Origin of the sequence: Bradyrhizobium ottawaense (genome assembly GCF_002278135.3) — a bacterium.
GTDB lineage: Bacteria > Pseudomonadota > Alphaproteobacteria > Rhizobiales > Xanthobacteraceae > Bradyrhizobium > Bradyrhizobium ottawaense.
On record NZ_CP029425.2, the window covers coordinates 2,698,211 to 2,752,608 of the forward strand.

Here is a 54,398-nt window from a genome sequence, read left to right on the forward strand (position 1 = left end):
GGCCATGGCCCTTCGGTACCTTGCGTCCCCACTCACCCTTCTCGGCGACCAGTTCGACCACCTTGCGCAGGCGCGCGGTGTCGATCGGGTAGCTCTCCTGGGGCTCGCCGTAGTTCCAGAGGTCTTTCACCTCCGGTTTGACGATGCGCGGGCTTCCGATCAGCGCGAGCAGCGTCTCCTTCTGGTCGCGGCCGGTCGCTTGCGCGATCTCGCCGACCATTGATTGCACCGCGAAGGCGCGCGGGATGTTCGAGACCGAGCGGAACCAGCCGATGCGGGTAAACGCCGCGGCTTCCGGGTTCTCGCACGAGATGTTGGCGATCTCGAACGGCATGTCGACGAGGCCCATGCCGATCTCGAACGGGGCCTGGTGCACGGTCCCGGCAGCGAACGTCGAGGCGATGCTGGGGGCCACGCTGCGATGGCGCCAGGCAACAACCTTGCCGCTCTTGTCGAGGCCGGCCTCGATCCGCTCGACCGAGACGGTATGCAGGAAGCCGTTATGGATGTCGTCCTCGCGCGTCCACTGCACCTTCACCGGTGCGCCGAGCTCTTTCGAGAGCAGCGCGGCCTCGAGCGCAAAGTCGCATTTCGACTTGCGCCCGAATCCGCCGCCGAGCAGCGTGACGTTGACCGTGACGTTGGCCTCGGGAATGCCGAGCGTCTTGGCGACGTCCTCGCGGGTGCCGCCGGGGCTCTGCACCGGCGCCCAGATCTCCGCCTTGTCGCCCTTGACGTCGGCGACCGCCACCGGCGGCTCCATGGCGACATGGGCGAGATGCGGGACGTAGTACTCGCCGACGATCACCTTGTCGGCGCCCTTCAGGGCAGCGTCCGCATCGCCCTCCTTGCGCAGGACGAGGCCGGGCTTGCGCGAGGCCTCCTCGAGCTCCTTGCGGTAGGCGACGGAGTCGTATTTGCCATTGGCGCCGTCGTCCCAGACCAGCTTCAGCGCGTCGCGGCCCTTGATCGCCGCGCCGGTGTTGCGGGCGATCACCGCGACGCCGCCGAGCGGCTGGAATTTGGACGGCCACGGCCAGCCTTGAACCTTCAGCACCTTCTCGACGCCGGCGACCTTCAGCGCCGCATCGGGATCGAACGAGACCAGCTTGCCGCCGGTTACCGGCGGGCGGGCGATCACGGCATATTTCATGCCCGGCAGCCGCACATCGGCGCCGTAAATCGCCTTGCCGGTGGTGATGTCGTGGAGATCGACGATGCCGACCTGGCCCTTGCCGAGATACCGGAAATCCCGGGGATCCTTCAGCTTGAGGCCTTCGATGGCAGGCACCGATTCCTTGGCGGCGTCGGCGGCGAGCTCGCCGAAACCGAGCTTGCGGCCGCTGGTGCTGTGGACGACCTCGTGATTGACGGCCTTGACCTCGGTCGCCGGCACGCCCCAGCGCTTCGCCGCGGCCTGCTCCAGCATGGTGCGGGCGGAGGCGCCGATCTGGCGCATCGGGATCAGGTAATGCCGCGTGCTGCGCGAGCCGTCGGTGTCCTGGTTGCCGAACTTGACCTCGTCGCCATGGGCCTGCTGCACCTTGACCCTGGACCAGTCGGCCTCCATCTCCTCGGCCACGATCAGCGGCAGGGAGGTGCGGACGCCGGTGCCCATTTCCGAACGGTGACCCACGATGGTCACGATGCCGTCGGGCGCGACCGAAACGAACACGCGCGGATCCACCACGACGCCGTGTGGCATCTTTCCGGCGCCGGTCTCGTAGGCCAATGCCCGGCGCGACATCACGGGTGCGGCGAGCACGAAGCCGCCGGTGATGCCGAGCCCTTTCAGGATGCTGCGGCGCGAGACCTTCTCGATCTTGATGTTCTTTTCGAAGCCACGGAGCTTGCCGGGATTGTCGATGAAATTCATGTCACACCCCCGTCGATGCGAGATGGACCGCGTTCTCGATGCGCTGGTAGCAGCCGCAGCGGCAGATGTTGCCCGACATCGACTGGCGGATCTGGTCGTGCGACGGCTTTGGATTGTCCATCAGAAGCGCCGCGGCCTGCATGATCTGACCGGCCTGGCAGAAGCCGCATTGGGGCACGTTGACCTGGCGCCACGCCTTCTGCACCGGGTGATCACCGGTCGGGTGCAGGCCCTCGATTGTGGTGACCTCTCGTCCGGCGACGTCGTTGACCGACGTGATACAGGCGCGCACGGCTTGCTTGTCGACGATGACGGTGCAGGCGCCGCACAGGGCCTGGCCGCAGCCGTACTTGCTGCCGGTCAGCCCGGCTTCGTCACGCAGGAACCAGAGTAGCGGGAGATCCGGGTCGCCGTCCCAGCTCTGTTCCTGGCCGTTGATCTTCACCTTGATCATGATCGTCCCTCGCTCTTCATAAGCATGCCAAATTCAAAACTCGTCGACGCCGGTCGGCGCCGGTTCGTGCCTAGTCGCGCCACAGCCCGCCGTCGTCCCGCGCGGGCAAATCCCGGAGGGAGGCAGGAACGCCGATGGCGATGTCTGGATGTGCTCGATACCTCCCGTTTTTGTTCTTAATTGATTGAACGTTGTGCGGCATCGTGACGACGCGATCGTAGCAGAGGTCGCGCCGGCCCGGCGTTCACAGCCGGGTGTTCTCACCGGGAAAAGATTGCATCGACGGTTTGTCAAAAGCAGGGCGCGTCATCGCGCCGCGTGGACCGGGCGTTCGCAAACAGGGGTTGCGATGAAAAAAAGCTTCGTTCGCCAGAAAGACTGCGCGGACGAAGCAAGGTGCCTCAGTCGAGGGAGGGAGAAACGCAGGGGCCGGGAACTTCAAGACGGAAGTTGGCGGCGCTGCGCAGTCATTCAGAGACCAGGACTGAGGGAGCCAGTCACGCTCGCATACGCGTAGCTTGCAGGGACGGCGGCATCGCCGCGACTGTCCCGGAGCCGGGCCCGTCCGGCTCGCTGGCACTGATCGAGGCCAGCGAGCGGATAGGGCTGGTGAACGTCCGACCGCCTTGCTCAGGCGGCCTTGTTAGGCGGCCTTGCTCAGGCCGCTTTGGCTTTGGCGACGTGGGTCGCGATCGCGTCCATCAGCGCCGGTGACAGGCAATCATAGGGCTCGAGCCCGATTTCCTTCAGCCGCGAACGGATGCCCGCCATCTGCTCCGGCTTCACGCCCGCTTCGATCACCGAGGAGACGAAGGCGGCGAATTGCGGCGCCTGCGAGCCCTGCTCCTGGAACAGCTCGGGATGAATGAAGTCGAGACCGTAGAACGGGTGGCCCTTGTTCTCGATGCGGCCGTACATGTGGGTGCCGCACGCCTTGCAGGCGTAGCGCTGGATCACTGCGGAGGGATCGACGATCTGGAGCTTGTCACCGTTCTCGAGCACGGTGACGTTCTGGCGCGGCACCACGGCGACGACGGAGAACGTCGCGCCCTGCGGCTTCCAGCATTTGGTGCAGCCGCAGGCGTGATTGTGGGCGACGTCGCCCTTGATGCCGACCTTGACCTGATGGTCCTTGCATTTGCAGGCCAGCGTGCCGCCGGCAAAGCTGCCGCTGCCCTGTTTGAGGCCGTTGTCGATCGATGGATGGAGTGCAACAGTCATGGGTCGATCCTCCTTGGGGTGACGCTTTCGAGCTAGTAGACGACGACTGAACGGATGGATTTGCCCTCGTGCATGAGGTCGAAGCCCTTGTTGATCTCTTCGAGCTTGAGCACGTGGGTGATCATCGGATCGATCTGGATCTTTCCGTTCATGTACCAGTCGACGATCTTCGGCACGTCGGTGCGGCCGCGGGCGCCGCCGAAGGCCGTGCCGCGCCAGTTGCGCCCGGTGACGAGCTGGAACGGGCGGGTGGCGATCTCCTTGCCGGATTCGGCAACGCCGATGATGATCGAGGTGCCCCAGCCGCGATGGCAGGCTTCCAGTGCCTGGCGCATCACCGTGGTGTTGCCGGTGCAATCGAAAGTGTAGTCGGCGCCGCCATCGGTGAGGCCGACGAGGTGCTGGACGATGTCGCCGGTGATCTTCTTGGGGTTGACGAACTCGGTCATGCCGAACCTGCGGCCCCAATCCTCCTTGGAGTCGTTGATGTCGACGCCGATGATCTTGTCGGCGCCGGCCATCTTGGCGCCCTGGATCACGTTGAGGCCGATGCCGCCGAGGCCGAACACGACTACGTTGGAGCCCGGCGTGACCTTCGCGGTGTTGACGACGGCGCCGACGCCGGTGGTGACACCGCAGCCGATGTAGCAGCTCTTGTCGAACGGGGCGTCCTCGCGGATCTTGGCGACCGCGATCTCCGGCAACACGGTGAAGTTCGAGAAGGTCGAGCAGCCCATGTAGTGGTAGACCGGCTTGCCCTTGTAGGAAAAGCGGCTGGTGCCGTCGGGCATCACGCCCTTGCCTTGCGTCGCGCGGATCGCGGTGCAGAGATTGGTCTTCTGGCTGAGGCAGCTTTTGCACTGCCGGCATTCCGGCGTGTAGAGCGGGATGACGTGGTCACCCGGCTTCACCGAGGTCACGCCAGGACCGATCTCGCGGATGATGCCTGCGCCCTCATGCCCCAGGACCGACGGGAAAATTCCCTCGCTGTCGAAGCCGTCGAGCGTATAGGCGTCGGTATGGCAGATGCCCGTTGCCTTGATCTCGACCAGGACTTCGCCGGCCTTCGGTCCTTCCAGATCGAGCTCGACGATCTCGAGCGGCTTCTTGGCTTCGAAAGCGACGGCGGCACGTGTCTTCATTGGTAGCTCCTCAAATTCTCGCAAGATGCCAAGAGGTGGTCTCGGCAGCCTCGGCAACGTTCATTTATGGCCCATGCAGGCCTCTTCCGCCTTGGTGTAGGCCTCCGGTTTCTCCTCCTTCTTGGAGGGACGCTGCCGGCCCCATGCTTCGGTGGAGCGGGCGCGCAGATAGACGTACAGATCGTCCATGTAGCAGGCGACGTTCGGATTATCGCCGAAGGCGGGCATGACGTTCTCCTGCGCGGTCGAGATGTTCTTGCGACCGGAGGCGACGACGCCGAGGAAGTCGCCATAGCTCATGGTCTTCACGGAATCCTTGAGCGCCGGCGCGTAGGTGGAGCCCATGCCGTCAGGCCCATGGCAGACGTGGCAGTCGGAGTGATAGCGGCGGTATCCGGAATAGGTGAACCAGTCCACGGTGCCGTCGGAAATCTTGTAGGTCGGAGTGCCGTCCTTATCGAGCCACTTTCCGTCGTCTTCCTTCTTCACGGCGGTCGGATCGCCCGGACCGTCCGCGACCGCAATTCCTCCGGACGCAACCAAGATCATCGCAGCAATGACAGAGCAGATTTTACGCAAGAGATTCATCCTCGAAGGAGCCCGGGGGAGACGAGCCGGCGCGTGGGGTTGATTCCACGCGCCGGAGCGATGCTGATGGGCCTAGTTCGGCAGCGCGAACACGGTCAGCGTACCGCCGAGTGCCGTGTAGTTGCTGAGAGCCGCGTAGCCACCGACCGCGCCGAGACCTGCGGTCGGATCGGTCAGGCCTGCCGCCAGACCGATGCCGGCCCAGCCGCCGACGCCGGAGAGCACTGCGACATACTGCTTGCCGCCGTTCTCATAGGTGGTGACGTTGCCGATGATGCCGGAGGGAGTCTTGAACTTGTAGAGCTCCTTGCCGGACTTGGCGTCGACCGCCTTCAGGTAGCCTTCGAGCGTGCCGTAGAACACCACGCCACCGGCGGTTGCGAGCGCACCCGACCAGACCGAGAACTGCTCCTTGTTCGACCAGACGATCTTGCCGGTCTTGCCGTCCCAGGCGATGAAGTTGCCCATGTGGGTTTCACCCGCCGGCGGATACATCGAGAGCGTCGCACCCACATAGGGCTGGCCCGCGGTGTAGCTCACCTTGAACGGCTCGTAGTCCATGCAGACGTGGTTGGTCGGAACGTAGAACAACTGCGTGTCCGGCGAGTAGGCTGCCGGCTGCTCGTCCTTGGTGCCGAGCGCGGCCGGGCAGATGCCCTTCACGTTGACGTCCTCGCCCGCCTTGTCGGTCGAAGCTGCGTCGAGCACCTTCGGACGGCCGTAGGTCGGCGAGTTCTTGTCCATGTCGACGCCGGAGGTCCAGTTCACCTTCGGATCGTACTTTTCGGCGACCAGCAGTTCGCCGTTGGTGCGGTCCATGGTGTAGGCGAGGCCGTTACGGTCGAAGTGCGTCAGCAGCTTGCGCGGCTGGCCGTTGATCGACTGGTCCGAGAGGATCATCTCGTTGACGCCGTCATAGTCCCATTCGTCGTGGGGCGTCATCTGATAGACCCACTTGGCGACGCCGGTATCCGGGTTACGCGCCCAGATCGTCATCGACCATTTGTTGTCGCCGGGACGCTGCTTCGGATTCCAGGTCGAGGGGTTGCCCGATCCGTAGTAGACGAGGTTCAGCTCGGGATCGTAGGAGATCCAGCCCCAGGTGGCACCGCCGCCGATCTTCCACTGATCGCCCTGCCAGGTCTTCAGGCTGGAATCCTTGCCGATCGGCTTGCCGAGCGCGGTGGTCTTGTCGTCGACCAGGAGCTGGTTGTCCGGTCCTTCCGAATATCCGCGCCATGCCAGCTTGCCGGTCTTGATATCGTAAGCCGACATATGGGCCTGGACGCCGAACTCGCCGCCGGAGATGCCGATCAGCACCTTGTCCTTGACGACCATGGGGGCCGACGTGCCGGTCTCGCCCTTGCTCGGATCGCCATTCTTGACGGTCCATGCAACTTGACCGGTCTTGACATCGAGCGCGACGAGGGTGGTGTCGGCCTGATGCAGGAAGATCTTGCCGTCGCCGAAGGCCAGGCCGCGATTGACCGTATCGCAGCACATCACCGGAATGACGTTCGGATCCTGCTTCGGCTCGTACTTCCAGACGATCTTGTTCTCGTTGGAAAGGTCAATGGCATAGACCTTGTTCGGAAACGGCGTGTGGACGTACATCATGTTGCCGATGATCAGCGGGCCGCCTTCATGGCCACGCAGCACGCCGGTCGAGAAGGTCCAGGCCACCTGGAGCTTGCCTACGTTCTGTGCGTTGATCTGGTTGAGCTTGGAATAGCGGGAATTGGCGTAGTCGCCGGTCGGCATCACCCAGTCTTTCGGGTTCTGCGACATCTTGACCAGCTCGTCATTGGCTGAGGCGCCCCCGACGGCGAGCGCCGCCGCGGAGCCAAGAAAGGTCGCCAGTAGCACCTTGCGCATAGTTATTCCTCCGTTGGTCTCGTTTATTGTTTCCGAAGCAATACTGATTCACCGGGCTTCTCGTCCGGCGTCTGCTCGTGCAGGGCGGTCACGATTGGGACCAGAAACGATGCTGTGCTGTTTCCTCCTCCTGATGAGAGCCACGGGTCCACGTGCAGGAGCGGCCCGTTCTTGTTGTTCCTGCCGCAATCCCTAACGACTTCGTCATCGGGAAACTTGCCCAAGAGAGAAGCCGGTTTGCTTCATAGCGCACGGACGCGAAGATTTTGATTTTGCAGTAGCGAATTCAGCGGCTTCCGCATCGCTTTTGCAGTGCCTTCAACGCTCAGGTTCCCCTTGACGGCGCTGCAACTAAGGCGGAGGATTAAGTTTCAAGGGTGGCAATGGAACGATGGCGCTCGTGCCAAAAGACCGCTCAAATTCGAGGTAAACGTCACGCAATCACGGCTGAGGGCTCCGGCAGCGCTGGTCGCGATTCGCGTCTCTCCGGATCAAACCAGTGGCTGGATTAATGTCCGACACCATTCACACGCTCTCGACGACCGGCATGACGCCGAAGCGCCAGATCCAGAGCTGGATCGACGGGCTGACGAGCCTGTGTGGGCATTTCGACGTCGATCCGCTGGAGGCGTCCTCGCTCGAGGGCCGCATCGACTACACCAGCGTCTCGCGCCTGAAGCTCTGCCAGATCGAAGTGAGTCAGCATCGCATTGCCCACACGCTGGCGCGCGCCAAGGCCAACGAGCATCCGTACATCAAGATTCACTTCCAGACTTACGGCGTGTCCTATTTCGAGCAAGAAGGCCGCCACATCGAGATCAACCCGGGCGACATCATCGCCTATGACGTCTCCTGCCCGCATTCGATCATCAGCCCGGCCTTCACCCGTCACGACGTCGTGATCGTGCCGAAGGCGCTGCTGCGCGACCGCGGATTCCCGTCGCAGCGGATGCCCGCCTGCAAGCTGTCGTCGAAGACAGGGACGGGGCGGATCGCCCACGATTTCGTTCATGCGACCTTCGACGAGGCGGCAAAGCTGTCGGCAAACAGCGCGGTCGGCGTCGCCGATTCGCTGATCGACCTGTTGCTGCTGCCGCTGCGCGAAGCCGACACGATGTTCGACCGTGTCGGGCCGGAAGCGATGTATGTGCGCGCGCAGTTCTTCATCCGCGAGCACCTGCGCGACCCGGATCTGTGCATCGACCAGATCTCGACCGAGCTCGGCTGCTCCAAGCGCTATCTGCATATGCTGTTCTCGGAGCGCGGCACCACGGTGAGCGACTACATCTGGCAGGCGCGCCTGCAGAACTGCCGCCAGGAGCTCGAGGCCCACGCCGGCAAGACCATCACCGACGTCGCGTTCTCCTGGGGCTTCTCCAGCTCATCGCATTTCAGCCGGGTGTTCCGGAAATATTTCGGCGTGGTGCCGTCCTCGATCCACAAGGCGCAGCAGGCCACCGCGAGTTCGGGCGAGCACTAAAGCGCGATGCGACTTTTCCGGATCATGCTTTAGGCGGGCGCCGAGGCAGCTCCGGCGGTTGCAGTGCCGCTCACGCAGCAATTGCCGATCAAGCAGCCGTCGAAATGTAGGGAATGCTGGCCAGCAGCGCGGCAAGCAGGACCGCGTTGCACAGCATCCCGCTCCAATGCAGCCGTCGCAGCCGACGGGGGGCCTCGGTGTCGCCGGCATCGCCGGCGCTGAGCTGATTGTCCATCCGCGCCATGAACCGGCGGCGGCCGCCGATCGCCAGAGCTGCAAGCAGGCCGACGACCGTCGCGAAGACGAGCTGGCCAGCGAGCAGGAAGGCCACGGTCCCGATAATCCCGGCTGCGCCCATCACCAGGAAATGGGCATTGAACATTCCGCGCAGCAACAGTGCGACGGGCCGGACATCGAGCTTCACCAGCAGAAAGGCGGGCGAAGCCAGCGTGAAATAACCCATCGGAAAGAGCAGGATGATCATGGCGGCCACGGCGAGCGAATCCGGCGTCATGCGATCGGCCTTTCTAGCTCGTGCGGTTGCTATCCTTCGACAGCGACGCACAATCATAGCGGGAAAATGCCGTTCCGACACTAGGCTTTGGTCTACGGGCCGTGCACGCCGTGCCAGGCCTCAAGCCGGCTCGAGGCCGAGAGACTTCGCGCTCTCGATCCAGATCGGCAGTTCGCGCTGATACAGGGCGTTGCTCTCCTTGAAGCCGATTGCGGGTTCGAGCACGAAGGTCGTGAGAACTTCCTTCACCTTCGGATCGTTGTTGGCGGCAACGCAGAGCTCTGCCAGGCGGTCGACGACCGCTTGCGGCGTCGCCTTCGGCACGGCCCAACCGGAGAAGCCGCTCACGGTGAAGAATTTCGAGGTCGCGCCCTGCTCCGGAAGGGTCTTGATAGCAGGGATCGCGTCGACCTTCTTTGAATGCACCGCGAACACGGTGCCGCGGTCGCTTTGCAGGACCGACTGCGCCGCCGTGTAGCTGCCCATCGCGGCATCCAGCGTGCCTTCGAGCATCCCCGTCCACATCGGGGCCTCGCCGCGGTAATGGACCGGCTCGATGGACAGGCCATACTGCTTGTTGAGCTCGTTGATCGTCATGTGCGGGGCCGAGCCCGCGCTATAGGTGCCGAAATTCACCTTGCCGCTCTTGCGTGCGAACGCGACGAAATCCTCCAGCGTCTTGACGCCGGTCTTGGGGTTCGCGACCAGCAACAGGCCGGCGCCCGGAATGACGCTGACGAGCGCCAAATCCTTGTCCATGTCGTAGCCGGGATTCTTCATCACCACCCGGTTCATGATGTAGGTGGTCGAGATCGAGCACAGCATGGTGTGGCCGTCGGGCTCGGCGCGAGCGACCTCGGCCGTGCCGATCGCACCGGAGGCGCCGGGCTTGTTCTCGACGACGACGGTCTTGCCGACCTGCTTTGAGATGAACTCACCGTAGGCGCGCGCGAGCAGGTCGGTCTGCCCGCCGGCGGGATAGCTGCAAATCATGCGAATCTGCCGCGACGGCCACGCGGCCTGCGCCGAGGCGCCGCGCATGACGAAGGGCATCGCAAGTGCGGTGGTACCGGCGGCGACGAAGTGGCGGCGATCGAATTTGGCGGTCATGATTCCCTCCTGATTTTGGCCGAACCTACTGCATCAGGCTGGCGCCGCCATGGCCGGCGAGCGAGACAGATTGGCGCATTCCGTCGGACAGAGTGGGGCATGGTGGGCGCGGCGTTGTGCCCCGGACGCAGCGCAGTGCTCCTTCAGCGGTGCGCTGCTGAGCCGGGTCCTATGCCTCGACCGCAAGCTATGCCGCATGGGTCCCGGCTCTGCGCCGCAACGCTGAGGGGCATTGCAGCGCGTCCGGGACACCAGAGCCTTTCCAATCACCGCTGAATGATCTTCATCCAGACATCGCCCAGGATCGCAGGCTCGCGCGGTGGCAGGTAGGTGAGCCCAGCCTGCCTGCCGAATTCTGCGATCTTGCCTTCGGCCGCGAGCCCCGTCAGCGCCTTGTTGACGGCGTCGATCAGCACGCCATCGCTGGCCAGTCCGACATAGCCGCGATTGGCGCCGATCGGATAATAGTATCCGGACGCCGTGATCGCCGTGTCCGGATGCGCGGCGCGATGGGCGTCGAAGCGGCCGAGGTCGATCAGCGTCGCGTCATGGTCGCCGCGCTGGAGTGCGCCCAGCAGATCGTCGCGGCCGGGGACGAGATGGGTGATGTTGTCGATCAGCCGTCCCTTGTCGAAGGTCATCAGGATGGCGTCGCCGAGCGAGCCGCTTTCGATGACGAGACGAAGGCCTGCGAGATCGCCGATGTCGCCGATCTTGCGCCCGCTTGCCTTCGGCCCGAGCACGACCGTCATCGGCGAATAGACGTAAGGCTGGCTCGGCGCGAGCACGCCGAGTGCGACGCGGCGCCTCCGATCGTCGCGCGTGGCCCCGGCGAAGTCAGGCAAGCGCGCCGTCTTCATCCCGGGGGCGACGAGCGAATCCTGCGTCAGCGCGTAGCCGCCGACGAGCGAGCAGCGGCGATCCGAGAGCAACGCGTTGGCCTCGAGCTGGGGGCTCGAATCCTCGTCCAGCTTGCTCTCGAACCACTGGATCGTCAGCTTCCGTCCGAGCCGCTCAGCCATTGCCTGCGCAAGCAGCACGTCGAAGCCGGCATCCGGCTTGCCGCGGTGGTGCATCGAGAACGGCGGCCGGTCCTCGTCGAGACAGATCTTCAGGGGATCGTCGGCCGCAACAGCGACCGACGCCATCGTCGAAAGAACGGCCGCAATGCTCCATGCAGCACGCCGGCCCCTCATGGCTTCCTCCGGCTGGAGATGAAGGCCCAGAGGGAGCCGATCTCCTCGTCGTTGAGGATATCGCCCCACGGCGGCATCTTGTTGTTCTTGCCGTTCTTCACTGTGGTGATGAAGCGGGTCTTGTCGTCGGGGATGGCACGCAGGTCCGGCGTGATCGTGCCGGAGTTCATCAGATTGGGGCCATGGCAGTGCGAGCATTTCGAAGCATAGGTCGACTTGCCGTGGTCGATCTGTGCCTGCATGGGATTGCCGGTTGCGTCGTCCGCGGCGCGAACGGTCGCCGCAAGCGCGACCGTCAGCCCCGCGACGGCGGCGAGGACCGCCGCCGTCCTGTGAGATGGCTTTCTCAGCATCATGCCGTGGATTACTGCTTGACCGCAAAGACCCACAGCGAGCCGCCGGGCGGCACGTTGGCAAGCCGCTCGTCGCCGGAGAACAGCGAGTAGACGCCGCCATAGCCGCTGGTCACCGCGACATACTGCACGCCATCCTGCTGCCAGGTCACCGGCTGGCCCTCGATGCCGGACCCGGTCTGGAACTGCCAGAGCTTCTTGCCGGTGTCGGCATCGAAGGCCTCGAACTCGCCGGTTAGGGCACCCGAGAACACGACGCCGCCCGCGGTCGACAGCACGCCCGAGAAGCGTGGAATGTCGCTCGGCGCTTCCCATTTCGACTTGCCGGTCATGGGATCGATCGCCTTGAGATGACCGCGCGGCCCGTCGCCGTACTCCCAGAGGTCGGTCAGGTCCATCCCGAGATACCATTCACCCTGCTTGAAGGTGACGGGCTCCGTCTTGTACCTGCCACCGAAGGCGAGCGTGTTGGCATAGGCAAGGCCGGTCTGCGGGTTGAAGGACATCGGCTCCCAGTTCTTGCCGCCGAGGATCGACGGATAGACCGTGACCTTCTTGCCCTCGCGCGCGTCCTTAGACACGTCGGTCTCGATCGGACGTCCCGTCTTCATGTCGATGCCGGTCGCCCAGTTGACCTTCACGTAAGGATTGGCCGCGAGCAGCTTGCCGTTGGTGCGGTCGAGCACGTAGAAGAAGCCGTTGCGGTTGGCGTCCATCAGCACCTTGGTCGGCTTGCCCTCGACATTCATGTCGGCGAGGACCATCTCGGCCACGCTGTCATAGTCGAACGGGTTGTTCGGCGAGAACTGGTAGTGCCACTTGATCTTGCCGGTCTTGGGATCCATCGCCAGCACGGAGCAGGTGTAGAGATTGTCGCCGGGACGCACCGCCGAGTTGAACGGGCCGGGATTGCCGATGCCCCAATAGATCGTGTTCAGCTCGGGGTCATAAGACCCCGTGATCCAGGTCGAGCCGCCGCCGAGCTTCCAGGTATCGCCCTTCCAGGTATCGCCGCCGGGCTCTTCCGGCGAGGGGATCGAATGGGTGCGCCAGAGATGCTTGCCCGTCGCGGGATCCCAGCCGTCGATGAATCCCCTGGTGCCGAACTCGGCGCCGGAGATGCCGGTGATGACGACGCCGTCGGCAACCAGCGGCGCCACCGTCATCGAATAGCCTTCCTTGATGTCGGCCGCCTTCTGCCGCCACAGCTCCTTGCCGTTCTTGGCGTCGAGCGCGATCACGTTGGCGTCGAGCGTGGTGCGAAACACCTTGCCGTCATAGAGCGCCGCACCGCGGTTGATGATGCCGCAGCAGACGATGCGCGGCGTCTCGGCGGGATATTCGACCTTGGTCTTCCAGATCTGCTTGCCGGTCTTGGCGTCGACCGCCATGGTCGCGTTGTGCGAGGTCACGTAGATCACGCCCTGGTACACCAGCGGTTGCGATTCCTCGCTGCGATCGTCGTTGAAAGAGTAATTCCAGACCGGGACGAGGTTCTTGACGCTGTCCTTGTTGATCTGGTTCAGCGTCGAGAAGCGCTGCAGATTGTAGCCCATCCCGTAATTGAGAACGTTCGATGTATCAGTCGCGCCCTTGACCAGTTGCTCGGTGGTCTGTGCGCTTGCACAAGTCGATGCAAGCATGACGAGGCTCGCAGCCATCGCAAAGCGTTTCATCCGTTCCTCCCAATATGCGCGCCTTTTGACGCTGCGGGAGCAACACTCCGTCGGAAACCAAAACGCGTCAATACGAAAGTCGTAAGTGTCGTGTCGATATCGTTGAACAGGCGCCGGTCACCTTACGGAAACCTGACGGCCGTAGACTTCCACTTGCGTGGAGACGCTGAAAAAATTCCGCAACGCGAAGCAGCTTCGGCGTAGGTTGTCGGGGCGGAAGCCAGGTTCCCCGGGGTTGTCGCGCGCGCAAGTTGCAGTTACGGACTTGAACCTGGGACTGCTTGTGGATTTATGTCGTCGTGTCCCCGCCCGAATCGGGGCTCTTCATCTGGAGGTCTTGATGATTTCGCGTCGCTCAGTTGCACTTGCGCTCACCATTGCATTGTTGTCCGGTCCGGCGTGGTCGGCCTCCGGCAACGCGGTCAAGTTGTTCGACACCGACAATGACGGCACGCTCGATCTTGCCGAGGTGAAGAAGGCGGCCGCGGCATTATTCGCAAAGCTCGATCCCGATCATGACGGCACGCTCGATGCGCGCGAATTGCGCGGACGGTTGACGGCGAAAGAGCTCGCCGCGGCCGATCCCGATCGTGACGGGACCCTGACGCTCGACGAATATCTGTCCGTGGTCGAGCAGCGCTTCAACGCGGCCAATCCCGACAAGGACGGAACGCTGGATGCGAAGGAGCTGAACTCGCGCGCCGGCCGCGCGCTGCTGCGATTGTTGCGGTGAGCGGTGCAATCGGAACAGACGTGACGCGGTGGTGTTTGGGAGCATTTCCGCTCCGAAACTCGGAACATCAGGCTGTTCGGCCTGTTCTCTTCGCGATGTCCTGCTCGGCGCCGGGGCAGCGCCGCGGGAGAAGAGGAGATGCAGATGAACACGAAACGTTCCGTTCTTGCTGCCTGCGCGATCCTGGCGTTGAGCGCCGGCGTCGCGGTCGCCGGCCCGTGCAACACGGGCAGCGCCAGCACTGACAAGGATGCCGGTTCTGGTCCCGTGACGGTGGGCGCAGCGCAGTCGCCCTCGTCCAGTTCAGCGGGCGACACCAGCCAGCATCCGCCGACCAGCACGATGAACCGTGCAAGTGGCGAAACGCCGGCTTCATCCGAAGATGCGCAGCGGCAGATGCAGAGCCAGCCGACGGCGGCTCAGCGGGCCGAAGGTGCCAAGCCGGACGCCGCAATGGCCGACAAGGGCTGCTGACGGCGACGTGCCATTCGTGTCGATTCGACGTGCGGTGCGTCGCACAAGACGGTGTCTCGCAGGTCGTGCTTGACCAAGAGGGAACTGGCTTTGTCCGAGAGAGAAACGCAGCCGCGAAGAATCGACACGGACGCGCTCGGCAGGCGAATCGAGGCTTGAACTGCAACTGACGCAGCCCTAGGTTTTGCGCCGCGCGATGTCGCGCTCAATACCTTGGGGAGACCCCGAATGGCTTGGAAAGCTCCGAAGATCGTGGAAGTGCCGGTCGGCATGGAAATCAACATGTACGCCTGCGCTGCGCGCAAGTAAGACTGACGACCTGCCGCGGCTTTGACGGTGAACGCCGTCGAAGCCGTGGCAGTGTCGGATCCCGAGCCTGGCATCATTGTGCTTCTTGCCACCGACGCGATGATACGCCTGCGATGAAACGCCTGCGCAGGCTGCAATCATCTTCTTTCAAAATCTAGACCACGCTCTTGCTGCAGTGTGTTACGCTGATGGCCGGTCAGCGCTGCTGCCGCATCAAAGCGGCGCGCGCCTTCGGGGTACGGGGATGCGCGGCGGAGCTCGCAGATTTCTGATGGTGATTGCCTGCGCGGTCGCGCTGATACCGACGCATGGGCACGCCGAGGAGGGCTTCGATACCGAGCACATCTTCGGCTTCATGATCGGCACCGATGTCGGCAATCCCGGCGAGCGCGAATTCCAGAGCCAGACGACGGGGCGCTTCGGCAAGGGCGGCGGCACCTATCGCGCTCTTGAGAAAGAGGTCGAGATCGAGATCGTGCCGCTGCCGAACTTCCGCATCGAGGTCGGCGCCGCCGCCAGCTTGCACGATATCACCGGCGTCCCCGACATCGACGACCGCCGTCAGATCAACTTCCAGGGCGCCTCGCTCGACCTGCGTTATCGCCTGCTCGACCGCGAGCGCGCGCCGTTCGGCCTCACCATCGCCGCCGAGCTCCACGGCGACCGCATCGACGAGACCAGCGGCGCGAAGGGGCGGATGTACGGCACGGAATTCACCCTCGCCATCGACCGCGAGCTCATCCCGAACTTTGCCATCGGCGCCCTCAACCTGATCTATCAACCGGAATGGGCGCGCTTCGAGGTGGCGGGGCAGTCCGAGAAGAGTTCGACGATCGGTGCGGCGTTCGCCGGCCTGGTGCGCGTGCGGCCCAACATGCTGCTCGGCGGGGAGCTGCGCTACTTCCGGCAATATGAAGGCATCGGCCTCGGCGAGTTTTCAGGCCAGGCCCTGTTCGTCGGCCCGACCGCCTATTTCCAGCTCTCCGAGCGCTCGCGGCTGACCTTGAGCTGGAGCATGCAGGCCTGGGGCCGGCCGGCCGGAGCGGGCGGCAATCTCGACCTCGTCAATTTCGAGCGCCACCAGGCCCGGATGGTGTTCGGCGTCAATTTTTAGCAGAGAGCGTCGTCATGCCCGGGCTTTGCCTTGCCTGGGAGCCCGGGAAGAGCCAGTTCCCGCCCCATTTCTCGCCCGGATCTGAAACTTCCGCTTCCGTGGTACGTAACCTTTCGTGCTAATCTTGACCGCCACTTGCGAGAGGATCCCGGCATGAACCCGATTGACCTGGTGGTGACTGTGTGTGCGGTGCTCTCGCCTGCGACCTGCGAGGAACAGCATTTGATGTTCAACTATGGTGGGTCGCCGCGGCAATGCGCGATGGCCGCGCCCCCCTATATCGCGCAATGGGTCGGCGACCATCCGAAATGGCAGGCGGTGCGGTGGCGCTGCGAATATCCGCACCCGAACGACAAGGCGTGAGGCGTCTCGCTACTTGCTGCAGTCCTTCAGATCCTTGTCGGCGATCGAGAACACCGCATCCGCCCTGATCTCGATGTCGCGAACGACGCACTGCCGCGCACTGGGATAGCTGACCTTGGCGTCGTAGCGGCCCGGCTCGACGCCGGTGATGCGCAGCCGCTCGTCGTGGTCGACCTCCTTGTCCTTGTCGTTCAAGCACTGGTTCGGGCCCCAGTCGGTCTTGCCGGCGGGCGAGAGCTGGAAGCCGGAGATCGTCTCCGTCGTCAGGTTCCAGAGCCTAATGCCCTTGCCCTTGGCCTGCGCGGCGGCTTCGCCGGCAAGCGTCAACGACGCGATCAAAGCTAGAACCCAACGCATCAGCCAGTCCTCCCAAAGGCGGGCCATCATTCCCTGATCAGGCGCTCGCGGTTCCTTGCCTTGTCGAAATTTTTGGCGCGGTCAAGGCCGTTCAGTGCAATCAGCTTCGCCGAGACGAGATCGGCGCCGTCGAAATCGGCGTCGATGACGATCGCGCCCGTCAGATCGGCTCCGCCGAGTTGGGCGTTCTTCAGTGATGCGCCGCTCAGATCGGCGCTCCTGAGGACTGCGAATTCGAGGTCGACGCGCGACAAATCGGCGTTGCGCGCGTTCAGCCGTTCCAGATTGGCGGATCTCAGCACCGCGCGCATCAGCCCCATCGACTGGTTGCGCATATCGGCGCCCAGATTCGCGTCCGCGATCGAAGCGCCGACCAGGCTTGCGCCGGTGAGATCGGCAGCGATGCGCGCTCCTGACAGGTTCGCGCCGTCGAGACGCGCGCGGGCCATTTGCGAGGCGAACAGATTGGCGCCCTTCAGGCTTGCGCCGGTAAGATCCGCATCCAGCAGCCACGCCTGATCGAGGATTGCACGGTCAAGCCTGGCGTCTCGGAGTATTGTCTTGTTGAGCCGCGCGGCGCGGAAGACCGCGTTGGACAGGTCCAGCCCCGAGAGATCGAGGCCCGACAGGCGTTTGCCGGTGAAATCGGCAGGCTGCGCGGCGCTCGCTTTGGCCAGCACGGCCTCGACCTCTGGCCTGGTCATTTCGGACGAGACCATCGCGGGGGAGGTGAGGTCGACGTCGCGCATCATGTCCTGCGCGCCCGCCGTCATCGTGACGAGTGCAAGACCAAGCGTTGCCAGCGTTGAGAGGGCGACCGTCCGCGTCATCATCGACTCCGCCGCCGGCCCAGTCTAGCACGTCCGCCAGGCGACCGGCTATGAGACATCTCGCTCAGTGCGGTCGCCTTGAGTTCGTTGGGCGAGGCCGGCCTTGATCGCCGCAATCTCGGCTTCGCCGCGTCTGTCGCGCGGGATGCCGATAGGCACCTCGGCCACGATACGCGCGGGGCGCGGCGACAAGAAGAACAGGCGGTCGCCGAGGCGAACCGCGTCATCGAAACTGTGGGTGACAAGCAGCGTCATCACCGGACGGCTGGCCACCAGCGTCGCGATCTCGTCGCGCAAGCGGCCGGCGAGCGCGTCGTCGAGCGAGGCGAGGGGCTCGTCGAGCACGAGGAGATCGGGCTCGACTGCGAAAGCGCGGGCAAGCGCGACGCGCCGGGCAAGGCCGAGCGACAACTCGCCGGGAAAGTGGCTGCGATGCGCTTCCAGCTCCAGAATCCTGAACAGCTCGGACAGCTTCGCCTCGGTCACGTCGGGCGCCGCCAGCCGCACATTCTGCTCCACCGAACGCCACGGCAGCAGCCGCGGCTCCTGAAACACCATGCCGATCCGCGCCTGCGGTGGACGCGCAACGTGGCCCCTGAAATCGCTATCGAGCCCCAGGATGATGCGCAGCATCGTGCTCTTGCCGCAACCGGAGGGACCGATGAGCACGCCGACCTCGCCGGATTGAAGCGCGAATTTGAGCGGCGCCAGCACCTCGTGCGTTCCGCCCGCGGCACTCCTGAACGTCTTGCCTGTGATCTCGAGCTCAAGCCGCACGGGGGCGCCACCTGTTTGCGCGGGCTTCGAACGGCTGCACCAGCAAGGTCTCGATGACGAGCACGACCGCGGCAAAGGTCAGCGAATAGGCGAGCAGCCGCGGCGTGTCGAACAGCTGGAAAGCGACGCCGATCTCGAAGCCGACGCCGTTCGGACGTCCCAAGAGCTCGGCGACCAGCACGATCTTCCACACCAGCGACAGTCCGGAACGGGCCGAGGCTGCGATGTAAGGCGCAAGCTGAGGCAGCACGACATGGCGGAACGCGCGCCAGCGCGGCATCGCGAACACGCTCGCCATCTCGTCGAGCGAGCGGTCGAGCGCGCGGGTGCCCTCGCGCAGGGTGACGACCGCGGTCGGCAGCTTGTTGATGGCGATCGCCGCGATCGCGGCGGCCTCGGTCAGGCCGGCCCAGATATAGGCCAGCACGATCACGACCAGCGCGGGCAAATTGAGTAGCAGGATCAACCAGGGATCGCCGAGCTTATCCGCGAGCCTGACCCGTCCCATCAGGTAGCCGATGGCGCTGCCGAGCGACATCGCCAGCACGAAGGCGAGGGTCACGCGCGCCAGCGTGGCGCCGAGATGCAGGAACAGCGCGCCAGATGAGGCTTCCGCGATCATCACCTCGAGCACGGCCGGCGGGGAGGGCAGCTTCGCGCCGCCGACGAACAGCGCGGCAATCCACCAGATCGCGAGAAACAGGGCGAACGACAGAAGACGCAGCACCTCAATCTCCGGGGACCGCGTGATAGAACGTGCCCGGATCGAGCTCGGCCGCCGGGCCGACGAGGTCGCGGCCGCCGATCTCGGCCAGCACGCGGTAAAGCACGCGCGCGTCTTTCTCCTCGTCGTCGATGCTCCGGCGCGGAATACCGTCGCGATAGCGGTCGCGATAGGTCTTGAGCATGGCTGCGTCGGACGTGCCGGTGAGCGGCGCGATCTTGTCCCAGGCTGCATCCGAGGTCACCAGCAGCTGCTTGGCCTTGCGCGTCATCGCGATGAATCGCGCCACGGCGTCGCGATGGCTCGCGGCCCAATTCTCGTCGAAGACATAGCCGACGGCGGAGACCGCGCCTTTGGCACCGAGCTTCGGCAGAATGTCCTCGATGCCGGCGAGGCGGCGAAATCCCTTGGCCTCGAGCTGGGCACAGAAATTCCAGAAATTGAGGCTCGCCTCCATCTCGCCGTCGAGCGCCTTGGCGGCGATCAGGGGCGGGGCGCCGTAGGCGATGGTCGCCTCCGACTTCAGGTCGATGCCGTCCTGCTTCATGCTCGCCTGGAGCAGCAGCCAGCTCTTGTCGATCGCCCCGCCGGCGACCGCCAGCTTGCGCCCCTTCAGGTCGGCGAGCGTCTTGATCGGAGAGGATGCGGGTACCATCACTGCGCCGAGCGCGCTGGAATAGGGATAGAAGGTGAGCTTGGCACCGAGCGCGCGCTCGCGCGACACCCACAGCCAGTCTGACAGGATGATGTCGGCGCTGCCTGCGCGCATCGCGATCTTGCCGGCCTCGGTGCTCGCGAGCTCGGTGACCTCGAGCGAAAGGCCCGCCTCCTTGTCGAGGCCGCTCGCGCGGATCGCGGCCAGCTCCCAGGAGAATGTTCCGGTTTTCTGCACCGCAAGGCGGATCGAATCCGCGGCGCGGCCGGGTGCGGCCAGCGATAGCGCCAGCGTCGTCGCGAGCGCCAATGTTCGACCAAGTGCCCTTATCACGCCAAGTGCCCTTATCACGCCAAGTGCCCTTATCACGCCAAGTGCTCTCATCACCTTGTGAGCCGTTTCCTCTGATAGAGTGCTTTTCAGGACAATACGCATAGCATAGCTTTGCTCGCAACCCGCGGGAGGATGCGCATGAAACTGGCCGGACAGCTACGACCGATTGTCGCCGCATTGACGGTGCTGGCGGCGACCGCGTGCGTGGCGCGGGCCGAGGAGGCCAATGATTATCCGACGTCGGCGCGCGCGGAGTACGTCTATGGCTGCATGAAGGCCAATGGCGAGAGTCGGCAGTCGATCGAGCAATGTTCCTGCTCGATCGACGTGGTGGCCTCGATCGTCACCTATGAGCGCTACGTGACCGCCGAGACCGCGCTCAGCATGTCCCAGGTCCGCGGCAATCTCGGCGTCCAGTTCCGCACCTCCGAGCAGGCGAACACGGCAGTGAACGATTTGCGGCGGGCGCAGGCGGAAGCCGAGGTGAGGTGTTTCTAGCTATAGCCGCGGAAACGGTGCAATCCCTTCTCCCCTTGTGGGAGAAGGTGGCGCGGAGCGCCGGATGAGGGGTATCTCACCGCGCGCTCATCTGAGGAGAAAGACCCCTCACCCGTCTCGCCGCTATGCGGCGAGCCACCCTCTCCCACAAGGGGAGAGGGGAATTAGCATAAGCGGTGCTAGCTACGTCCCCGGCTTCTCCACATCCCACTCATTCCGGAACACGTGCCCATCCGTGTCCTTTGCTTCCGCGCGGAAACGCTTGGCGCCGTTGGAGACATAGGTGAAGCGCAGATTGGGATCTTCCGAGATCGAGATGCCGCCTTCCATCGACAGCACCGGGCTGTCGTCCTGCGTCAGCTTCAGCTGGTTGACGAAGAAGGCGGGAATGTAGAGCTGCGTGACCTGGTCCATCTGCAGGCCGGAATTGTTGGGATGGCCGATCATGATCTGCGCTTCGCGGATGCGGCTCGCGGGCGCTTCCTCGCGCACAAATTGCCTGTAGCGCATCTGGCCGAGCCGGTTTTGCGCCTCCTCGGCGTTCTTTCCTGCCGGTGCCGAGCAGCCGCCGGAGGCTTTCACATAGACTTTCGAGACATAGAGCTGGCCGTCGCTGAGCTCGGCCACCGCGTGCACATCGGTGTAATTGTTGACACGCACGCGCGTCGAGATCTCGGTGACATTGGCATCGGAGCCGAGCTCGAACTTCGCGGCCATCGGCGCCGGGTTACGGTCGATCACGAGCGTGATCGAACGGATACGGCGACTGTCTGCGGGCGACAGCTTGCTGCGCAGGGTCACCGGCACGATCGCCGCGTCCTCTGCGCGATACGGCATCTCGATGCCGATCACGCCGCTGCCGTCGTTCATCGCACGGCTATTGAAGATGTCCTGCACCAGGCCCGGCCAGGGATCGTCGGCCTCTTCAGCCTGCGCCGGCACGGCGAAGGCGATGCCGAGCAGTGCAGCGATCAAGGGCAGGTGGCGTGTCCATCGGGTCATGGTCATGATCCTCCGAGTCAGCGAAGCTGATCTCGTTCCGGAGTCAGCGAAGCTGATCTCCTGCGCCTATCGTAGCGCGCCTGCTACTCCCATTCAATTTCCGAAAATGCTGCAGTTGCGTTCCGGGCGTTGTAATCGCCGAACAACTCCCAGCGCGGCCGCTCCTGTGCAGCCGCCTTGTCGGCGGCGGCTCGGATCGGCTCGCCATTCTTGTTCAGCGTGCGCACGTCGGACAACAGCGTTGACAGGTAGCGCCGCTCATCGGCCAGCGCGGCAGGCCAGTCGCTCACGGGGCCGTGACCGGGAACGACGCGTTGCGCCGGGATGGTCTCCAATTCCTTCAACGTGTCGAGCCAGCCGCGGATGCTGCCGTCCATGACCGGAATGTGGCGGAGAAAGACGAGGTCGCCCGCGAACAAGGTTTTTGTCGACTCGTCGTACACGGTGACGTCGCTGTCGCTGTGCCCGGTCCGCCAGGCGCGCAAGATGAGGCGGCGCGACCCGAGATCGAGCGTCATCGTGTCCGGAACCAAGAGGGTCGGGGCAATGATCTTCACGGGATCGATCAACGCGCTGCCCATGATGCGGCGAAAATTGTCGAGATAGTAGGGGCCGCGCGTCGCGAGCGCCTGCGGCAGCTTGCTGTGACCGACGAAGCTGGTGCCACCGGCGGCGAAGGCCGCGTTGCCGAAGACATGGTCGGGATGGCCGTGGGTGTTGATGACATAGCGAATCGGCTTGGGCGTGCGGGCCCGCACGGCGGCCAGCAGGGCCTCGCCTTCGCGGAGGCTGCCGCCGGTGTCGATGACGGCCACCGCATCATCGCCGACGATGAAGCCGACATTGGCAATGTCACCCTCGTTCTCGCGGGTCATCAGGGCAATGGCCCCGGAGTGTACGAAGATTCCCGCTGCGACTTCGCTCACAGGCAATTCGGCCGCCCCGGCCCGTGCTAGCGTTACGATCCCCAGCAGGGACAAGGCTGCGATCACTCGAGCGATGCGAGACACTTTTCCGCCTCAGTTCAAAGGGTTGCTGCATTGCACTGCAACAAAGCAAAGCCAGCGAAGTCTGGCAAAACATGGCGCGTCATGCGTTGCATGGATAGCATTCAAACAAAACGAGGAGGAAGCGCGATGACGGAGGCCGGACGACATCGTCGCTGGTTGTTTTCACTGGGGGTCCTGGTTGCGTCCTGTGCGTTCGGCGATGTCGCCATCGCGCAGACCAATGACAGCGGCGACCTCTCGTTCGAGCTGGTCGACCCGAACGTGCTGCGCGTCTGCGCCGATCCGCGCAATCTGCCGTTCTCGAACGAGAAGGGCGAGGGGTTCGAGAACAAGCTGGCCGAGCTGTTTGCCGACAAGCTCAAGAAGAAACTCGACTACGTCTTCTTCCCGCAGGCCACCGGCTTCGTGCGGATGACGCTGGGCGCGCATCGCTGCGATGTCATCATGGGTTTTCCGCAAGGCGATGACGTCGTGCAGGGCACCAATCCCTATTACCGCACGTCGTACGCGCTGGTCGCCAAGGCCGGCAGCGGGCTCGAGGAGGTCGATACGCTCGAGGACCCGAAGCTGAAGGGCAAGCATGTCGGCATCGTCGCCGGAACGCCGCCGGCGACCAACATGGCCATTGCCGGCCTGATGAGCGATGCAAAACCCTATCCGCTGATGATCGACACGCGCTACGACAATTCGGCGCAGGCGATGATCGACGACCTCGCCGCCGGCAAGATCGACGCCGGGGTGCTGTGGGGACCCATGGCCGGCTATTATGCGAAGAAGATCGGCTCGCTTCACGTCACGCCGCTGGTGAAGGAAACCACGGGGCCGAAGCTGGTCTATCGCATCGGCATGGGCGTGCGTCCCGCCGACCAGAACTGGAAGCGACAGCTCAACAAGCTGATCCAGGAGAACCAGGGCGAGATCAACAAGATCCTGGTCGACTTCGGTATACCGCTGCTCGACGAGAGCAATCGGCCGCTCAGCGCGGAGACGGCCAAGAAGTCGCAATGAGGCGGCCTCTTGCCGCTGCGCTCGTCGTTGCCGCGTTGGCGGTGCCGGGATCCGCGCAGCAGCAGGAGCCGTTCGAGCCCGAGGGTTATCGCGCCGACAATTATCGCGCACCGGTGCCGGCGACGCTTGCGGGCGCGCGCGTGCTCAACACGGTGGAAGCCGAAGCGATCTGGCGCGCCAGGAGCGGCGCGTTCGTCGACGTGCTGCCGCGCCCGCCGAAGCCGAAGAACCTTCCCGCAGGCACGGTATGGCGTGATGCGCCGCGCAAGAACATTCCGGGCAGCATCTGGCTGCCGGATACCGGCTACGGCAGTTTGCCGCCAGCCATGGACGATTATCTCCAGCGCGGCCTCGCACAGGCCTCGCGTGGCGACAAGGCCGCGCTGCTGGTGATCTATTGCCTCGCCGATTGCTGGATGTCCTGGAACGCCGCCAAGCGCGCGCTGGCGTATGGCTATTCCAACATCGCCTGGTACCCCGACGGCACCGACGGCTGGGAGCGCGCCAAGCTTCCGACAGAGGAGGTGCAGCCGGAGCCGCGGCCCGAGCAGTAGACGTCGTCATGCCCGGGCTTGTCCCGGGCATCCACGTTCTTCACGCTGCGTGGCCAAGCGTGGATGGCCGGGACAAGCCCGGCCACGACGGCGGTGCGAACGGGGAGAGGCGAAGCAAGCGCCTACTGCTTCTGCAGCTTCGTCAGCGTGCCCGTGCCGTTGTTGTCGGTCGCAGAATAGTTCACCCTGTCGCCGGCATGAACGGCCTCCAGCATCGCGGCGTCCTTGGTTTTGTACTCCTGGAGCGCGCCGGCGCCGCCAGCGCTACCACCGACGGTGCCCTTCTGCGTCTGCTGGATCGAGATCGTGCCGTTGAGCCGATCGATCCGCATGACCATTCCGGTCATGTCGTCGGCAAGAGCGCTGGTTGCGAGCATGCTGAGGGCCGCAGCGCCCGCAAAGATGAATCTGGTGGTTCCCATCGAGGCCTCCCGACGTCTTGGAGTTCACTTCGACAAGCCATCCTAGATCGATTTGGTTCCGGCAGATAGCCGGGCAAAGGTTAACCGGGCCGATCCGGGAACCTTGTCGTGGCCTCCAGCGAGGCGGGCGCTATTCCATTTCCTGCTGGATCACGCGGCCAAGTGCGAACAGGCGCTGGTCGATCGTGGTGGGAACCTCGCAGACGAATCGCACGACCTTGTTGCGGTCCTCGAAAATGCGGGTCTTCCAGATCAGTTCGTTGCTGAGCGTTTCGACCTTGGCCTCGTCGCGCGGCGTCGCGCCCTGCAGCGCCTGAAGGGCGATCGCCTCCTCGCGAATCTTGTCGGCGGCCTCGCGCTGCTTGCGGCTGACGCGTTCGAGCCCGGCCATCACCTGGGAGCGCTGGGCATTGAGCGTGTCGAACAGGCCGGCGAACAGGAGCTTCGCCTTCGCGGTCTTGTCAGTGGCGGAGGCGGCCAGAAATTCCTTCACGGACTTTTCGGCCTCATCGAGCGGCGTTTTGCGCGCCGATAGTTTTGCGACCAGTGCGCTGACCTTGGCGTCGTCTTTCCATGTGTTCTGGACGTCGTCGAGCGCCGGGCCGGCCCAGACGGCGGCAAGCGAAATCTCCGGCACCTTGGCCTGGGTGCAGGGCCAGTCGGGATAGCGTGGATCGGCCGCGCGCGCGGCCGTGCCCGACAGCGCCAGCGCCACAACAGCCATCGCCAGAACCTTCATCCTTCGCCTCCTGCGGGCCCCCGTCGCGCCAGCCCACGCGAGGGATCATAGGCCAGAATCGCGCCGATCATGAAGACGATTGTGCAAGCCGCGACCACTGCCAGCGAGATCCAGTTGATTTGCCCGTAGAGCGCAAAACGGATCAGCTCGACCGCATGGGTGAACGGATTGGCCTCGCAGAGGTAGTACAGATAGGGGCTGCCCTCCTGCACCCGCCACAGCGGGTAGAGCGCGGACGAGGCGAAGAACATCGGGAAAATGACGAAGTTCATGACGCCTGCGAAGTTCTCGAGTTGCTTGATGCCGGAGGAGATCAGCATACCGAGCGAGCCGAGCATCAGCCCGGACAGGATCAGCGCCGGCAGCACGGTGAGATAGCCTGACGACGGCGGGGTGATGTCCCAGAACCAGGCGATCAGCAGGAACGCATAGACCTGGAGCAGCGACACCGCCGTGCCCGCCAGCAGCTTGCAGAACAGCAGGAACCCGCGCGGCAGCGGGCTCACCAGCAGCGTGCGCATGTTGCCCATCTCGCGGTCGTAGACCATCGAGAGCGAGGATTGCATGCCGTTGAAGAGCTGGATCATCGCCATCAGCCCGGGCGCGATATAGACCTCGTAGAGGATGTAGGTCTCGTAGGGCGGGATGATGGAGATGCCGAGCACCTGACGGAAGCCGGCGGCGAAGATGAACAGCCACACCAGGGGCCGCACCAGCGCCGAGACGAAGCGTTCGCGCTGATGCAGGAAGCGCAACCCCTCGCGCCAGACGATGCCGGTAAGGCAGGTGAGGTACTCCTGGACCGAGAAGCCGCGCGGCACCTCGCGCGTGGTGATGCTGCTCATGCGCCGCCTCCCGGCATGGTTTGCGCACCGGTCAGGCGCATGAAGGCGGTGTTGACGTCCTGCGCGCCGGCCTCGGTGACGACGCGGCTCATCGGCCCCTGCGCCAGCACCTTGCCCTGGTGCAGCACCACGAGGTCGTCACTCGCCATGATCTCGTCGAACAGATGCGTGGCCCAGAGCACGCCGATGCCTTGCTCCGTCACGAGCTGGCGGACCTGGCTGATGATGTCGGCGCGCGCCTTGACATCCAGGCCGACGGTCGGCTCGTCCAGCAACAGCAGCCGCGGCCGGTGCAGCAGCGCCCGCGCGATCTCCAGCCGCCGCATCTGGCCACCCGAGAGATCGCGCACCTTGCTGCCGGCGCGGTCAGCGAGCCCGATGCGGCCGAGCAGCTCGGCGCTGCGTGCGGCGGCCTCGCTCCGGCTGATGCCGTGGAGGGCTGCGTGATAGAGCAGGTTCTGCGTCAGCGACAGGTCGAGATCGAGCGTACGTGGCTGGAACACGACGCCGAGCAGCCGCAGCGCCTCGCCGGGGCTCTTGCTGATGTCGTGGCCGAAAATGCCGACCCGGCCGCTCTGGATGCCGAACAGGCGCGTGATCAGCGAGAACAGCGTGCTCTTGCCGGCGCCGTTGAGGCCGAGCAGGGCGGTAAAGCTCGCCGGCTGCACGTTGAAGGAGACGTTGATCAACGCACGCCGCTGCCCATAGGCATGACTGACGCCGTCGATCGACAGCGCCGGCACCGCCGCCGCTTCTAGCTTCGGCGCCTCCTGTGGCTCGGGAATCGGAGCGGGGCTGGTCATGGCGCGATCGTGATGCCCCAGGGCAGTTCGCCCACCTGAATCGTCTTGATCACCTTTTGCGCGGCGACGTCGATGACGGAAACGTCGTTCGACACGCCGTTGGTGGTGAGCAGATATTTTTCGTCGGGCGTGAACGCCATGTGCCAGACCCGCTGCCCGACCAACAGGTATTTCGTCACCTTGCGCGAGGCGACATCGACCACGGCGATGCGGTTGGCGGGACCGAGGGCGACGAAGGCGGTCTTGTCGTCCTTGGTCATGCCGATGCCGACCGGCTGGATCGCCTCTTTCCGCAGGCCCGGGATCTCGAAATTGACCTTGCCGATCACCTCGTGCTTCTTCGGGTCGATCACCGAGACGGTGCCGCCGATCTCGGAGGAGACCCACACTTCGGAAGCATCGTGCTTGAACTCGGCAAAGCGCGGCCGCGCATCGACCAGCACGTTGGCGACGATCTGGCGCGACGCCGTGTCGATGAAATGCGCCATGTTGGTCGTTTCCGACGTGTTGATCAGCGTCTTGCCGTCGGGACTGATGGTCATGCCCTCGGGCTCGACGCCGACCTGGATGTCGCCGAGCCTGGCGCGCTTCTCGAGGTCGATCACGGTCACCGTGTTGTCGTTCTCGTTGGCGACGTAGAGGATCTTGCCGGCGGCATCCTGCGCGAACAATTCCGGATCGGGTCCGGAGGGCAGGCTGTCCACCACGGCTTGCGTCTTGGCGTCGATCACCTGGATGGTGTCGTCGTCGCCGACCGCGACCATCACGAATTTGCCGTCGCGCGTGAAATCGATGCCGCGCGGGCGCTGGCCGACCTTGATGGTCTTGGTCACGGTCCAACTCTCGGTGTCGATCACCGTGACCGTATTGCTCTTCTCGTTCGAGACATAGGCGATGAACGCATGCGCAGGTGCCGCCGCCAGCGCCAGTCCGGACAGAAGCCCCACACGCCACATGCGCAACATTTGCGTTCTCACTTCAGCTTGCATTTGCTCTCCGGACGATCGTAGCCGAGCGTGTCGAGCTCGGAGACCTGGTGCAGGAAACCCTCCTGCGGCGAGACCGACACCACCATGCGGCCATCGACAAGGAGGATGGGCTGGCGCAGCTGCAGATTCCAGTCGCGCAGGGTCAGCCGCGTGCCCTTGAAGGCGGCGACCGAAAAATCCGGGCCCTTGATGAAATCAGTCACCTTCTTGACGTCGCCCGAATTGGTGCGCGAGGTCGCTTCGCCGATCATGCGGGCCGCGGTCCAGGCCTGCATGTCGAGCGCGGTCATGCGCCGCGCGTTCAGCTTGACGAAGCGGTTCTGCATCTGGATCGCGCCCCACTGGTCCTGCGATGCGTCCCAGCTGCGCGGCACCAGGCCGGCCGAGCCCGCAACGGGGCGGGGATCCCAGGTGCGATAGGGCAAATACGCGCCGAACACCTCGCTCTCGTCGGCGGCGACCAGTACGTCGTAAGCGGGCGCGCCTTGCGTGAACACTGGCATCTGGCGCTGGATCAGCGTCACGCCGCTATCGGTGCGGCGCGCGCCGCCCTTGTCCTCGAACGTTTTCTCCTGAACGATCTTGGCGCCGAACCGCGTGGCGGTGCGCCGGAGTGCATCGGCGAACAGCTTATCTTCATCATGCGAGCCGACCACGAGCAGCCAGCGCGACCACTTTTTCCAAACCAGATATTGCCCGAGCGCATCCGCCAGCATCGCCCGTGTCGGCGCGGTGTGGATCACGTTGGCGCGGCAATCGACCTCGCGCAGCCGCTCGTCGATCGCCCCCGCGTTGAACAGCAGCGTGCCGCGGTCGCGCAAGGCGTCCGAGACTTTCAGCAGCGCATCGGCGGGCAGGTCGGCGATGATGAAGCCGTTCTTCTCCGCGAGCGCGGTCGCGGCCTGGACGACGTCCTCGCCTTCCTTGATGCGGCGCTCTTCCAGCGCGAACCGCTGGCCCAGGAATTTGCCGGTGGTATTGTTGTCCTCGATCGCGAGCCGCGCGCCGGCGACGCCGTCATTCTCCGCGGGCTGCTCGACCAGCGACAGTGTGGATCTGGTGCCGGCGACGCCGAGATAGCCGACGCCGATCAGGGCAGGCTCCGCCGCGAGCGCGCTCGTCGCAGCAAGACCTAAGCCAATCAGGCCGGCCAACCATCGGATCATGTTTCCTCCAAGCGTTCTCCCCCGCTTGACCGCCGGTAGAGAATTGTCTCTGCTTCAAGCATGACCAATTTGTCAGGGCATGCAACCCCGCATTTCGTCCCCGCGCGTGCGAGGCCTGGAATCACGATCATGCGAGCATTGATGATGATCGCCGCTTTGCTGTTGACGCCTTCGCTCGCGCGCGCCGATCCACCGAAGCTTGCCGTGTTCGATTTCGAGCTGATCGACACCAGCCTGCCCGGGGAGTTCTACGGCTCCAGGCCCGAAGAGGCGCGGCTCGTGCTCATCAGCGAGCAGCTGCGCAAGGAATTGACGGAGTCCGGCAGGTTCCAGGTGCTCGACATCGCGCCGGTCAGGGATGCCGCCCGTCACGCCAACTTACAGGCCTGCGGCGGCTGCGATCTCAAGCTCGCGGGCGAATTGGGCGCTGACCTCGAGATCACCGGCATGGTGCAGAAGGTCTCGAACCTGATCATCAATCTCAACATCTATTTGCGCGACGTGAAGACCGGCAACATGATCGCCGCCGCGAGCGCCGACATGCGCGGCAACACGGATGAAGCCTGGACCCGCACGATGAGCTACCTGATCCGCAACCGGCTATTGGCGCCGAATTACGGCAAGCGGGAGTAGGGGCGCTCTTTACCCTCCAGAATCGTAGGGTGGGCAAAGGCGCACTTGCGCCGTGCCCACGATCAATCAATGATTCGAGAGAAATCGTGGGCACGCTTCGCTTTGCCCACCCTACGATACTGCGCTCGCGGAGAGATACCCCTCATCGCAAGGGGAGAAGGAAGAAAGACATCACCCCTTCAGCTTCTCCGCATGCCAGTGCAGATGATCGCCCATGAAGGTCGAGATGAAATAATAGCTGTGGTCGTAGCCCGCCTGACGCCGCAGCGTCAGCGGGATGCCCGCCTTGCTGCAGGCGGCTTCGAGCAGCTCGGGCTTCAGCTGTTCTTTGAGGAAATTGTCGGCCTCGCCGACGTCGACCAGGAAGCCCGAAAACTTCGCGCCATCCTCGATCAGCGCCACCGTGTCGTGGCCGCGCCAGGCGTCCTTGTTCGGCCCGAGATAGCCGGTCAGCGCCTTGGTGCCCCAGGGCACGAGCGAGGGCGCCACGATCGGCGCGAAGGCGCTCGCGGCGCGATAGCGGTGCGGGTTGCGCAGCGCCACCGTCAGCGCGCCGTGGCCGCCCATCGAATGGCCCATGATCGATTGCCGTTTGGCGTCGACGGGAAAATTTCCCGCGATGAGCTTGGGCAATTCGTCCGTGACATAGCTCCACATCCGATAATTGCGCGCGAACGGCTCCTGCGTGGCGTCGACATAGAAGCCGGCCCCTAAGCCGAAATCATAGGCATTGTTGGCGTCGCCCGGCACGTCGGCGCCGCGCGGTGAGGTGTCGGGCGCGACGAAGATCAGGCCGAGCTCGGCGCAGGCTTTGCGGAATTCGCCCTTCTCGGTGACGTTGGCATGGGTGCAGGTGAGCCCGGACAGATACCAGACCACGGGCAGCTTGGCGCCGTCGGCATGCGGGGGAACATAGACCGAGAACACCATGTCGGTTCCGGTCGCCTGGCTGGCATGGCGATACACGCCCTGCACGCCGCCGTAGGATTTGTTGGTCGAGACAGTCTGAATCGTCATGCCTTCACTCCGTGGCATCTCACCACATCAATATTGCAACGCTTGTGTGACCGAATTTGTGGCAGCTGCCCGCGTCAGGCAACACCGCTGTCGATCGCCAGCCGCACCAGCTCGACCGAGGTCTTCACCCCGAGCTTCTGGCGCATGATCGACGAGGTGTTGGCGACCGTCTTGTAGGACGATTGCACCAGCCAGGCGATCTCGGACAGGCTCTTGCCGGCGCTGAGCAGCCGCAGGATCTCCATCTCGCGCGCATTCAGCTTGGACAGCGGGCTTTGCGCCAGCGTCGGCCCCGCAAAGGCGATGCTGCGCGCGATCGCGCTCGGCAGGTACGTGGCGCCGCCGCCGACGGCGCGAATCGCCTCGACGAGGTCATCAGGATCGCCGGTCTTGGAGACGTAGCCCTTGGCGCCGCATTCGATCGCGCGCGCGGCAAAGGCCGGGTCGTCGTTCATGCTGAACATGATGATGCGGGCCTCGGGCGCGCGCTCGAGGATGCGGCGCGCGAGCTCGAAGCCGGAGACGGTCGGCAGATTGATGTCGATGATGCAGAGGTCGGGGCGTTCGACGATGAAGACGCACTCGCCGTCCTCGGCGTCGGCGGCCTCCAAAATCTCGATCTCGCCCTCGTCGGCCAGCACGGCACGGCAGCCGGAGGCGACAATGGGATGATCGTCGACGATCAGAATGCGCATAGGCGTTTCCTTGTGACAGCGTCGGCCTGTTTCGCGCCCGGCCGGGATTGCTGTACGCTTCCGATTAGATATCCGCCGCTTCGCCGCTGTCAACGTCATCGGACAGCGGCGGGCGAGGCTTCGCGAGGCACGGGCGACACCAATGTGGCAAAATCTATCCTTGCGCGGGCGCATCAACCTCTTGCTGGCGCTGCTGCTGGCGCTGGGGCTCGCCGTGAATATCGGCCGCCAGGTCGCCGAGGCAGGTCCCCGCGTGCAGGCCGAGGACCAGAGCGTGATCCGGCTCGCGCGCGAATTCATCGAGATGATCGTGGCCGATCTCAACGAGGCGCCCGATCCGGATGCCAGGCTGAACCAGATCGCGCGCGATCTCAGCCGCCTGCGCCATGTCAGCATCACGCTTCGGGACACCGGCGGCAATCCGCAGACGCCGCCCCGGCTTGACACTGACGCCGACATGCGCGGGCCGCCGGCCTGGTTCGTCAGCCTGGTCCATCCCGAGCAGACCGCGGTGAGCGTGCCGGTCTCGATCCATGGCAAGCCCGGATCGCTCCTGATCACCTCGCATCCCGATGACGAGATCGCGGAGATCTGGGACGGCATCGTGACCCAGCTCGAGGTCGGCACGGCGATCGCGCTGGCGCTGTTTTTCCTGATGATGAAAGTGGTCGGCCGGGCGCTGGCCCCGCTCCAGTCTCTGGCGGAGGCAATGGGGAAGCTCGAAGGCGGACATTACGAGGCCCGCGTCGCGCCGGGCGGCGCGCCGGAGCTCGCCGCAATCTGCACCAAGCTCAACCACCTTGCCGCAACCCTCGGTGAGGCGGTCGAGGACAAGCGGCGCCTCGCCGAGCGGGCGGTGTCGCTCCAGGACATCGAGCGCAAGGAGATCGCGCGCGAGCTCCACGACGAGTTCGGGCCGTATCTGTTCTCGCTGCGGGCGCATGCCGGCGCCCTGGCGAAGCAGGCGGATGGACGCGTCCCGAATGCGGAGGCGGTGCGAAAACATGGCAGCGCCATGCTGGAGCAGATCAACGCGCTGCAGCAGTTCAACCGCCGCGTGCTGGAGCGCCTCCGCCCCGTCGGCCTTGCCGAGCTCGGGCTGCGCCAGGCGCTCGAGTCGCTGTCGCGGCTGTGGCGGGAGTCGCATCCGGATGTCGCGATCGAGACCGTGATCTCGCCGTCGCTCGGGGTCACCGGCGAGACCGCCGATCTCACCATCTATCGCATCGTGCAGGAGGCGCTCACCAACGTGTTCCGCCACGCCGGCGCGACCTCGGTCAATGTCGTCATCGAGCCGGCGCAGCAGATGGCGCAGGACGGCCGCTGCTGCGCGCGGGTGCGGGTCAGCGACAATGGCCGCGGCATGGAGCCGGGCCAGAAGCTCGGCTTCGGCCTCGTCGGCATGCGTGAGCGGATTCTGGCGCTGGGCGGCACGCTCAACGTCGTCTCCGGCGATGGCGGTTTGACCGTGGAAGCGCTGGTTCCGACCGCGGCCGCCTGATCGCTCTCCCGAGGTGATCGGGAAAAATTCCCGATTTAGTCGGGAAAACGGGAGCGGATAGCGCCCGATCTTTTGTGGCTGGCGCGCGACCGGCTGCCGATTACACTTCGTCTCAACCAATCGGCGAAAATCAAAACAGCCGGTGGTCACGGATGGGAAGGCGGGGATGGGCAAGGTTCTTTCGTTCAAGCGTCGTTTGTTGATGGCCTCGGTGTCGACCGGTCTGGTGTCCGGGGTGGTTTTGGCGGGCCCCGCCGGGGCCGCGCAAGACGAGGAGACCAACGTCCAGAATCTGCCGCCGGTCGAAGTGGCGGCACCGCCGCCGTCGGTGGCGAGGCGTACCGCGCCGACGCGACCCGTCGCGCGCATCGGGGCAGCGTCGTCCGCCGCGCCGAAGACACGGCTTTATGTCTACCCGACCTCGCCGGGCATCGGCAGAGGCCTCGATGTCGACAAGGTCCCGTCGGCGATCAACGCCGTCGATGCCAGCCAGATCAAGCGCACCGGTTCGCTGAACGTCACCGACGCGCTGCGCGACAACATCGCCGGCGTCAACATCACCGAGGTCACCGGCAATCCGTTCCAGCCGGATGTCGAATTCCGTGGCTTTGTCGCTTCGCCCGTGACCGGCACGCCGCAAGGCCTTGCGGTGTATCAGAACGGCGTCCGCATCAACGAGGCCTTCTCGGACGCGGTCAATTGGGACCTGATCCCCACCGCCGCGATCAGGTCGGTGACGCTGGTGACCAACAATCCCGCCTTCGGCCTCAACGCGCTCGGCGGCGCCATCAACCTGCAAATGAAGGACGGCTTCACCTATCAGGGCGCCGAGATCGACGTCATGGGCGGCTCGTTCGGCCGCGTCCAGGGCTCGGCGCAATGGGGCAAGCAGGTCGACAAGAACTACGGCGTCTATGCCGCGCTCGAAGGCCTGCGCGACAATGGCTTCCGCAACTTCTCGCAATCAACGGTGCGGCGTTTCTACGGCGATGTCGGCTACAAGGCCGGCGACAGCGAATTCCACGCCAATATGGGCGTCGCCAAGAACGATTTCGGCGCCAGCGCCACCGTTCCGGCCGAACTGCTCGACAAATATTGGGGCGCGACCTACACCACGCCGCAGACCACGTCCAACCGCGTCGGCTATCTCAACCTGACCGGAAAGGCCGATCCGACGCCGACCTGGACGCTCGAAGGCACCGCGCATGTGCGCAGGTACGAGCAGAAGCTCGTCGACGGCAATCCGACCGATGTGCAGGAATGCGCCGTTCTGGGCCTGTTGTGCTTCGGTGACGATGCGACGCCGGCCAACGGCACCAATGGCGCGCAGCTCGTAAATCCCTATCCGCTCGGAACCATCCTCGGCGAGATCGACCGGAGCACGATCCGTTCGACCACCTTCGGCGTATCAGGGCAGGCCACCAACACCGATCAACTGTTCGGGCACGACAACCGCTTCGTGATGGGCACGACCTATGACGCCAGCGTCACACGCTACAACGCCACCGCCGAGATCGGCTCGATCGGAGAAAATTACGTCGTCAGCGGTAGCGGCCTATTCCTGGGGCCGACCGGTCAGCCGGAAACAATTGCCGGTCCCGTCTCGCTGCGGACCGTCAACCAATATAACGGCCTGTATGCGATGGACACGTTCAACGTCACGGATGCCTTCGCCGTCACCGGCGGCGGCCGCTTCAACGTGGCGCGCATCAGCCTGGAGGATCAGCTCGGGACTGATCTCAACGGCGATCATACCTTCACCCGCTTCAACCCAGTGATCGGCGGCACCTACAAGATCACGCCGGGGCTGACTGCCTATGCCGGCTATTCCGAGGCCAACCGCGTGCCGACGCCGCTCGAGCTCGGCTGTTCCGATCCGGCCCGTCCCTGTTTGATCGCGGCGTTTCTGGTTTCCGATCCGCCGCTCAAGCAGGTCGTGTCCAAGACCGTGGAGGCAGGCCTGCGCGGCACCAAGGAGCTGAACATCGGCACCCTCGGCTGGAAGATCGGCGGCTTCCGCGCCACCAATTATGACGACATCGTCGCGGTGCCCGTGGTCGGACGGACCGGCTTCGGCTATTTCTCCAATGTCGGCCGGACCCGCCGGCAGGGCCTCGAGGCCGAGGTCAACATCAAGTCGCCGACGCTCCAGTTCCAGGCAAGCTACGCCTTCGTCGACGCGCGCTTCCTCGATCCGCTGGAACTCGGCTCCGAAAGCCCGTTGGCCGACCCGGCCAGCGAGACCATCCAGGTCAGGCCCGGCAACCAGCTCCCCGCGATCCCGCGCCACCGCATCAAGGTCGGCATCGACTATGCCGTGACCGACGTCTGGAAGGTCGGCGGCAACGCGCTGTTCGTCTCCAGCCAGTACCTGGTCGGCGACGAGTCGAACCAGTTCGCGAAACTGCCGTCCTATACCGTGTTCAATCTCCACACCTCCTACCAGGTGGCGAAGAACATCCAGCTCTATGGCAAGGTCGACAACATCTTCGACAAGCGCTACGCGACCTACGGCCAGTTCTTCGACACGGGAGCCTTGCCCAACTTCACCAACGGCGGCAACGACTTCACCGATCCGCACTCGCTGAGCCCGGCGAGGCCACGCGCGTTCTACGCGGGCATGCGGGTGACGTTCTAGGCGCGAAGGCGCAGCCGGCCGCGCCGGGGCAGAGAGTTCCCCGCCGCCTCGGGCGGACGGCTTGCGTAGAATGTCCTGCCTCCGGCATCATGCGCCCGGAGGCTCGCTTTGCCGTGTCGTTGAAAAATCCGGGTGCCGTCGCTGCTATCGTTTCAGCGCTCCGACATGTTTACGGCGATGAGGTCGCCCGCCTCATGCTCGTCGAGGGCATGAGCCTGGCCGACCTGATCGATGCGATGTTTTCTGCGCCATTGACGCATCGCGAGGCCGTTCGAGATATCACCGACGGATTGGACGATTTTGTCATTTCACCAGACCTCGGTCTCATGTGGCACCTCAGGTACATCTACGCAGACGAGCCCGGCTCCCTGCACGTCGTGGACATGGAAATCGCCACGCCGAATGGCACGCTGGCAAGCAGAGACGTCTGGCTTCGTCTGGTCTCCTAAAGGCAAGCCGTTTTCGCTGCCAATCCTTCGGCTTGGGAAGCGCCGACAGCTTGCAGGCCGCGCTCTGCGACTGACAAACCGGGAGTTGGCGCGAACCGGATCTTAGTCCCGGCTCAGCCGTTCTCTCAGGAATTCGATGAAGCGTTGCGTCTTGGCGGGGAGCAGCCGGGTTTCGGTGACCGCGTAGATGGTCATCGGCAAGCCCTGCCATTGCGGCATGATACGGCGTAGTCGGCCGGCTGCGACTTCATCGGCGACGATCTCTTGCGGCATGAACGTGATGCCCATGTCGAGCGTCGCCAGGCGGCGGAGCATGCCGATGCTGTTGAGGTGGAAACGGCCGCTGACGCCGGCTTCGACCGTTTGCGTTCCGTTTTGCAGCGTCCAGCTGCCCACCCTGGTCTGGCAGAGACATTGATGGTGCGCGAGGTCCGCCGGTTCGTTCGGCTCGCCGTTCTCTTCGAGATAGCGCGGCGAGGCGTAGAGATGGCCGTGCAGGCGAGCGAGCGGCCGCGCGATCATATGGGAGGCCTCGGATTCTCCGACGCGGATCGCCAGGTCGTAGGGCTCGGAGACCAGATCGACGCGCCGCGGCGTCAGGTCGAACTCGAAATCGATGCCGGGATATTGCCGTGCGAATTCGGTGATCAACGGCGCCAGATAGGTGTTGGCGAAATCCACCGGCAGTGAGACGCGCAGCAGTCCGCTCGGCCGCGCCAGCATCTCGCCGAGTTGCTCGTGCGCCAGGCGCGCTTCGTCGACGATGCGCTTGCAGCGCTCGAAATAAAGCTGGCCGGCTTCGGTCAATTCGATCCTGCGCGTCGTCCGGTTCAGCAGGCGAAGCCCGATTTCCTTCTCCAGGAGGCCGATCCGTCGCGACAGGGTGGAGTTGGGCATGTCGAGGATCGCCGCGGCGCCCCGGAAGCTCCTGGCCTTCACGACCTCGACGAAGAGCGCCATGTCGTTCAACAGCTCCATCGAATTATCCCATATGTGGATCAATCTGTTCCATTATATGGCATTTATTCCATTGGCTGGAAGCTCCATCTCCCTTCTCTGCATCACCGAGAAGGAACTCGCCGTGAATTCACTCTTCAGTCCCGTCCGCGTCGGCGGACTTGAACTTCCGAACCGCCTGGTCATGGCGCCCATGACGCGCTCGCGCGCCGATGCCAACGGCGTTCCCGGCGGCCTCGCCGCCGAATATTACGCGCAGCGCGCCGGCGTCGGCCTGATCGTCACCGAGGGCACCCAGCCGTCCGATGACGGGCAGGGCTACATGACCACGCCGGGCATCTACACGCCCGCGCATGTCGCCGGTTGGCGCAAGGTCACCGACGCCGTGCACGCCAAGGGGGGCCATATCTTCATCCAACTCATGCATGCCGGACGCATGTCGCATCCCGACAACACGCCGCATCACCGGTCGGGCGTGGCCCCGTCCGCGATCGCGCCCGATACGCCGATGTTCACGCCGAAGGGCATGCAGGATATCCCGCAGCCCCGGTCGCTCGCGATCGATGAAGTGCGCCGGACCGTCGGCGACTTCCGCGATGCCGCGCGTCACGCCATCGCGGCGGGCGCGGACGGCGTCGAGATCCATGGCGCGAACGGCTATCTGGTCCAGCAGTTCATTGCGCCGAGCGCGAACACCCGGACCGACGCCTATGGCGGCTCGATCGAAAATCGCGCGCGTTTCGCCGTCGAGGTTGCGGCGGCCATCGCCGCGGAGATCGGCGCGGACAAGACGGCGATCCGCCTGTCTCCAGGCATCACGATGTGGGGCATCGACGAAGGCGCCGAAGGACCGGACCTCTATCGCCATCTGGTCGCTGAGCTCGACAAGCTTTCGCTCGCCTACCTTCACATCATGCATCAGGGCGACGATCACCTGCTCGCCGACCTCCGCAGACTGTGGCGCGGCAAGCTGATCGTGAACAGGCCGGGCCGTCCGCGCGATCGTATCGGTTCCGACGTCGCCGCGGGGCTGGCCGATCTGGAAGCATACGGCCAGATGATCCTGGCGAATCCCGATTTTCCGACCCGCCTGAAATCCGGTGCGCCGCTGAACGAGGCCGACCGCAGGACGTTCTTCGGCGGTGATGCAAGCGGGTACACCGACTATCCCGCATGGGACGCGGCTGCCGCCGTCTGAGGACGGGCGGTCATCACATTCATCGGCTCTGCACCGCGACCGCGGCGCAGAGCGCTCATTTTCATCAATGCTTGCGGAAGGCACCTGAAGTGAAACGCGTGGAACTGGACAAGAGCCTGAACGTGACTCTACCGTCGCTCGAAAGCCTCCGGCTCGATGGACTGAATGTCGCCGTGATCGGCGGCACCGGCGGGATCGGTCGGGCATTCAGCCATCAACTCGCAGCCAGGGGCGCGAATGTCCTGGTCGTCGGTCAGACCTTCCGCGACCAGGACATGCCGCGCATCACGTTCATGAAGGCAGATCTGAGCTCGATGCGGGATGCGCGCCGCATCGGCAGCGCGCTGCCCGCCGGCAAGATGGACATCGTTGTCTTCACGACCGGCATCATGGCAGGCCCCAAACGCGAGGTGACGGGCGAAGGCATCGAGCGCGACCTTGCCGTCAGCTATCTGAGCCGCCGCGTCATCCTCAACGAGATTGCTCCGCGACTTGGCAAGGACCGCGCCCGGGCCGACCTGAGGCCCCGCATGTTCGTCATGGGATTTCCGGGGACGGAGCAGAGGGCGAATGTCGACGACCTGAACTCGGAACGAAGCTACAAGCGGTTCGCCGCACATTCGAACACCGTGGCCGGAAACGAAGTGCTCGTCATCGAGGCGGCCAGCCGCTTTCCCGACGTCGACGTGTTCGGCCTCAACCCCGGTTTCGTCAAGACCAACATCCGCGCCAATCTGCTCGGGTCGCGCGCGCTGTTCGCCGTCGTGGAATGGCTGACCAGCTTCATGATGGTCGAGCCGGATGCTTATGCCGAGCGGTTGGTTCCGCTCCTGGTGTCGCGCGATCTCAACGGCCGCAGCGGTGCGATGTTCAATAACAAGGCGGAGGCGATCCTGGCGAGCCCGTCGTCCACGGAGCCGTCCTATGCGGCCGCGCTGATGGGGGCCTCCGACAGACTCGTCAGTCGCGCGATGGAAGGTCGAGCGGGGAAGGGTGCATGACCGGGCTTTCTCTCGAGGCCTGCGCGGACAGACCGCCCGATTGTCCTTTACCGTTTAGAAACCATGGCAAATGATCCGAAAATTTTAACGAAACTGCTCGGCTGTCTGCGCGTCGATTCACTGGAGGGCCCGTCTGATGACAGAGCACCAGTTGAGAGAGCAGGAATGCCAGATCGCGCGTTATCGGCGCTTGGAACGGGAGGTGACGGATCCACTTGCCGCGTGCCTGCTTCACGGCATCGTCGAGGAGCTTGAAGCCGAGCTGCGCAAGGAAAGGCCGGATTGGCACGGGCCGCGTGATTAACGGTTTCTTAGCGCTATCATGCGGATTGTTGTGCGGGAATGCCAGGGAGACTGCTCCCATGTTGAAGGACGGGACATATGCGGCGTGGTACAAGACGCCGCTCGACCAGGGGACCGGGATCGTCCATGTCGCAGACGGACAGATCTGGGGCCGCGACAGCCTGATGACGTATCATGGCTCGTGCCAGGTCGATGGAGATCGCTTCACCGCCACCGTATCAACGAAGCGTCATACCGACGGACGTGCAACGGTCTTCGGCGTGGAAGACGAGCTCACCCTGGATATCGAGGGAAACTGTCCCGGCAAGATCGCGACTTACACCGCGACGGCACAACAAGTGCCGGGAATGATCCTCAAGGGCACGCTCATTCTGACCGAACAGCAGCCGCAGGCAAGTGAGCGAACCGAGCAGTTCCCGGCATTCAATCCCGACAAGCTGCCAAAGCTGCCGAAGCGCCGCTGAAAATTTTGTATCGCGATGCGTGACGTCAGGGGCCAGCTGACCGGCTGCTCCAGCGAGGCGAGGGACATCATTTGTCCTCCGGCCAGCCCCGGGCGAGTATCGCGGCTTGTTGCAGGGTGATGCTTCGGACCAGGGGATCCGCATGACGGTGCACGAGTTGCCAATCCGTGCCATCCTTGCGGTAGACCTCGGTTACGCGCAACGACCAGTCTTGGGCCGGCAATCCGCCCACTTCGGCCCGCTGGTGTTCGATCATTGCGAGAACGACGAGCGCGTCCGATGCATGGGTTTGCAAGACCTCGAGCTCGGTTTCGCCTTCCCTGAAGTATCGCGATAGGTCGGCCAGGCGCTTGGGGCTGGCGTCGAATCCGCGACTGGCAGGCCCGCCGAACGGCTGCATCAACGTGAAATCCGGCGCGATGCGGACGAGCTGGAGCCAGCGATCCATGTCGCCACGCATGAACGCGGCATTTTTCGCGCGAGCGCGTTCGACGAGGTTGGCGATCGCGTCGTTTGCGACGGCCTCATCAGCTGAAAGCTGAACGGACAGCGGAATTGCAGCCGTGGCGGCCATCATCGAGCGCCGCGACATTTTCTCCTGCCGGTCTGGCCAATTGTTCACACCGGGCGCTCTCTTGGTCATTTCACGTCTCCTGATCGAACGACGAATGACCCCATCCATGAGACCTTGATCTTGATGAATCCAGCGATATGATTTCAGCATCATGCTGAACCAAATTGATCTATCCAGGATCGACCTGAATCTCCTCGTGCTCTTCCGTGTGGTTCTGGAAGAACATCATGTCGCGCGTGCTGCAGGCCGGCTGAGCCTGACGCCGTCGGCTGTCAGCCATGCGCTTGGCCGGCTCCGCCTCTTGCTGAACGATCCGCTGTTTCTGCGGACGCCGAAGGGCGTCGTTCCAACGGCGCGGGCCTTGGAGCTCGAGGAGCCCGTGACCGAGATCATCGCGCGCATCGAACAGCTGATCGGCTCGGCTGCACCGTTCGACCCCGCGAAGAGCCGCCGCCGGTTCACGATTGGCGCCCCCGATGCCGTCCTGGTCTCGACATCCGTTCAGCTCCTGCGATCGATCGCGACTGCGGCCCCCCATATCGACCTCGCCCTGATCCACCTGATGCCTGCGCCGCGCGGCGGCGCGATCGGGGAGCCCTGGCACCAAAGCCTCGATATGCTCGAAAGACGCGAGCTCGACGTCGCAATGCTGCCGCTGCCGACGGTATCGCCGCGATTCGAGGCGCGCAGGCTCTACGACGAGGATTTCGTGCTGGCCATGCGCAAGGGACATCCCCTCGCGAAAGCGCCCACCCGTGCTGCATTCTCGCAGTCACAGCATCTGCTGGTGTCTCTCAGTGGTGAAGCGCGCGGTTTCGTCGATCAGATGTTGGCAAAGCGCGGCCTCGAGCGCCGCATCGCCTTGACCGTCCCGAATTTCATGATGGCGCTCGTCCAGCTTTCAGGATCTGATCTGATCGCAGCATTGCCGCGCCGATTGGTGGAGCACCACGCCGGCCGTTTCGGCTTGGTGTTCGTCGAGCTGCCTTTTGCGCGTAAACCGGATGCGATCCGGGCGATCGCAACCAAGGCGGCGATGAGAGACGCCGGCATCGCGTGGCTCATGCAGGTCGTGGTCAGCGCAATCGGAGCAGGTCGGCCCTAAAGCCGCCCCTCTGAAGCCGAAAAATATTCATCCGACGCCGAAAAGTGACGGCATTGTGCCTGCCGCACCGTCTACGTTTGCTGGATCTGGGTCCTCCCGGACGCGCTTCTCAAATGGCCTCGAACTGTTCATTGTGCCGGGCCGAAAACCAAGAGAAGCGGAGCAGCATCAATGTCGGACAAGGTCTCGCGTCGCCGGTTTGCGAAGCTCGCGGGGTTGTCCGCAGCCGGGGTGACAAATCCGCTTGATCTCGCCGAGGCCAGGCCGGCATCGCCGCCGCGCGGCGGCAGCGGTTTTCCGGCGGGCTTCGTCTGGGGCACGGCGACCTCGTCCTATCAGGTCGAGGGTGCGGTCAACGAGGACGGGCGAGGGGCCTCGATCTGGGACAAGTTCGTGCGCATCCCCGGCAAGATCGAGGACGGCACCAATGGTGACCGCGCCAATGAGCATTATCACCGCTACAAGGAGGATATCGCGCTCATCAAGGCGCTCGGCTGCAAGGCCTATCGCTTCTCGGTGGCCTGGCCGCGGCTGTTTCCGGACGGCGACGGCAAGCCCAACCCGAAGGGGCTCGACTTCTACAATCGTCTCGTCGACGAGCTCCTGAAGAACGGCATCGAGCCGTGGCTGACGCTGTATCACTGGGATCTGCCGCAATCGCTGCAGGATCGCTTCGGCGGCTGGCGTTCGACGGAAACCTGCAAGATCTTCGGCGACTACGCCGCCTATGTCGCCGAGCATCTGACTGACCGTGTCAAAAACGTGTTCACGCTGAACGAGAGCGGCCGCTTCGTGTATTTCGGCTACGGCATCGGCATCGACGCGCCGGGCGTGACGCTGCCGCAGGCCGAGGTCAACCAGATCAGGCACAACAGCGCGCTAGCGCACGGGCTCGCGGTGCAGGCGGTGCGCGCCCATGGCCGCCGCGGCACCCGAGTGGGGCCGGCCGAGAACATCGATGCCTGCGCGCCCGCGATCGACACGCCGGAGAACGTCCGTGCCGCGGAGATCGCACTGCGCGAGATGAATGCCGGCTATCTCAACGTCATCATGACGGGCCGCTACACCGACGCCTTCCTGAAATCCGCCGGCCCCAACGCGCCGAAATACACCGATGCGGAGCTGAAGATCATCTCCTCGCCGGTCGATTTCCTCGGCCTCAACATCTACGCGCCGCAGAACTATGTGGTGGCCTCCGACCAGGGCGCGGGCTTCATGCCGCTGCCGATCCCGAAATCGTTCCCGCGCATGAACTCGGACTGGCTGCGCGTCGGGCCGGAGACGCTCTATTGGGTGCCGAAGCTGGCGGCAAAGATCTGGAAGACGGATGCGATCTACATCAGCGAGAACGGCGCCTCCGGCGACGACGTCGTCACGCCGGACGGCAAGATCTACGACACCGACCGCATCATGTACCTGCGCAACTATCTCGCCCAGCTCCAGCGCGCCACCGCCGAGGGCGTGCCGGTCCGCGGCTATTTCCTCTGGAGCCTGATGGACAATTTCGAGTGGGTGTACGGCCTCAACAAGCGCTTCGGGCTGTACCACGTCAATTTCGACACCCAGGTCCGCACGCCGAAACTCAGCGCCAGCTTCTATCGCAACGTGATCGCGAAGAACGCGGCGGGTGCGTAGCTCTTCTTGCTCTCCCCGTTCTCACGGGGCGCGACGAGCTTCGCTCGCGCTGAGAGGGCAGGGGTGAGGGGCTCTATCCGCGAGTCCATCTGCCATCGTCCTTGTTGAAGCTCCCCCTCACCCGAATTTTCCGCTGCGCGTAAAATCCGATCTCTCCCCGCACGCGGGGAGGGGCGAAGGAATGCCGTGCATTGACTCCCATCTCCCCCTGATTGAAAACGCCTCTCAACAACCCACAACAAGAGGACAACGCCAATGACCGATGCACTCATCATCGATGCCTGCCGGACCCCGCGCGGCGTCGGCAAGGCCGGCAAGGGCGCGCTTTCGGGCATTCATCCGCAGCAGCTCGGTGCCACCGTGCTGCGCGCGCTTGCGGATCGCACCGGCATCGACACCGCCGATGTCGATGACATCGTCTGGGGCTGCAGCGCGCAGGTCGCGACCCAAAGCGGCGATCTCGGGCGGATGTCGGCGCTCGATGCCGGCTATGACGTGCGCGCCAGCGCCGTGACGCTGGACCGGTTCTGCGGAAGCGGCATCACCAGCGTCAGCATGGCGGCATCCTCGATCATGGCGGGCGCGGAAGACCTCGTCATCGCCGGCGGTTGCGAGATGATGTCGATGGAAGGACGCCGCGGCGGCGGCCCGATGATGATGGACGGCGGCAATCTGCGCCTGCGCGCGCGGCATCCGCAATCGCATCAGGGCGTCTGCGCGGATGCGATCGCGACGCTCGAAGGCATCACGCGAAGGGACGTCGACGCGCTCGGGCTCGAGAGCCAGAAGCGCGCCGCGCACGCAATCGCGAACGGCCACTTCAAGAAGAGCCTCGTGCCTGTTCACCGCGAGGACGGCAGCCTTGCGCTCGACCACGAGGAATATCCGCGGCCGCAGACGACGATGGAAGGCCTCGGCAGCCTGAAGCCGGCCTTTCCGGCGATTGCCGACTATGCGCTCGACGACAAGGGCACGACCTATCGCGGCCTGATCCTGCAGAAATATCCTGATCTCGAAATCGACTTCATGCACCACGCCGGCAACTCCTCCGGTGTCGTCGACGGCGCCGCCGCGATCCTGCTGGCCTCGCCCGCCTACGCCAGGGCGCACGGCCTCAAAGCCCGCGCCCGTGTCGTCGCGATGGCCAACATGGGGGACTCCCCGACCCTGATGCTGAACGCGCCGGTGCCGGCGACGCGCAAGGTGCTGGCGAAGGCGGGGCTGACCGTCGACGACATCGACCTGTTCGAGATCAACGAGGCGTTCGCGGTGGTGGCGGAAAAATACATCCGCGACCTCAAGCTCGATCGCGCCAAGGTCAACGTCAACGGCGGCTCGATCGCGCTCGGCCATCCCATCGGTGCCACCGGCTCGATCCTGATCGGCACCGTGCTCGACGAGCTCGAACGGCGCGACCTCAAGCGTGGTCTCGTCACCATGTGCGCCGCCGGCGGGATGGCGCCGGCCATCATCATCGAGCGCATCTAGCGCGAGCGAAGCTCGCCGCGCCCCTGTGGCAATAGGGTGAGGGAGCAGGTGAGACGCCACAACGCGACGATCCAGCCTTATTTTCCAGGGCGAAACGCACTCCTCCGCGCACAAAGAGGCACCTCGTCGCTTGTCGAAAGCGGCGAATCAGCTTTAGCAAGGTTGCGTGCGGGCCTTTGAAACAAGGTAAAATCCGCTGCCTGAGGCTTCTCCCGCTCCGGAAGTCGCTAAAAAGCAGGGTTTTTTGCCGCTGAGGGCCAAAAAAGCCCGTAAAACCGCGACAAAACTGTGCAGAAGGCTATAGGCCTTCGCCGGTTGGTCTAATATGCAACCGGCAACGAATCAGAGGAGACACGATGCCAACCCAAATGTCCAAATCGCAGTTGATCGAAAAGATTGCGACCGCCACCGAGCTTTCCAAGCGCGACGTCAAGAACGTCATGGAGACGCTGACCGACGTCGGTCACAAGGAGCTCAAGAAGAACGGCCTGTTCCTGGTGCCGGGCTTCGCCAAGTTCGTGGTCATCAAGAAGCCCGCGACCAAGGCGCGCAAGGGCACCAACCCGTTCACGGGTGAAGAGATGATGTTCAAGGCCAAGCCGGCCCGCAAGATCGTCCGCGCCCGCCCGGTCAAGGCGGCCAAGGACGCCGTGGGCTAACAACGCAAAGGCCCCCTCGGTCGGAGGGGGCCTTTTGATTGGGGCAGCCGCGAGGGCCTGAGACGGAGGGCTCAACCCTTGCGGCGCTTCACCCGGACCGGAATGGGTTGAAGCCGCGGTCTTGAACCTAGTCCTGGCGCCGCCAGCCCATCGCGAACTCGGTCGATCGCGCGATCGAGCAACTGGCGCAGCCGCTGCGTTGTCCGCGAACTCTTCGCTTTCTCCAGCAGTTTCTTCATCGCATTCACTCCGCCGCTTCGACCTTCGCATCGACCGGCTCGAGGGCCGCGGCGATGGCTTCGTCGACGCGCTCCAGCCAGATGAAGTCGAGGTTGTCCCGCGCGCTCTTCGGGATGTCGTCATAGTCCCGCTTGTTGCGCGCCGGCAGCATCACCCGCTTCAGGCCCGCCGCCGCGGCCGCCACCACCTTCTCCTTGATGCCGCCGACCGGCAGCACCAGGCCGCGCAGCGAGATCTCGCCGGTCATCGCGGTGTCGCTGCGCACCGTGCGGTTGGTGAGCAGGGACGTCAGCGCCGTGAACATTGCAACGCCCGCGCTCGGTCCGTCCTTCGGGGTTGCGCCCGCCGGAACGTGAACGTGGATGTCGCTCTTCTCGAACACCGACTGATCGATGCCGAGCTGCGTGGCCTTGCTCTTCACCAGCGTCAGCGCAGCCTGCACGCTCTCGCGCATGACCTCGCCGAGCTGGCCGGTCAGGATCATGCCGCCGCGGCCGGGCACACGGGACGCCTCGATGAACAGGATGTCGCCGCCGACAGGCGTCCAGGCAAGGCCGGTTGCCACGCCCGGAACGCTGGTGCGCTGCGCGATCTCGCCTTCGAAGCGCGGCTGGCCGAGCACGGTGGCGATGTCCTTCGGCGTCACCACCACCTTCGCAGTCGTGCCTTCGGCGACCTGCACCGCGGCATGCCGGAACAGCTTGCCGATCTCGCGCTCGAGGTTACGCACGCCGGCCTCGCGGGTGTAGCCCTTGACCACCAGCTTCAGCGCCTCCGGCTCGATCTCGGCCTGCTCGGCGGTCAAACCGTTGGCCTCGAGCTGCCGCCGCACCAGATAGCGCTTCGCGATCTCCAGCTTCTCCTCTTCGGTGTAGCCGCCAAGGCTGATCAGCTCCATGCGGTCCAGGAGCGGACCCGGGATCTGGTCCAGCATGTTGGCGGTCGCGATGAACACCACGCGCGACAGGTCGAAGGGCACGCCGAGGTAATTGTCCCGGAACGTCCCGTTCTGCTCGGGGTCGAGCACCTCCAGCATGGCCGCTGACGGATCGCCCTGCACGCCACGGCCCATCTTGTCGATCTCGTCCAGCATCATGACGCAGTTGCGGCTGCCAGCCTTCTTGATGCCCTGGATGATGTTGCCGGGCAGCGCGCCGATATAGGTGCGGCGGTGACCGCGGATCTCGGCTTCGTCATGCACGCCGCCAAGGCTGACGCGCACGAAGGGGCGATCCATCGCACGCGCGATGGACTGGCCGAGCGAGGTCTTGCCGACGCCGGGCGGGCCGACGAAGCACAGGATCGGCGCCTTGCCCTGCGGGGCGAGCTTGCGCACCGCCAGATATTCGATGATCCGGCCCTTGATCTTCTCCAGGCCGAAATGATCGGCGTCGAGGATGGCTCGCGCCTCCTTGATGTCGATCGGCTTCTCCGCAGGCAGCGCCCAGGGCAGCTCGATCAGCCAGTCGAGATAGGTACGGACCATGCCGGCTTCGCCGGCGGCCTCCGGCATGCGCTCGTAGCGGCGCAGCTCCTTCCTGGCGTGCGCGTCCGCCTCCGGCGGCATGTTGGCCTTGGTGATGGCAGACGTCAGCTCGGCGACCTCGGCCGCCTTGCCGTCGCCTTCGCCAAGCTGGCGCTGGATGGTCGCCATCTGCTCGCGCAGGATCGCCTCGCGCTGCCGCTCGTCGAAGCTGGCGCGTGTCTTCTGGCCGATCTCATTGCTGATGCGCAGCACCTCCAGCCGCTCGGCCAGATGCTTGGACACCTTCTCGACGCGCAAGGCGAGGTCGATGGTCTCCAGCACCTCCTGCTTGTCCTGCGGCTTGATGTCCATGAACGAGGTCGCCAGATCCGCCAGCGCGCCGGGCGCGGTGGTGCCCTGGAACATCGCGGCGAGCTCGGGCGGCGCCTGCGGCAGCAGCTCGATCGCCTCGATCGCCTGGCGCTGCAGATTCAGCGCGCGCGCCTCGATCTCCGGCGAAGTCGTGGTGGGCTCCGGAATCTGCTGGATGCGCGCAGCCGGGAACGGCGTCCCCGGCAGGAAGTCGAGGATGCGCGCGCGCTGCACGCCCTGGCAGACGATGTGATGGGTGCCGTCGGGCGCGGTGATGTAGCGCACGATGTTGGCGATGGTCGCGACCCGGTAGAGGTCGTCCGGCGTGGGATCATCGACTTCGGGATTGCGCTGCAGGACGATGCCGATCGGCCGCTGCTCGCGCAGCGCCTGCTGCGCCGCCGCGATCGATTTCGGCCGCGCGATCGCGATCGGCCCGATCGCGCCGGGAAACAGCACCATGTCGCGTACGGCGACGATGATCAGCGCGTCTTCGGGGATCTTCACGTCGTTATTGGTCTGTTCGTTGTTCATCTGTTCGGTGGCCATGATCGACCTCAGGATTTGGCGAGGCGCAGCGCGACGCAGCCGTCCATCACGAAGCGGCTGATGGCGTAGCGGCCGAGGGGCAATGCAATGCGGCGCTCAAAACGCCCCTGCGGCAGTTCGAGCCGGTGGATACGGGCGTTGCGAAGCTCCGGCGGAAGCGTGCGCTGGCCGGAGACGACGAGCACGCCGTCATGAATGACCGTCTCGACATTGTCCGGATTGACGCCGGGAAGCGCGACCAGGATCAGCAGCTCATGCTCGGTTTCGAGCACGTCGATCGGCGGCTCCCAGCAGGCTTCCTGGCGGCCGAACTGCTGGCGCAGCCGCTCGGCGCGCGTCAGCTGGTCCAGGGCTTCGGACAGCATCCAGTCGAGGGGATTTTTGGGTTGCATGATGCGGGCTCAGGGGTGGGAAAGCCTGCATATGGGGCTGGTTCCCGGGAAATCCAGTGCGGTGGCGCTGACGTGCCATGCGCCATCGTGCGATCGCAAAAGCAAGCGCCGCGGCTACGGCCCAAAAAGCAAACGCCGCGGCTCTGGCCCAAAAAGCAAACGCCGCGGCTCTGGCCGCGGCGTTTCGTCATCGGCTGGCGCGCGGGTCAGGCCGCGGCGCGGTAATCTTCTTCCGCCTCGAGGTTGATCACCGAGGTGGCCAGCTCGGTCAGCGTATGATCGGTCGCCTCTTCCTCGTCCAGCGTCGCCTGAAGCAGCCTTGCTGCGTCCTGCATGCCGAGCTCCTCGGCCCAGGTGCGCAAGGTGCCATAGCGGGAGATCTCGTAGTGCTCGACCGCCTGCGCGGCGGCGAGCAGTCCCGCATCGAGCGCCGGCGCTCCCTTGAACTCCTTCATGATCTCGGCGCCCTCATCGGTAATGCCGTTGATCGCCTCGCAGGGCTTGCCGCGTGCAGGCTTGCCCAGCATCTTGAAGATCTGGTCCAGACGCTTGACCTGGCCCTGGGTCTCGCGCAGGTGCTTGTTGAAGGCGGCCGCGAGCTCTTTCGAGTTTGCAGCCTTGGCCATTTTGGGCAGGGTCTTGATGATCTTGTTCTCGGCGAAATAGATGTCCTTCAGCGTCTCCAGAAACAGGTCGCTGAGCATCTTCGGCGCCTGACGCGGTCGGCGCGCTGTGGTCTTCTTGGGTGCGCGTTTCTTCGCTCGTTTAGCCATATGTCCTCCTCTTGAGGTGACACGGGAAGGCATCTCCTTCCCCAATCCTCAGCCCATCAAAGCCGTTTGGAGAACGAAAGTTCCAAACTGCAACCGGCGCGCGCGGCGACCGTTCAGGTCGGGCGCTTGTAGGGATCTTCCTGGCGCTGTCGGGCCTCGGTGTTGCGATCGAGCTGCGCCCGCTCGCTGCGCCTGAGGTGGCCGGCCTTCATCACGCCATAGACGAGGACCCCGCCGAGCACGAAGGCCCCGATGAACCAGAGCCAGAGCAGGTTGGCCGAGAGCTGGCCGAGAAGCATTCCGATTCCACTGTCGCTCATTGTCGCCTCCAGTGATTTCCAAAGCGGCTTTGCTGGGCTAAGTCAGCCCGGAAGCCATCGTTCCAGCGTCCAAGGACCACACCGGCACATGCTCGACTTCGCCCTGTCCGCCTTCGTGACGCTGCTGCTGGTTGTCGATCCGGTCGGCCTTGCGCCGGCCTTCCTCGCTGCGACCGCCGGCATGCCCGACAAGGTCAAACGAACCATCGCATTGCGCGCGCCGCTGATCGCAGCCTCGATCCTGATGGTGATCGCGCTGGTCGGAAACTGGCTGCTGCGCCAGCTCGGGATCGGCATCCCCGCCTTCCAGATCGCCGGCGGGCTGCTGCTGTTCGGCGTGTCCTACCAGATGATCTTCGGCGATCGTCCGCATCGCGAGGCCCGCGAGGCCGACAAGGCGACGTTCGAGCACGCCTCCGATGTCGCGGTGTTTCCCCTGGCCATTCCCATGATGTCCGGCCCCGGCGCGATTGCGACCACGTTGCTGCTTTCGGGCGATGCCGGCTATGGGGCGAGGCTCGCGGTGATCATCGCGGTCGTGCTCTCGGTCTGCCTGCTCTGCATGCTGTGCTTCGTCTCGGCTCACCTGATCGCGAAAACCCTCGGCCGCACTGGAAATGCCGTGCTCTCGCGCGTCCTCGGCATGCTGCTCGCCGCCTATTCCGTGCAGTTCGTGATCAACGGGATTGCGGCAGTCAGGACCAGCCTGCCATAGGGCTGCGACAATCTGTGAATTCGTTGATTTTGCCGTCCATTTGGTGATTTGGCAGGAGGGGCGACAAGGTGGCACCGGATCCGGGCCGCTTTCGCTTGCACTGCCATATTGCTTTGACGTACTTCGGGTCTAACAAGCCCATCGTCAGGAAATCGGGATGTCGACGACAGCGGAAGAGCTCGCCAAGAGACAGGCCATCATCGACGCCTGCCGGCGCATGAACGCGCTCGGTATCAACCAGGGCACCTCGGGCAATATCTCTGTCCGGCATGTGGACGGGCTCCTGGTCACGCCGACCAGCGTGCCCTATGAGGCCATGACGCCGGACCAGATCGTCTTCATGGCCATGGACGGCACACATGCGCCCGATCAGAAGCCGTCGAGCGAATGGCGCTTTCATCGCGACATCCTGAAGTCACGGGGTGACGTCAACGCCGTCGTGCACGCCCATCCGACCTATTGCACCATCCTGGCGATCATGGGCATGGAGATTCCGCCGGTGCACTACATGATCGCGGCGGCCGGCGGCGACAGCATCCGCTGCGCGCCCTATGCGACGTTCGGAACCGTGGAGCTGTCCGAACATGCGGTGCGGGCGCTGGAGGGGCGGCTTGCCTGCCTGCTGGACCATCATGGCATGATCGCGATCGGCAAGACGCTGGACAAGGCGATGTGGCTCGCCGTCGAGGTCGAAACGCTGGCGCGGCAATATCACGGCTGCCTCCAGATCGGGAAACCGCCGCTGCTCCCCAGCGAGGAGATCGAACGGGTCCGCCAGCGCATGGCCGGCTACGGCCTGTCGGAAGGTTAGGGCGGGCGGTGTTCGCGCGGATCAGACATCTCACCGATCGCAAGGGATCTAACCGCGTCATGGTTCGGCTGCGCGCGCTGTTGCGCAGCAACGAGTTCTATCTGATCCCGCTGGCGCTGGTGATCGGCACGCTGGCCGGGGCGGTGGTGACGCTGATGGCGCATATCGCGCAGATCGCGCACGTGGTGATCTATGGAATTCCCGTCGATGTCCACTTGTCGGCCCACGCGAGCGTCAGCCCGTGGGCGGCACTGATCGCGCCGGCGCTGGGTGGGCTTTCGCTTGGCATCATGGAGTGGTCGCGGCGTCGGATGAAGATTTCGAACGCGGTCGACCCGATCGAGGCGAACGCGCTGCGCGGCGGCAATCTGTCGATGCGGGACAGCGTCATCGTGTCGAGCCAGACGCTGATCTCCAACGGCTGCGGCGCCTCGGTCGGCCTCGAGGCCGGCTATACCCAGATCGGCTCGGGGATCGCCTCGCTGTTCGGCAAGTTCTTCAATCTGCGCCGCAACGATCTGCGCCTGATGGTCGGCTGCGGCGCTGCGGCTGCGATCGCGGCGGCATTCGGCGCGCCGATCACCGGTGCCTTCTACGCCTGTGAGTTGATCGTCGGCGTCTATTCGGTCGGCAGCGCGGCCCCGATCCTGGCAGCCTCGCTCGCCGGCGCGCTCACCGCGCAATGGCTCGGCGGCGCGCCATACTCGCTGGAGATACCCAAGGTCAGCGCCGTCGGCGTCGAGCAATATCTGGCCCTGATCGGGCTTGCGCTCATCACCAGCGGCGTCGGCATCGCCGTGATGCGCTCCTCGCCGATGTTCGAGCGCCTGTTCGCCTGGCTGCCGATCTGGCTCCGGCCGGTGATCGGCGGCCTCATCGTCGGCGGCTTCGCCATCGTGACGCCGCAGGTGCTGGCGGCCGGCCATGGCGCCATGGTGCTCGATCTCTTTCACGACATGACGATCGGCCTGATCGCGCTGATCATCGCCCTAAAGGTGACAGCCTGCCTGGTCTCGCTCGCCTCGGGCTTCCGCGGCGGTCTGTTCTTCGCCTCGCTGTTCGTCGGCAGCCTGATCGGAAAGTTCTTTGCCGCGGTGCTGCTCTTGATCAGCCCGAACTTCGCCATCGATCCATTGGTTGCGATGCTGACGGGCATGGCGACGCTCGGTGTCGCCATCGTCGGCGGCCCCCTGACCATGTCGTTCCTGGTGCTCGAGATGACCCGCAATGTCGACGTCACCGCCGTGGTGCTCGCCGGCTGCATCGTCACCTCGATCTGCGTTCGCTTCATGTTCGGCCACTCCTTCTCGACCTGGCGCCTGCATCTGCGCGGCGAGACCATCCGCAGCGCCAATGACGTCGGCTGGCTGCGCAATCTCACCGTCGAGCGGCTCATGCGCTCCGACGTCGGCAAGGTGCCCTCGACCACGACGATCGCCGCCGTCCGCCGCGAGTTCGCGCTGGGATCGCGGCCCGGTATCGTCATCGTCAACAATTCCGACGAATATGTAGGCTTGGTCCTGCTGCCGGACCTGTTCTCCAGCGACCTCGACACCATCGCCGACGACATTCAGGTGATCGAGCTCGCCCGCCTGATCGACATTGTGCTGATCCCGGAAATGAACGTGAAGTCGGCGATGGCGGTGTTCGACGAGGCCGAAGCCGAGATGCTGGCGGTGGTGGATTCCACCGACAGCCGCAAGGTGGTCGGCTTCCTCACCGAAAACTTCGCCCGCCGCCGCTATGTCGAGGAGATCGACAAGGCGACGAGGGGTGTGCTGGGCGCGCTGTCGTAGGCGCCTTCTATCGACCGGGTTGAGGCGGGGCCGCGACCAGGAGCGTCACGATCCGCCGCACCATCGGCAGCACCACCAGCAGCGTCGGAAAGGCGACTAGCCAGGACAGCGCCCAGGCGCCCGGCCAGGTCGCAAGGAACGCCGGCGTCGCCCCCAAGCTCCGGAGCGTCGAAATGACCGACACCACGGCCGTCATGAGGATGGACAGCACGAACGGCATCACGATCGGCGCATAGCGCGCCGGCAGTTTGCGAACCACAATCATCTGATTTCTCTTGGAAAAGGACGCGTCGGTCACGTTGAACCCTGCAAATGGCATCGATCCCGACGGCGTCGGTTGATGCGTTGGTTCACGTGAAACGCTTACGGCGACCGGAAAACGGCGCGGCTGTTCATTATCCGCTCAGGTTCGATGGTTCAAGCTGCGAGTTGGTCGTTCGGTTTACAATCGTTCAAAGCGTGGCAGATTGCCGCGAACATGAAACCATCTCAACGGTTTGCGCATTGAATCCGGTTTGCAGATCCCTACGTTTGGCAAGAGCATCGGCAGGATTATAGGAAGGTCAAAATGACGGTGAGACCCATGATTTCCGCAGCCGGCCGCAACATAGTGCTGGCCGCGTTCGCAAGCCTGGCATTGGTCGCAACCTCCGCATCGCCCTCGGCTGCGGCGTCCCCCGGGGCGGTGTCAGCGAAGCCCGTCACGGCAGGGCAGGGCTCCTCCGACGTCACCGATTTCAGCGCAGCCCGGCGTCGCCACTATTATCGGCGCGGGTCGAACGCCGCAGGCCTCGCCTTCATGGGCGCCGCGGCGGGTATCATCGGCGGGGTGATCGCCGAGCAGCGGCGCCGCGACTACTACGAGAACCGCTATTATTATGGGTCGCGTCCCTACTATGGCGGTCAGGGCTATTATGGCGGTCAGGGTTATTACGGCGGCGGCAGTCCGTTCTATTACGATCCGGGCTACTGAGCGGCTGTTTTCAACGCGGCCCGGAATGGGTTGCGCGAAAAGGGTGGCGCTTTGCGCCGCCCTTTTTTTGATGCGTCGGTATCCTTGTAGCCCGGTGGAGCGAAAGCGTAATCCGGGGCCGCTCGCCCGGCGTCTCGCACCGTCCCGGATTGCGCGGAGCCTGTCATCGGGCGGCGCTTCGCGCCGACCCGTTGGCGCCATCCGCACTACGGGACCGCGCCTGTGTCGCCCTCTGTCAATCCTCGTCGCCGAAAATATTCCACTTTACCGAAATTCGGTTTCGGCGTATGTGTTGCCCATCCCGGCTCACCAAGAGGGGCGATCATGTGTCGTCACGCATCGCGAGCCGGGCTTGCGGTGGACGCGGCAGCGTCGGCACGAGAGGCGCGGGCAGGGCGGGTAGTCCCTGTGAGTCCGAGGCTTCGTGCAGACGAGCGGCGCTGCTAGGCTTCGTCTCGTCTGTAAGTTTCCGGCTTCGTCGACGG

General features: G+C 64.4%; 59 protein-coding genes and 1 pseudogene (1 of these 60 cut by a window edge). 26 read left to right on the top strand and 34 right to left on the bottom strand.

What is annotated here, in order from left to right; translation table 11 throughout:
• From CIT37_RS12730 to xoxF5, 6 genes are all read right to left on the bottom strand, one after another.
• Positions 1–1,876, bottom strand: partial view of a xanthine dehydrogenase family protein molybdopterin-binding subunit gene (locus CIT37_RS12730; RefSeq protein WP_095427019.1) — the 5' portion only. Its footprint begins 437 nt before the window's first position; the window shows 1,876 of its 2,313 coding nt (coding positions 1–1,876); its start codon is at positions 1,874–1,876; its stop codon lies beyond the left edge, outside the window.
• A 1-nt stretch (position 1,877) separates the two neighbouring features.
• Positions 1,878–2,330 carry a (2Fe-2S)-binding protein gene (locus CIT37_RS12735; RefSeq protein WP_028142709.1) on the bottom strand — a complete coding sequence of 151 codons (453 nt, stop codon included), beginning with the start codon at positions 2,328–2,330 and terminating at the stop codon, positions 1,878–1,880.
• A 657-nt stretch (positions 2,331–2,987) separates the two neighbouring features.
• Positions 2,988–3,551 (bottom strand): S-(hydroxymethyl)glutathione synthase, encoded by a 564-nt coding sequence (gene gfa, locus CIT37_RS12740; protein ID WP_018320737.1) that lies wholly within the window; start codon positions 3,549–3,551, stop codon positions 2,988–2,990.
• A gap of 32 nt (positions 3,552–3,583) precedes the next feature.
• Positions 3,584–4,693 carry an S-(hydroxymethyl)glutathione dehydrogenase/class III alcohol dehydrogenase gene (locus CIT37_RS12745; protein ID WP_018320736.1) on the bottom strand — a complete coding sequence of 370 codons (1,110 nt, stop codon included), beginning with the start codon at positions 4,691–4,693 and terminating at the stop codon, positions 3,584–3,586.
• Positions 4,694–4,753: 60 nt separating this feature from the next.
• Entirely contained in the window at positions 4,754–5,242 is a 489-nt protein-coding gene (locus CIT37_RS12750; RefSeq protein WP_028142708.1) for a c-type cytochrome, methanol metabolism-related, read from the bottom strand.
• A 111-nt stretch (positions 5,243–5,353) separates the two neighbouring features.
• Positions 5,354–7,156, bottom strand: coding sequence for a lanthanide-dependent methanol dehydrogenase XoxF5 (gene xoxF5 / locus CIT37_RS12755; RefSeq protein ID WP_028142707.1), 1,803 nt, complete (start codon positions 7,154–7,156; stop codon positions 5,354–5,356).
• 511 nt (positions 7,157–7,667) lie between these two features.
• Here xoxF5 and CIT37_RS12760 point away from each other — a divergent pair.
• Positions 7,668–8,636: a helix-turn-helix domain-containing protein gene (locus CIT37_RS12760; protein ID WP_018320733.1), complete on the top strand. Its 969-nt coding sequence runs from the start codon at positions 7,668–7,670 to the stop codon at positions 8,634–8,636.
• Between the two features lie 88 nt (positions 8,637–8,724).
• Here CIT37_RS12760 and CIT37_RS12765 read toward each other — a convergent pair whose 3' ends face one another.
• The 5 genes from CIT37_RS12765 to CIT37_RS12785 all read right to left on the bottom strand — a co-directional run bounded on the left by CIT37_RS12765 (position 8,725) and on the right by CIT37_RS12785 (position 13,485).
• Positions 8,725–9,150, bottom strand: coding sequence for a hypothetical protein (locus tag CIT37_RS12765; RefSeq protein ID WP_028142706.1), 426 nt, complete (start codon positions 9,148–9,150; stop codon positions 8,725–8,727).
• A 120-nt stretch (positions 9,151–9,270) separates the two neighbouring features.
• Entirely contained in the window at positions 9,271–10,260 is a 990-nt protein-coding gene (locus tag CIT37_RS12770) for a Bug family tripartite tricarboxylate transporter substrate binding protein (protein ID WP_028142705.1), read from the bottom strand.
• Positions 10,261–10,526: 266 nt separating this feature from the next.
• On the bottom strand, positions 10,527–11,456 hold the full coding sequence (locus CIT37_RS12775) for a substrate-binding periplasmic protein (RefSeq protein ID WP_028142704.1): 930 nt from the start codon (positions 11,454–11,456) through the stop codon (positions 10,527–10,529).
• Positions 11,453–11,809 carry a c-type cytochrome gene (locus tag CIT37_RS12780; RefSeq protein ID WP_028142703.1) on the bottom strand — a complete coding sequence of 119 codons (357 nt, stop codon included), beginning with the start codon at positions 11,807–11,809 and terminating at the stop codon, positions 11,453–11,455. Before CIT37_RS12780 ends, CIT37_RS12775 begins: the two co-directional genes overlap by 4 nt.
• Positions 11,810–11,820: 11 nt before the next feature.
• Complete coding sequence (locus CIT37_RS12785) at positions 11,821–13,485, bottom strand: methanol/ethanol family PQQ-dependent dehydrogenase (protein ID WP_018320727.1); 1,665 nt, start codon at positions 13,483–13,485, stop codon at positions 11,821–11,823.
• A 340-nt stretch (positions 13,486–13,825) separates the two neighbouring features.
• On the opposite strand from CIT37_RS12785, the gene lanM reads away from it, so the two are divergent.
• From lanM to CIT37_RS12810, 5 genes are all read left to right on the top strand, one after another.
• The gene (lanM, locus tag CIT37_RS12790) at positions 13,826–14,218 is read left to right on the top strand and encodes a lanmodulin LanM (RefSeq protein ID WP_038973402.1); all 393 of its coding nucleotides are present in this window, start codon (positions 13,826–13,828) and stop codon (positions 14,216–14,218) included.
• 144 nt (positions 14,219–14,362) lie between these two features.
• Positions 14,363–14,692, top strand: a complete 330-nt coding sequence (locus CIT37_RS12795; protein WP_244429147.1) for a hypothetical protein — start codon at positions 14,363–14,365, stop codon at positions 14,690–14,692.
• 228 nt (positions 14,693–14,920) lie between these two features.
• A complete protein-coding gene (gene pqqA, locus CIT37_RS12800) occupies positions 14,921–15,001 on the top strand; it encodes a pyrroloquinoline quinone precursor peptide PqqA (protein ID WP_012029362.1) in 81 nt (26 codons plus the stop codon).
• A 271-nt stretch (positions 15,002–15,272) separates the two neighbouring features.
• A complete protein-coding gene (locus CIT37_RS12805) occupies positions 15,273–16,115 on the top strand; it encodes a DUF6662 family protein (protein WP_244429146.1) in 843 nt (280 codons plus the stop codon).
• Positions 16,116–16,268: 153 nt separating this feature from the next.
• Positions 16,269–16,478, top strand: coding sequence for a hypothetical protein (locus CIT37_RS12810; RefSeq protein WP_018320724.1), 210 nt, complete (start codon positions 16,269–16,271; stop codon positions 16,476–16,478).
• A gap of 9 nt (positions 16,479–16,487) precedes the next feature.
• Here CIT37_RS12810 and CIT37_RS12815 read toward each other — a convergent pair whose 3' ends face one another.
• From CIT37_RS12815 to CIT37_RS12835, 5 genes are read right to left on the bottom strand one after another with little or no spacing between them, the layout of a single operon-like run.
• On the bottom strand, positions 16,488–16,835 hold the full coding sequence (locus tag CIT37_RS12815) for a hypothetical protein (RefSeq protein WP_028142699.1): 348 nt from the start codon (positions 16,833–16,835) through the stop codon (positions 16,488–16,490).
• Between the two features lie 26 nt (positions 16,836–16,861).
• Positions 16,862–17,665, bottom strand: a complete 804-nt coding sequence (locus tag CIT37_RS12820) for a pentapeptide repeat-containing protein (RefSeq protein WP_161966384.1) — start codon at positions 17,663–17,665, stop codon at positions 16,862–16,864.
• A 48-nt stretch (positions 17,666–17,713) separates the two neighbouring features.
• The gene (locus CIT37_RS12825) at positions 17,714–18,442 is read right to left on the bottom strand and encodes an ABC transporter ATP-binding protein (protein ID WP_095427021.1); all 729 of its coding nucleotides are present in this window, start codon (positions 18,440–18,442) and stop codon (positions 17,714–17,716) included.
• Positions 18,432–19,169, bottom strand: a complete 738-nt coding sequence (locus CIT37_RS12830; RefSeq protein ID WP_028142696.1) for an ABC transporter permease — start codon at positions 19,167–19,169, stop codon at positions 18,432–18,434. The genes CIT37_RS12825 and CIT37_RS12830 overlap by 11 nt, the downstream gene beginning before the upstream one ends.
• Position 19,170: 1 nt before the next feature.
• Positions 19,171–20,154, bottom strand: a complete 984-nt coding sequence (locus CIT37_RS12835; protein ID WP_038974486.1) for an ABC transporter substrate-binding protein — start codon at positions 20,152–20,154, stop codon at positions 19,171–19,173.
• 138 nt (positions 20,155–20,292) lie between these two features.
• On the opposite strand from CIT37_RS12835, the gene CIT37_RS12840 reads away from it, so the two are divergent.
• Complete coding sequence (locus CIT37_RS12840; protein ID WP_026202407.1) at positions 20,293–20,652, top strand: hypothetical protein; 360 nt, start codon at positions 20,293–20,295, stop codon at positions 20,650–20,652.
• Between the two features lie 183 nt (positions 20,653–20,835).
• Here the strand turns inward: CIT37_RS12840 and CIT37_RS12845 are convergent, their stop codons facing one another.
• Together CIT37_RS12845 and CIT37_RS12850 are read right to left on the bottom strand one after the other, a co-directional pair.
• Positions 20,836–21,654, bottom strand: coding sequence for a quinoprotein dehydrogenase-associated SoxYZ-like carrier (locus tag CIT37_RS12845; protein WP_161966385.1), 819 nt, complete (start codon positions 21,652–21,654; stop codon positions 20,836–20,838).
• 83 nt (positions 21,655–21,737) lie between these two features.
• On the bottom strand, positions 21,738–22,664 hold the full coding sequence (locus CIT37_RS12850; protein ID WP_095427023.1) for a quinoprotein relay system zinc metallohydrolase 2: 927 nt from the start codon (positions 22,662–22,664) through the stop codon (positions 21,738–21,740).
• Between the two features lie 126 nt (positions 22,665–22,790).
• Between CIT37_RS12850 and CIT37_RS12855 the strand changes: the two genes are divergently transcribed.
• Together CIT37_RS12855 and CIT37_RS12860 are read left to right on the top strand one after the other, a co-directional pair.
• Positions 22,791–23,672 (top strand): substrate-binding domain-containing protein, encoded by an 882-nt coding sequence (locus tag CIT37_RS12855; RefSeq protein ID WP_038973399.1) that lies wholly within the window; start codon positions 22,791–22,793, stop codon positions 23,670–23,672.
• Entirely contained in the window at positions 23,669–24,226 is a 558-nt protein-coding gene (locus CIT37_RS12860; protein ID WP_028142691.1) for a PQQ-dependent catabolism-associated CXXCW motif protein, read from the top strand. The genes CIT37_RS12855 and CIT37_RS12860 overlap by 4 nt, the downstream gene beginning before the upstream one ends.
• Before the next feature lie 122 nt (positions 24,227–24,348).
• On the opposite strand, the gene CIT37_RS12865 is transcribed toward CIT37_RS12860, so the two are convergent.
• The 6 genes from CIT37_RS12865 to pedA1 all read right to left on the bottom strand — a co-directional run bounded on the left by CIT37_RS12865 (position 24,349) and on the right by pedA1 (position 29,190).
• Positions 24,349–24,648, bottom strand: a complete 300-nt coding sequence (locus CIT37_RS12865; protein ID WP_028142690.1) for a copper-binding protein — start codon at positions 24,646–24,648, stop codon at positions 24,349–24,351.
• 130 nt (positions 24,649–24,778) lie between these two features.
• Positions 24,779–25,387: a hypothetical protein gene (locus CIT37_RS12870; RefSeq protein WP_028142689.1), complete on the bottom strand. Its 609-nt coding sequence runs from the start codon at positions 25,385–25,387 to the stop codon at positions 24,779–24,781.
• Positions 25,384–26,232 (bottom strand): lanthanide ABC transporter permease protein PedC, encoded by an 849-nt coding sequence (gene pedC / locus CIT37_RS12875; RefSeq protein ID WP_028142688.1) that lies wholly within the window; start codon positions 26,230–26,232, stop codon positions 25,384–25,386. The genes CIT37_RS12870 and pedC overlap by 4 nt, the downstream gene beginning before the upstream one ends.
• Complete coding sequence (gene pedB, locus CIT37_RS12880) at positions 26,229–27,035, bottom strand: lanthanide ABC transporter ATP-binding protein PedB/LutE (protein WP_095427024.1); 807 nt, start codon at positions 27,033–27,035, stop codon at positions 26,229–26,231. Before pedB ends, pedC begins: the two co-directional genes overlap by 4 nt.
• On the bottom strand, positions 27,032–28,000 hold the full coding sequence (locus tag CIT37_RS12885) for a YVTN family beta-propeller repeat protein (protein WP_161966386.1): 969 nt from the start codon (positions 27,998–28,000) through the stop codon (positions 27,032–27,034). The genes pedB and CIT37_RS12885 overlap by 4 nt, the downstream gene beginning before the upstream one ends.
• A gap of 8 nt (positions 28,001–28,008) precedes the next feature.
• Positions 28,009–29,190: a lanthanide ABC transporter ABC transporter substrate-binding protein PedA1 gene (pedA1, locus tag CIT37_RS12890; protein WP_095427026.1), complete on the bottom strand. Its 1,182-nt coding sequence runs from the start codon at positions 29,188–29,190 to the stop codon at positions 28,009–28,011.
• Between the two features lie 60 nt (positions 29,191–29,250).
• Between pedA1 and CIT37_RS12895 the strand changes: the two genes are divergently transcribed.
• A complete protein-coding gene (locus CIT37_RS12895; protein ID WP_028142684.1) occupies positions 29,251–29,823 on the top strand; it encodes a DUF3280 domain-containing protein in 573 nt (190 codons plus the stop codon).
• A 171-nt stretch (positions 29,824–29,994) separates the two neighbouring features.
• Here CIT37_RS12895 and fghA read toward each other — a convergent pair whose 3' ends face one another.
• Both fghA and CIT37_RS12905 read right to left on the bottom strand, forming a co-directional pair.
• Positions 29,995–30,840: an S-formylglutathione hydrolase gene (gene fghA, locus CIT37_RS12900; RefSeq protein ID WP_028142683.1), complete on the bottom strand. Its 846-nt coding sequence runs from the start codon at positions 30,838–30,840 to the stop codon at positions 29,995–29,997.
• Between the two features lie 74 nt (positions 30,841–30,914).
• Positions 30,915–31,535: a response regulator gene (locus CIT37_RS12905; RefSeq protein ID WP_095427027.1), complete on the bottom strand. Its 621-nt coding sequence runs from the start codon at positions 31,533–31,535 to the stop codon at positions 30,915–30,917.
• Positions 31,536–31,677: 142 nt separating this feature from the next.
• Between CIT37_RS12905 and CIT37_RS12910 the strand changes: the two genes are divergently transcribed.
• The 3 genes from CIT37_RS12910 to CIT37_RS12920 all read left to right on the top strand — a co-directional run bounded on the left by CIT37_RS12910 (position 31,678) and on the right by CIT37_RS12920 (position 36,123).
• On the top strand, positions 31,678–33,036 hold the full coding sequence (locus CIT37_RS12910; RefSeq protein ID WP_161966387.1) for a histidine kinase: 1,359 nt from the start codon (positions 31,678–31,680) through the stop codon (positions 33,034–33,036).
• Positions 33,037–33,202: 166 nt separating this feature from the next.
• A complete protein-coding gene (locus CIT37_RS12915) occupies positions 33,203–35,674 on the top strand; it encodes a TonB-dependent receptor (protein WP_174719458.1) in 2,472 nt (823 codons plus the stop codon).
• Positions 35,675–35,763: 89 nt separating this feature from the next.
• Complete coding sequence (locus CIT37_RS12920) at positions 35,764–36,123, top strand: hypothetical protein (protein ID WP_038949203.1); 360 nt, start codon at positions 35,764–35,766, stop codon at positions 36,121–36,123.
• 102 nt (positions 36,124–36,225) lie between these two features.
• On the opposite strand, the gene CIT37_RS12925 is transcribed toward CIT37_RS12920, so the two are convergent.
• A complete protein-coding gene (locus CIT37_RS12925) occupies positions 36,226–37,101 on the bottom strand; it encodes a LysR family transcriptional regulator (RefSeq protein WP_038973577.1) in 876 nt (291 codons plus the stop codon).
• Between the two features lie 163 nt (positions 37,102–37,264).
• On the opposite strand from CIT37_RS12925, the gene CIT37_RS12930 reads away from it, so the two are divergent.
• From CIT37_RS12930 to CIT37_RS12945, 4 genes are all read left to right on the top strand, one after another.
• Positions 37,265–38,278, top strand: a complete 1,014-nt coding sequence (locus CIT37_RS12930) for an alkene reductase (RefSeq protein WP_246554291.1) — start codon at positions 37,265–37,267, stop codon at positions 38,276–38,278.
• A gap of 122 nt (positions 38,279–38,400) precedes the next feature.
• A complete protein-coding gene (locus CIT37_RS12935) occupies positions 38,401–39,279 on the top strand; it encodes an SDR family NAD(P)-dependent oxidoreductase (protein ID WP_244611232.1) in 879 nt (292 codons plus the stop codon).
• Between the two features lie 136 nt (positions 39,280–39,415).
• Positions 39,416–39,583: a hypothetical protein gene (locus tag CIT37_RS12940; protein WP_162832255.1), complete on the top strand. Its 168-nt coding sequence runs from the start codon at positions 39,416–39,418 to the stop codon at positions 39,581–39,583.
• A 58-nt stretch (positions 39,584–39,641) separates the two neighbouring features.
• On the top strand, positions 39,642–40,046 hold the full coding sequence (locus CIT37_RS12945) for a hypothetical protein (protein ID WP_028142675.1): 405 nt from the start codon (positions 39,642–39,644) through the stop codon (positions 40,044–40,046).
• Between the two features lie 67 nt (positions 40,047–40,113).
• On the opposite strand, the gene CIT37_RS12950 is transcribed toward CIT37_RS12945, so the two are convergent.
• On the bottom strand, positions 40,114–40,689 hold the full coding sequence (locus CIT37_RS12950; protein ID WP_028142674.1) for a YybH family protein: 576 nt from the start codon (positions 40,687–40,689) through the stop codon (positions 40,114–40,116).
• Between the two features lie 82 nt (positions 40,690–40,771).
• On the opposite strand from CIT37_RS12950, the pseudogene CIT37_RS12955 reads away from it, so the two are divergent.
• From CIT37_RS12955 to CIT37_RS12975, 5 genes and pseudogenes are all read left to right on the top strand, one after another.
• Positions 40,772–40,921: pseudogene (locus CIT37_RS12955) on the top strand (LysR family transcriptional regulator); the annotation flags it as partial.
• Positions 40,922–40,999: 78 nt separating this feature from the next.
• The gene (locus tag CIT37_RS12960; protein ID WP_312017534.1) at positions 41,000–41,725 is read left to right on the top strand and encodes a LysR substrate-binding domain-containing protein; all 726 of its coding nucleotides are present in this window, start codon (positions 41,000–41,002) and stop codon (positions 41,723–41,725) included.
• A gap of 171 nt (positions 41,726–41,896) precedes the next feature.
• Positions 41,897–43,360, top strand: a complete 1,464-nt coding sequence (locus CIT37_RS12965) for a GH1 family beta-glucosidase (protein ID WP_161966388.1) — start codon at positions 41,897–41,899, stop codon at positions 43,358–43,360.
• A 255-nt stretch (positions 43,361–43,615) separates the two neighbouring features.
• Positions 43,616–44,848 (top strand): acetyl-CoA C-acetyltransferase, encoded by a 1,233-nt coding sequence (locus CIT37_RS12970; protein ID WP_028142671.1) that lies wholly within the window; start codon positions 43,616–43,618, stop codon positions 44,846–44,848.
• A 356-nt stretch (positions 44,849–45,204) separates the two neighbouring features.
• On the top strand, positions 45,205–45,507 hold the full coding sequence (locus tag CIT37_RS12975; protein WP_018320691.1) for an HU family DNA-binding protein: 303 nt from the start codon (positions 45,205–45,207) through the stop codon (positions 45,505–45,507).
• 71 nt (positions 45,508–45,578) lie between these two features.
• On the opposite strand, the gene CIT37_RS12980 is transcribed toward CIT37_RS12975, so the two are convergent.
• The 5 genes from CIT37_RS12980 to CIT37_RS13000 all read right to left on the bottom strand — a co-directional run bounded on the left by CIT37_RS12980 (position 45,579) and on the right by CIT37_RS13000 (position 49,618).
• Complete coding sequence (locus CIT37_RS12980) at positions 45,579–45,746, bottom strand: hypothetical protein (protein ID WP_162832254.1); 168 nt, start codon at positions 45,744–45,746, stop codon at positions 45,579–45,581.
• A 5-nt stretch (positions 45,747–45,751) separates the two neighbouring features.
• On the bottom strand, positions 45,752–48,133 hold the full coding sequence (gene lon, locus CIT37_RS12985) for an endopeptidase La (RefSeq protein ID WP_095427032.1): 2,382 nt from the start codon (positions 48,131–48,133) through the stop codon (positions 45,752–45,754).
• An 8-nt stretch (positions 48,134–48,141) separates the two neighbouring features.
• Positions 48,142–48,525: an Hsp20/alpha crystallin family protein gene (locus CIT37_RS12990; protein ID WP_028142669.1), complete on the bottom strand. Its 384-nt coding sequence runs from the start codon at positions 48,523–48,525 to the stop codon at positions 48,142–48,144.
• Positions 48,526–48,731: 206 nt separating this feature from the next.
• Entirely contained in the window at positions 48,732–49,298 is a 567-nt protein-coding gene (locus tag CIT37_RS12995) for a YciE/YciF ferroxidase family protein (protein WP_028142668.1), read from the bottom strand.
• Between the two features lie 113 nt (positions 49,299–49,411).
• Positions 49,412–49,618 (bottom strand): hypothetical protein, encoded by a 207-nt coding sequence (locus CIT37_RS13000; RefSeq protein WP_018320686.1) that lies wholly within the window; start codon positions 49,616–49,618, stop codon positions 49,412–49,414.
• A gap of 88 nt (positions 49,619–49,706) precedes the next feature.
• Here CIT37_RS13000 and CIT37_RS13005 point away from each other — a divergent pair, with 88 nt between their 5' ends.
• From CIT37_RS13005 to CIT37_RS13015, 3 genes are all read left to right on the top strand, one after another.
• On the top strand, positions 49,707–50,333 hold the full coding sequence (locus tag CIT37_RS13005; RefSeq protein ID WP_095427033.1) for a MarC family protein: 627 nt from the start codon (positions 49,707–49,709) through the stop codon (positions 50,331–50,333).
• 157 nt (positions 50,334–50,490) lie between these two features.
• Complete coding sequence (locus tag CIT37_RS13010; protein ID WP_028142666.1) at positions 50,491–51,144, top strand: L-fuculose-phosphate aldolase; 654 nt, start codon at positions 50,491–50,493, stop codon at positions 51,142–51,144.
• A gap of 8 nt (positions 51,145–51,152) precedes the next feature.
• Entirely contained in the window at positions 51,153–52,940 is a 1,788-nt protein-coding gene (locus CIT37_RS13015) for a chloride channel protein (RefSeq protein WP_028142665.1), read from the top strand.
• A 7-nt stretch (positions 52,941–52,947) separates the two neighbouring features.
• Here CIT37_RS13015 and CIT37_RS13020 read toward each other — a convergent pair whose 3' ends face one another.
• Positions 52,948–53,205 (bottom strand): DUF2798 domain-containing protein, encoded by a 258-nt coding sequence (locus tag CIT37_RS13020; protein WP_026202400.1) that lies wholly within the window; start codon positions 53,203–53,205, stop codon positions 52,948–52,950.
• A gap of 303 nt (positions 53,206–53,508) precedes the next feature.
• Here CIT37_RS13020 and CIT37_RS13025 point away from each other — a divergent pair, with 303 nt between their 5' ends.
• Positions 53,509–53,913 (top strand): hypothetical protein, encoded by a 405-nt coding sequence (locus tag CIT37_RS13025; RefSeq protein ID WP_095427034.1) that lies wholly within the window; start codon positions 53,509–53,511, stop codon positions 53,911–53,913.
• Positions 53,914–54,398 lie beyond the last annotated feature (485 nt).

Bases quoted from the DNA above. Each gene is read 5' to 3' on its own strand.
- CIT37_RS12805 (WP_244429146.1), top strand. From the start codon at position 15,273: ATGGTGATTGCCTGCGCGGTCGCGCTGATACCGACGCATGGGCACGCC.
- CIT37_RS12995 (WP_028142668.1), bottom strand. From the start codon at position 49,298: ATGGCTAAACGAGCGAAGAAACGCGCACCCAAGAAGACCACAGCGCGC.
- CIT37_RS12820 (WP_161966384.1), bottom strand. From the start codon at position 17,665: ATGACGCGGACGGTCGCCCTCTCAACGCTGGCAACGCTTGGTCTTGCA.
- CIT37_RS12940 (WP_162832255.1), top strand. From the start codon at position 39,416: ATGACAGAGCACCAGTTGAGAGAGCAGGAATGCCAGATCGCGCGTTAT.
- CIT37_RS12870 (WP_028142689.1), bottom strand. From the start codon at position 25,387: ATGAAGGTTCTGGCGATGGCTGTTGTGGCGCTGGCGCTGTCGGGCACG.
- CIT37_RS12895 (WP_028142684.1), top strand. From the start codon at position 29,251: ATGACCAATTTGTCAGGGCATGCAACCCCGCATTTCGTCCCCGCGCGT.
- CIT37_RS12980 (WP_162832254.1), bottom strand. From the start codon at position 45,746: ATGAAGAAACTGCTGGAGAAAGCGAAGAGTTCGCGGACAACGCAGCGG.
- CIT37_RS12945 (WP_028142675.1), top strand. From the start codon at position 39,642: ATGTTGAAGGACGGGACATATGCGGCGTGGTACAAGACGCCGCTCGAC.
- CIT37_RS13010 (WP_028142666.1), top strand. From the start codon at position 50,491: ATGTCGACGACAGCGGAAGAGCTCGCCAAGAGACAGGCCATCATCGAC.
- CIT37_RS12770 (WP_028142705.1), bottom strand. From the start codon at position 10,260: ATGACCGCCAAATTCGATCGCCGCCACTTCGTCGCCGCCGGTACCACC.
- CIT37_RS12785 (WP_018320727.1), bottom strand. From the start codon at position 13,485: ATGAAACGCTTTGCGATGGCTGCGAGCCTCGTCATGCTTGCATCGACT.
- CIT37_RS12860 (WP_028142691.1), top strand. From the start codon at position 23,669: ATGAGGCGGCCTCTTGCCGCTGCGCTCGTCGTTGCCGCGTTGGCGGTG.
- CIT37_RS12795 (WP_244429147.1), top strand. From the start codon at position 14,363: ATGAACACGAAACGTTCCGTTCTTGCTGCCTGCGCGATCCTGGCGTTG.
- CIT37_RS12775 (WP_028142704.1), bottom strand. From the start codon at position 11,456: ATGAGGGGCCGGCGTGCTGCATGGAGCATTGCGGCCGTTCTTTCGACG.
- pedB (WP_095427024.1), bottom strand. From the start codon at position 27,035: ATGACCAGCCCCGCTCCGATTCCCGAGCCACAGGAGGCGCCGAAGCTA.
- gfa (WP_018320737.1), bottom strand. From the start codon at position 3,551: ATGACTGTTGCACTCCATCCATCGATCGACAACGGCCTCAAACAGGGC.
- CIT37_RS12915 (WP_174719458.1), top strand. From the start codon at position 33,203: ATGGGCAAGGTTCTTTCGTTCAAGCGTCGTTTGTTGATGGCCTCGGTG.
- CIT37_RS12765 (WP_028142706.1), bottom strand. From the start codon at position 9,150: ATGACGCCGGATTCGCTCGCCGTGGCCGCCATGATCATCCTGCTCTTT.
- CIT37_RS12950 (WP_028142674.1), bottom strand. From the start codon at position 40,689: ATGACCAAGAGAGCGCCCGGTGTGAACAATTGGCCAGACCGGCAGGAG.
- lanM (WP_038973402.1), top strand. From the start codon at position 13,826: ATGATTTCGCGTCGCTCAGTTGCACTTGCGCTCACCATTGCATTGTTG.
- CIT37_RS12865 (WP_028142690.1), bottom strand. From the start codon at position 24,648: ATGGGAACCACCAGATTCATCTTTGCGGGCGCTGCGGCCCTCAGCATG.
- pedC (WP_028142688.1), bottom strand. From the start codon at position 26,232: ATGAGCAGCATCACCACGCGCGAGGTGCCGCGCGGCTTCTCGGTCCAG.
- CIT37_RS12845 (WP_161966385.1), bottom strand. From the start codon at position 21,654: ATGACCCGATGGACACGCCACCTGCCCTTGATCGCTGCACTGCTCGGC.
- pedA1 (WP_095427026.1), bottom strand. From the start codon at position 29,190: ATGATCCGATGGTTGGCCGGCCTGATTGGCTTAGGTCTTGCTGCGACG.
- fghA (WP_028142683.1), bottom strand. From the start codon at position 30,840: ATGACGATTCAGACTGTCTCGACCAACAAATCCTACGGCGGCGTGCAG.
- lon (WP_095427032.1), bottom strand. From the start codon at position 48,133: ATGGCCACCGAACAGATGAACAACGAACAGACCAATAACGACGTGAAG.
- CIT37_RS13025 (WP_095427034.1), top strand. From the start codon at position 53,509: ATGACGGTGAGACCCATGATTTCCGCAGCCGGCCGCAACATAGTGCTG.
- CIT37_RS12735 (WP_028142709.1), bottom strand. From the start codon at position 2,330: ATGATCAAGGTGAAGATCAACGGCCAGGAACAGAGCTGGGACGGCGAC.
- CIT37_RS12965 (WP_161966388.1), top strand. From the start codon at position 41,897: ATGTCGGACAAGGTCTCGCGTCGCCGGTTTGCGAAGCTCGCGGGGTTG.
- CIT37_RS12990 (WP_028142669.1), bottom strand. From the start codon at position 48,525: ATGCAACCCAAAAATCCCCTCGACTGGATGCTGTCCGAAGCCCTGGAC.
- CIT37_RS12930 (WP_246554291.1), top strand. From the start codon at position 37,265: ATGGCGCCCATGACGCGCTCGCGCGCCGATGCCAACGGCGTTCCCGGC.
- CIT37_RS12855 (WP_038973399.1), top strand. From the start codon at position 22,791: ATGACGGAGGCCGGACGACATCGTCGCTGGTTGTTTTCACTGGGGGTC.
- CIT37_RS12910 (WP_161966387.1), top strand. From the start codon at position 31,678: ATGTGGCAAAATCTATCCTTGCGCGGGCGCATCAACCTCTTGCTGGCG.
- pqqA (WP_012029362.1), top strand. From the start codon at position 14,921: ATGGCTTGGAAAGCTCCGAAGATCGTGGAAGTGCCGGTCGGCATGGAA.
- CIT37_RS12840 (WP_026202407.1), top strand. From the start codon at position 20,293: ATGAAACTGGCCGGACAGCTACGACCGATTGTCGCCGCATTGACGGTG.
- CIT37_RS12815 (WP_028142699.1), bottom strand. From the start codon at position 16,835: ATGCGTTGGGTTCTAGCTTTGATCGCGTCGTTGACGCTTGCCGGCGAA.
- CIT37_RS12750 (WP_028142708.1), bottom strand. From the start codon at position 5,242: ATGATCTTGGTTGCGTCCGGAGGAATTGCGGTCGCGGACGGTCCGGGC.
- CIT37_RS13020 (WP_026202400.1), bottom strand. From the start codon at position 53,205: ATGATTGTGGTTCGCAAACTGCCGGCGCGCTATGCGCCGATCGTGATG.
- CIT37_RS12925 (WP_038973577.1), bottom strand. From the start codon at position 37,101: ATGGAGCTGTTGAACGACATGGCGCTCTTCGTCGAGGTCGTGAAGGCC.
- CIT37_RS12975 (WP_018320691.1), top strand. From the start codon at position 45,205: ATGCCAACCCAAATGTCCAAATCGCAGTTGATCGAAAAGATTGCGACC.
- CIT37_RS12970 (WP_028142671.1), top strand. From the start codon at position 43,616: ATGACCGATGCACTCATCATCGATGCCTGCCGGACCCCGCGCGGCGTC.
- xoxF5 (WP_028142707.1), bottom strand. From the start codon at position 7,156: ATGCGCAAGGTGCTACTGGCGACCTTTCTTGGCTCCGCGGCGGCGCTC.
- CIT37_RS12920 (WP_038949203.1), top strand. From the start codon at position 35,764: ATGCGCCCGGAGGCTCGCTTTGCCGTGTCGTTGAAAAATCCGGGTGCC.
- CIT37_RS12905 (WP_095427027.1), bottom strand. From the start codon at position 31,535: ATGCGCATTCTGATCGTCGACGATCATCCCATTGTCGCCTCCGGCTGC.
- CIT37_RS12810 (WP_018320724.1), top strand. From the start codon at position 16,269: ATGAACCCGATTGACCTGGTGGTGACTGTGTGTGCGGTGCTCTCGCCT.
- CIT37_RS12885 (WP_161966386.1), bottom strand. From the start codon at position 28,000: ATGTTGCGCATGTGGCGTGTGGGGCTTCTGTCCGGACTGGCGCTGGCG.
- CIT37_RS13000 (WP_018320686.1), bottom strand. From the start codon at position 49,618: ATGAGCGACAGTGGAATCGGAATGCTTCTCGGCCAGCTCTCGGCCAAC.
- CIT37_RS12760 (WP_018320733.1), top strand. From the start codon at position 7,668: ATGTCCGACACCATTCACACGCTCTCGACGACCGGCATGACGCCGAAG.
- CIT37_RS12780 (WP_028142703.1), bottom strand. From the start codon at position 11,809: ATGCTGAGAAAGCCATCTCACAGGACGGCGGCGGTCCTCGCCGCCGTC.
- CIT37_RS12745 (WP_018320736.1), bottom strand. From the start codon at position 4,693: ATGAAGACACGTGCCGCCGTCGCTTTCGAAGCCAAGAAGCCGCTCGAG.
- CIT37_RS13005 (WP_095427033.1), top strand. From the start codon at position 49,707: ATGCTCGACTTCGCCCTGTCCGCCTTCGTGACGCTGCTGCTGGTTGTC.